This window comes from Microbacterium sp. LS_15 (genome assembly GCF_041954735.1).
Classification (GTDB): Bacteria; Actinomycetota; Actinomycetes; order Actinomycetales; family Microbacteriaceae; genus Microbacterium.
Genome location: NZ_JAVAYD010000016.1, coordinates 1 through 49,382 on the forward strand (window position 1 = coordinate 1; position 49,382 = coordinate 49,382).

Here is a 49,382-nt window from a genome sequence, read left to right on the forward strand (position 1 = left end):
TAACCGTGAGGGGTCGTCGGCAGCGGCGGATGTGTATAAGAGGCAGCACCCGCACCGTGCGCCACGATGGGTTTCGACGCGCGTGGTGGGTCTCGGCGGCTGGGGGCGCGGAGGAGGCTGCGAGCGCGGCATCGCGAGGTAGGTAAGGCTCGGCTAAGTTAGAGGTGTACCGATCCGCCGATCCGGGGTGATGCCGTGCGCTCATCAGCGCCTCTGCTCCGCGTGCGTGACCTCTCGATCACCCACGCCGATGCCGCGCACCCCTCCCCCACGGCGGTCGACTTCGACATCCACCCTGGTGAGGTCGTCCTGCTGCTCGGCCCCTCGGGCTCCGGCAAATCGACGCTCACCCTCGCCCTGAACGGGCTCATCCCGCACGCGGTCCCCGCCACGATGACGGGCACCGTGACCGCCGACGGACTCGACACCACCGACGTTCCGACCGCGACGCTCAGCACCCGGGTGGCGATGGTGTTCCAGGATCCCGATGCGCAGATCGTGACCGGCACGGTGTACGACGAAGTCGCCTTCGGACCGGAGAATCTGCTGCTGCCGCTCGACGAGGTCCGCGCGCGGACCGAGGACGCCCTGCGCCGCGTCGGCCTGTGGGAGCGCCGAGACGAGAACCCCGACCGCCTGTCGGGTGGCGGGCGCCAGCGCCTCGCGATCGGCTGCGCACTCGCGATGGGATCGCCGCTGATCGTGCTCGACGAACCCACCGCCAACCTCGATCCGCAGGGGGTCGACGACGTGTACGCGGCGCTCGCCGACGTCGTCGCCGCAGGAGACCGCGCGATCCTCCTGGTCGAGCACAACCTCGACGCCGCGATGGGCTTCGTCACGCGCACGATCGTGCTCGACCGCTCCGGGCACATCGTATTCGACGGAGAGCCCGCCGGCGTGATCCGCGCACACGTCGACGAGCTCATCGCCATGGGAGTGTGGCTGCCGGCCGCGACGATCGCTGCGCTCAGGATGCGGGATGCCGGAACCACGCTCGACCCGCTGCCGCTGACGCCGGACGAACTCGGCGCAGCGCTGGCCGCAGCGCAACCGCTGCCCGGGTCGTCGAGCGAGGAGGGCAGCGACACCGACCCCGGAACACCTCACCGCGTTTCGTCTCGCTCCGCTCGCTCAACGACCGAGGAAGAACGCTCCGCTCGCTCGACGACCGAGGAGCAGAACGCGAGTCACCAGCCGATCGTCCGCGCCCGCGGGTTGACGGTGCGACGCGGACGCACCGAGATCCTGCACGGTGTCGATCTCGACATCGCGCCCGGCTCGTTCACGGCGATCGTCGGCGCGAACGGCGCGGGCAAGACGACGCTGCTGCAGTCGCTCGCCGGTGTCGTGCCTCCCCCGAAGCACCGCGTGACGGTCTGCGGCATCGACCCCGGCGCGGCCTCACCACGCGACCTCGCGAGCCGCATCGGGTTCGTCTTCCAGAATCCCGAGCACCAGTTCATCGCGCACACGGTCTTCGACGAGCTCGCCCACGGACTCCGCCTGCGCCGGACACCGGATGCCGAGATCGCTGAGCGCGTCGAGTCGATGCTGTCCCGTTTCGGGCTCGAGTCGAAGGCGCAGGTGCATCCGTTCCTGCTGTCGGGCGGCGAGAAGCGGCGGCTGTCGGTGGGCACCGCGCTCATCACTCGGCCGCAGGTGCTCGCACTCGACGAGCCCACCTTCGGCCAGGACCGCGCCAGGGCCACCGAACTCCTCACCCTGCTGCACGACCTGCGCGACGAGGGCACGACGATCCTCGTCGTGACGCACGACCTGCAGCTCGTCGCCGAGCACACCTCGCACACGATCGTCCTGCGCGACGGGCGCGTGCACGCGGCCGGCACCACCGCCGACCTGTTCCGCAACGAGCGGACGTTCACGGACGCTGGGCTGCGGCTCCCTCCCCTGCAGCGCGTGCTCGCGGCATCCGGGTGGGCGATCGCATGAGCCTGATCGTCGACCCGTATGCAGCCCTGACGCAGACCTCACGTCGCCAGTTCCTGTACGCGCTCAATCCGCTCGCGAAGATCGCGGGCGTCGTCCCGGCGATGGTGCTGCTGATCTTCGTGCGGGATCTCGCGACTCCTGCCACGTTCCTTGTGCTGGCGATGGCGGTGATCGCGGTCGGCGCACGGCTCACGGCCCGCACGGCTGCGCTGCTCTTCGGAGCGCTGCCGCTCGGCATCCTCGCGATCGGCGTCGGCTTCTCGCTGTGGGTGGATGCCTCTCTCGTCGCCGACACCCCCGCCGTGGTGCAGATCGGGGCATGGACCCTCCACCAGGGAGCCCTCGCGATCGGCTTCGCGACCGGACTGCGACTGGGCGCGATCATCGCCCTCGCGCTGATCGGCGGGCTCACGACGACCGGCCCCGACCTCGTACGCGCGACCGTGCAGCAGCTGCGGGTCCCCTATCGCGTCGGATACACGGCGCTCGCGGCGTTCCGCTTCGTGCCCCGCTTCGGATACGAGCTGTCGGTCATCCGCGCCGCCCATCGGGTGCGCGGGCACCACGGCGGCAGCGGCCCGTTCGCCCGGATCGCCCGCGGCTGGGGATACATCGTGCCACTGCTGGCCGGCGCCATCCGCCACGCCGAACGAGTCGCCCTCGCGATGGACTCCCGCGCCTTCGGCGCCCATCCGACCCGCACCGAACGACACCTGGTGCCGTTCCGCGCACGCGACACCGTGTTCGTCGTCCTGTGCCTCGTCATCTCGGCCGCGGTGTTCGCGGCGTTCTTCCCCTGGCAGCTGCCCTGAAAGGCGTACCCATGGCATACAGCAAGCTCGTGAAGCCCGAGTCGTCCGAGCTCCTGCACCTCACGGTGCTCCGCACCGAGCGCCTCGCCCCGCACTGGATCAGGGTGACGCTCGGCGGCGGCGAGATCGCGAAGTTCCGCCCGATGGGCTTCGACCAGTGGTTCCGCCTCTTCCTCCCGATCGGAGGGGATGCCGGTCTCGACCGCGTGCCCGCCAAGGCGAACAAGATGTTCGGGTACCTGAAGTTCCTGCGCATCCCTGACGGCGAGCGACCCGTGATGCGCAACTACACCGTGCGGGCGTACCGGCCCGCGACCGCCGACTGCAGTGCCGAGATCGACGTGGACTTCGTGCTGCACGGATCGGCCGCAGACGGCACGGCCGGACCCGCATCACGATGGGCGGAGACCTGCGAGCCGGGCGAGAACGTGCTCATCATCGACGAGGGGCTCGCCTTCAATCCGCAGCGCGGCGTGGACCGGGTGGTGCTGATCGGCGACGAGACGGCGCTGCCGGCCATCTCCTCGATCTGCGCCTCGCTGCCGGATCACGCCACGGGGACGGCGCTCATCGAAGTCCCCTCCGATGACGACGCTCTGGACTTCCCGCATCCGGCGGGCATCGACGTCGTGTGGCTCACCCGCCCGCACGAGTTCCCGCCTGGGTCGCGCGCGCTCGCTCAGCTGCACGACCTGGCACTGCCCGAGTCGCCCTTCCACGCATATGCGGCCGGGGAGCAGTCGCTGGCATCCGGCGTCCGCAAGCACCTCGTCGGCGAGCGCGGCGTCGACAAGAACGCTGTGAGCTTCTGCGGTTACTGGAAGCTCGGCGCCGCGTCGCCGGCATCCAAGGCGGCTCGGGATGCCGCGGCGGAGCCGCTCGCGTGAGCGGGACGGATGCCGGCGCAGCCGACGCCGCACACAAGGCCGACACCGGCGCGACCGCGATCGGCTCCACCACCACCGACTCGACCGCGGTCGTCGGTGCCGCTCCGCGCCGACGCTTCCACTTCCCCACCGCTATCCTGCTGACCTGCGCCGCACTCGGCGTCGCCGGCGGCATCCTGCTCGCCCCCGCGAACTGGGTCTCCACACTGCTGTTCGGCGGGCTTCCGTTCGTCAGCGTCGCGATCGCCGGACTGTGGCTCCTGCCGTCGGTCATCGCCCTGCGGCTGCTGCAGCGCCCTCTCGTGGGCCTGCTCGTCGGGCTGCTCGCCGGCCTCGTGATCGTGCCGTTCTCGGGATACGGGTTCGGCAGCGTCGCCACGAACCTGTGGTGGGCGGCCTTCACCGAGCTGCCGTTCCTCTTCGTGCTGTGGCGCTACTGGGGAACCTGGCTGCACTACCTCGGGGCGATCATCGTCTCGGTCGTGTACCCGATCATGGCGTGGGCGTCGTTCGACCTCGGCAGCTTCGGGCTCGGCATCCAGATCGCGTTCTTCGCAGTGATCCTGGCGAGCTGCGTGGGCGCGACGGCCCTTGGTATCCTCATCGCCGACCGTCTGAAGAAGGCCGGAGTCGGCCGTCGCCTCCCGCGCTGAGTCGCGCCCGTCGCATCCGCCAAGGCTGTTCCGCCGCACCGGGCCGACGGGTGTGCAGCAGGTGCACGCGAAAGGCCCCGGGCGCACCCGGGGCCTTTCTGCGTGAGTCAGCGCTTGCCCGCGATCTGGCGCCCGACGATCTCGCGCATGATCTCGTTCGTGCCGCCGTAGATGCGGTGCACGCGAGCGTCGAGGAACGCGCGGGCGATGGGGTACTCGGTGATGTAGCCGTAGCCGCCGTGGAGCTGCACTCCGGCGTCGAGCACCTCCCACTCGCGCTCTGTCGCCCAGAACTTGACCTTCGCGGCCTCCTCCGCCGAGAGCTTGCCCTTCGAGTAGGCGAGGAGCGCGCGGTCGATGTACGCCCAGAGCGCGTCGACGGTCGTCGCCATGTCGGCGATCTGGAACCGGCTGTTCTGGAAGTCGATGATCCGTTCGCCGAACGCCTCGCGGTCCTTGGTGTAGGCGACGGTCCAGTCGAGGGCTGCCTGCGCGGCCGCCGCACCCGCGACGCCGATCGACAGCCGCTCGAGCGGCAGGTTCATCATCAGCTGGATGAAGCCCTTGCCCTCTTCGCCGCCGATGAGGTTCTCGTCGGGCACGAACACGTCGCTGAACGAGAGCTCCGCCGTGTCATGACCCTGGAAGCCCATCTTGTGCAGCTTCTTGCCGTGGTCGAAGCCCTCCATGCCGTTCTCGATCAGCACGAGGCTGAAGGCGTCGGGACGGTTCCCCTCGCCGGTCTTCACGAACGTCACGACGAGGTCGGCGGTCGCGCCCGAGGAGATGAACGTCTTCGCGCCGTTGACGATGTAGCCGCCGTCGGTCTTCTTCGCGGTGGTCTTGATGCCGCGCAGGTCGGAACCCGCACCCGGCTCGGTCATCGCGAGAGCGCCGATGACTTCTCCGGTGGCCATGCGCGGCAGCCACTTCTGCTTCTGGTCCTGCGTACCCATGTGCACGAGGTACGGAACGGCCAGGTCGTCCTGGATGCCGAAGGCTCCCGCGAGCGAACCGGCCCCGGCGGCGATGACCTCTTCGTTGACGATCGCGCGGAAGCGGTAGTCCTGCAGCATGCCCGCGCCGCCGAACTCCTCCGGCACGGAGAGCCCGATGATGCCGGCCTCGCCCGCGGCGAGCATGGTCGCGCGGTCGACCTCTCCGTCGGCGTCCCACTTCTCGATCGCCTCGTGCGTCACGTGGCGCTTGACGAAGTCCTTGACGAGGTCGCGGAATGCCTCGTGATCCTCTTCGTAGATGTCGCGTTCCATGCCGTCCTCCCGAACGTCTCGTGCGTCGTTGCTCCGGCGATCATATGCCGCTGCCGTGACGACAGCACAGTGCGTTGTGAGAATGCATCCCACATTCGGTGACACTGGGTACCGCGATTGTCGGATGCCGCCAGACGGCGCCCGGCGGCCGTCAGTGCGCGTAATCGGGGGCCGCGGGGAGCCCGAAGAACTGCTCGAGCGTGTGGTAACCGCCGTGATGGTACGCGGCGGCGAGCTCGGTGCCGAGGTACCGCAGATGCCACGGTTCCGGCTTGTATCCGGTGATCCCGCTGCCGACCTGCTCGTACCGCACGATGAACCCGTACTCCCAGGCGTTCTCGGCGACCCATGCCCCCTGCGGCGTCGCGCCGAAAGCGTCGATCTCCCCGCACTCGGGGCTGCATGCCACGACGTCGAGCGCGAGACCCGTCTGATGCTCGCTGTGCCCGGCGCGCGCCGACGCGGCATCCGCTCCGGCCTGGCCACTGCTGCGCACGTGAGACGCGTGCGTCGACACCTGCAGGTCGTACGAGCGGTAGCCGTTGTTCGCGCCGATCTGACCCGCGCCCTCAGCGGCGGCTGCGGCGGCGAGCTCGCCGATCGCGGCGGAAACGTCGGTGCGCGCCTGACCCGAGCGCGTGGTCATCTCGAGCGGCATGTCGGTGAGCGACCCGGGCGCGAACGTGATCGGGTTCAGCGGTCGCGCCTTGTTCACGACGACCCAGACGTGCGCGGGGTCGTCGAGAGCGATGCAGGGCGCGTTGCCGGCGACCACGGCCGCGCGGAAGCTCTCGCCACCGCCGAATCCGGCGATGATCGCCGCATCGTCGGCGACGGAGATCGCCTCCAGCACCGACGGCTCCGAGCACGGGTCGGCGGCCGTCGTCGCTCCCACCTGTACGGCGGGGACCTCGGCCACGACGACCGGCTCCGGCATCGGCGCGCTCGACGGCGCGGACGTCGCGACGGGAGCGCTCGCGATCGACAGCAGGATGCCGACGGCGGTCACCGCGAGTCCGAGGGGCAATGCGGGTCCGCTGATCGGGGAGCGCGGGGCCGCATGCCGAGGCTGCGGCGTGCTGGTCATCCGTCCATTGTCTCTTAACTCGAATCGAACACAGTTCCCCCTGTTGTTGACATCTTCCTCGTTCATATGTTCGAATGTTCCGATGAGGTGGCAGGGTCAGAAAGTCGGTGATGTCGACACCGCAGCGCTGCCCGGACTCGAGGATCGGTCGAGCATGCTGCGCTCCGTCACGACCCCCGAGTTCGCGGGGATGACATTCCATGAGGTGCTGTCGAAGTCGGCGCTCAACCACGTGCCCGGCGCTTCGCGCATGCCGTTCGCGTGGACCATCAACCCCTATCGCGGATGCAGCCATGCATGCACATACTGTTTCGCCCGTGGGACGCACGAGTATCTCGACCTCGACGGCGGATCGGATTTCGACTCGCAGATCGTCGTGAAGACCAACATCGTCGAGGTGCTGCAGCGGGAGCTGCGCAAGGGCAGCTGGCAGCACGAGACGGTCGCTCTCGGCACGAACACCGATCCGTACCAGCGCGCCGAGGGCCGGTACAAGCTCATGCCGGGCATCATCGACGCCCTCGCCGCCTCGGGCACGCCGATCTCGATCCTCACCAAGGGCACGCTGATCCGACGCGACATCCCGTTGCTGGTGAAGGCGGCGCAGCGCGTTCCGGTCGACGTGCAGATGTCGATCGCGATGTACGACGACGATCTGCAGAAGGCGATCGAGCCGGGCGCCCCCACCACTCAGGCGAGGCTCGACACGGTGAAGGCGCTCACGGATGCCGGGTTCCCCGTCACCGTCTTCCTGATGCCGATCATGCCTCACATGACCGACTCGGTCGGAGCGATCGACACCGCACTGAGACGGATCAAGGATGCGGGAGCGCGGCGCGTCATCTACGGCGCACTGCACCTGCGGCCCGGCGTGAAGCCCTGGTTCATGCAGTGGTTGGGCGAAGCGCGACCAGACCTCGTGTCGTCGTACCTCGGTCTGTATCCCGGGGCGTCCATCGAGGCGCCGAAGGGCTACCGCCAGTGGCTCGCGAAGCGCGCGCGCCCGCTGATCCGCATGCACGGCCTCGACGGGCGCGACGAGAACGACTACCCCCGCCGCGGCACCCGCCCCGGGCAGGGGCACGTCGACTCCATCTGGAGTCAGAACGAGTCGCAGGGCGGTGCCAGGGCGACGACGCCCGTCAGATTCCGCACGACAGGATCGAGCGGGGAGGCCCCTGCACAGCCGATGCTGTTCTGACGCCCACTGTCGGCGTCCGCTCGTCCGACCCGCCGCACCGCAGCCCGTAGGCTCGATGACTATGGCGATCGGCTCGACAATCCACACGTTCGACGTGCAACTGGCAGACACGGATCGCGGCGTCTACGAGGACTACTCCCTCCGCGCGGCGCGGCATCCCTCCGAGACCGACGCCTACCTGCTCACCCGGCTGCTCGCCCTCGGCCTCGAGTACGCGGAGGGCGTCGCGTTCGGCGGCAGCGTGTCGGACACCGAGGAACCCGCCGTCGTCGTGCGCGACCTCACCGGGCGCATCACCGCCTGGATCGAGGTCGGAGCCCCCGACGCCGAACGGCTGCACCACGCGACCCGCCTCGCCGACCGCGTCGTCGTCTACACGCATCGCGATCCGGTCAAGGTGATGGCCCCGTGGGCCGACAAGCGCATCCACCGCGCCGACGACGTCCGCGTGTACAGCTTCGACCCCGGGTTCATCGAGTCGGCCGCACCGCTGCTCGAACGCCGCAACGCGGTGACCATGACCGTCACCGAGCAGACCCTCTACCTGACGCTGAACGGCACGAGCCTGACGACAGCCGTGAACGAGCACTCGATCGGCTGACCTCACCCCGTTTCGTCTCGTCGCTCCGCTCCTCGCTCAACGACCTACGGGAGAGACGAAACGCGCCACGCACGCAGAGGGCCCCGCCCGCGCGAGCGCGAGACGGGGCCTTCACGGGCGAGGCGATCAGCTGGTCAGGTCGGCAGCCGACGGCATCCGTCCGGCGATCTCCTCGATCAGGTCGTCGTCGACGCGCGCGTTCTCAAACGGCGCCTCGATCTCGGCGCGGTTCAGGAGCTCGCTCATGCGGCGCTGACGTTGGCGGGTGATGAGCGTGACGACGCGGCCCGAGCGACCGGCGCGGCCGGTGCGGCCCGACCGGTGCAGATACGTCTTGTACTCGTCCGGCGCGTCGGCCTGCACGACCAGGTCGATGTCGTCCACGTGGATGCCGCGGGCGGCGACGTCCGTCGCGACGAGTACATTCACGCGACCCGAGGTGAGGCGCTCGAGATTGCGCGTGCGCTTGCCCTGGTTCAGGTCGCCGTGCAGTGAGACCGCCGGGATGCCGGCGTCGTCGAACTGCTCGGCGAGCATCTCGGCGTAGGCGCGCGTGCGGGCGAACACGAGGGTCTTGCCCTCGCGGTCCACGAGCGACGTGAGGATGTCGGCCTTGTCGCGGTGCTCGATGACGAGCACGCGGTGCTCGATCGTGCTGGACTCCTGGTCCTCGCCGGCGACCTCGTACACGGCGGGGTCGACGAGGAACTCATCGACGAGCGCGGCGACCTCGCGGTCGAGCGTCGCCGAGAACAGGAGCTTCTGGCTGCCGTCGGCCGTGTGACGCAGGATGCGCTGCACGGGCTCGACGAAGCCGAGTTCGCACATGTGGTCGGCCTCGTCGAGCACCGCGATGCGGCAGTCGGAGAGGTCGAGCTTGCCCTGGTTGATGAGGTCCTCGACGCGTCCAGGCGTGCCGATGACGATGTCGACGCCCTTCTTCAGGGCACCCACCTGGCGGCCCTGCGGCACACCGCCGTAGATCTGCGTCGTGAAGAGCCCCACGCTGCGGGCGATGGGCTGGATCGTGCGGTCGATCTGCAGGGCGAGCTCACGCGTCGGGGCGAGGATGATCGCGCGGGGCGACCGTCCGAACTCACGGCGCTTGCCGGCCTGCGACTGCAGCACCTTCTCGACGAGCGGAGCGCCGAAGGCGATGGTCTTGCCCGAGCCGGTGCGGCCGCGGGCGAGCACGTCGCGTCCTTCGAGCACGGCCGGGATGCTGGCCGCCTGGATCGGGAACGGGCTGGCCGCCCCCATCTTGGCAAGCGTCTCGACGATGTTCGATCCGAGTCCGAGATCGGCGAACGTCACATCGGTCACCTCGACCGCCTGCACGGCCTTGGCCTCGAGGCGCTCGTGCACGACATCCTCGGTCGGCTCGAAAGCGGCCTTGGGGGTGGCGTTCCAGTCGCTGCGGCTCGGACGCGCGTCGCGGCCGGTGCGGTCGTCGCGACGAGGACGCTCGGTGCGGTACGCGCCGCCGGTCGACGGACGCGAACGCTCGTCGCGGCCTCCCTCGATCGCACGCTGAGTGCGGTCGCGGTCGAAGGCGCGACGGGCACGGTCGGCGTCGTAGGACCGTGCGGGACGGTCGGATGCTGCGCGGTCGTCGCGCTGCGGACGCGCATCACGGTCGAAACGCGGGCGCTCGGCGCCGCGGTCGCTGTACCGGGGGCGGTCGCCGCCGCGGCCGGCGCGGTCGCCGAACCCGCGGTCGTCGCGCTGCGGACGCGCATCGCGGTCGAAGCGCGGCGTGCGACGATCATCGCGATCGCTGTACCGGGGGCGGTCGTCACGCTGCGGACGCGCGTCGCGGTCGTAACGCTGCCCGCCGTGGTCGTCGCGGTCGTAGCGGGGACGGTCGGAACCGCGGTCGTCCCGACGCGGACGGTCGTCGAAGCGACGCCCACCGGCGCGGTCGTCGAACCGGGGGCGCTCGTCGAAACGGCGCTCGTCGGAACGGGGGCGCTCGCGGTCGTCACGACGATGCGGCGCCTCGCGGCGTCCGGACTCGGCGCGGTTGCGGATGCTGCGGGCCTCGTCGCGGCCTGCGCGCTCCTGCGAGGACCAGCGCTGCTTGGGAGCACCGCCCTCGTCGGCCGCACGGTAACCGCGGTGGCCGGGGCTGCGGCTACCGGGACGGCGGTCGAAGCCGGCCGCCGCAGGTCGCCGCTCCCCGACATCCGCACGTCCGCCGCGGGGATCGCGGCCTCCGTCGCGGGTATCGCGGGCTCCGTCGCGGCCGCCGGCGTGACGGTCGTGGAACGAGGTCTTCTTGGCGCCGTAGCGCGGCTCGAAGTTGGCAGCGGGGCGTCCGCCGCGGGGCTTCTTGTTCTTGGGCATGGGTGTGTCCTTCTGGGTTCTCGCACGAGAACAGCGCCGCGCACACGCGCGAGCACCCGGCATCCGATCGAGTGATCGTGCTGCGGGTCCGGACTGTCAGCGGCCGGGGCCATTCATGTGATGGTTGATTTACGTCGATCGACGCTCACCATCGGCCCCTGGGCTCACACTTCTTGCACAAAAACGTCCGCGTCCATACGCGGGTGCCCGAAGCCGACCACACCAGTGTACCGGTCGCACCTGGGAGGACGCCCTCCGCCCTACGATGGCGGCATGAGCACCGCATCCCCCACCGGCACCCAGGTCCATCTCCAGCTCGGCGAGGTGTCAGCGCAGATCGCGCAGGTGGGCGCCTCGCTCCGCTCGTTGCGCATCGGCTCGGTCGATCTGATCGCGCCGTATCCCGAGGACGCTCCGACGCCGTCGTGCTCGGGCGTCGTGCTCGTGCCGTGGCCGAACCGCGTGCGCGACGGTCGGTGGGACGACGAGGGCACAGACCGGCAGCTGGCGATCACAGAGCCGAAGTTCGGCAACGCCAGCCACGGCCTGCTGAGGTTCACGGCCTACGAGGTCACGGAGGGCGCATCGTCGGCGACCCTGCGCACGGCGGTGGTGCCGCAGACCGGCTACCCGTACCTGCTCGAGACGAGCGTGACCTACACGCTGCGCGCCGACGGCATCGACGTCGAGCACGTCATCACGAACCAGTCGACGACGTCGGCGCCCGTGGCCGTCGGTTCGCACCCGTTCCTCACGATCGGCGACGTCGCCGAGGAGGACCTCGTGCTGCGCGTCTCGGCGGGCACGGCGATCGAGACCGACGAGCGGATGCTGCCCGTCGGCACGAGACCGATCGACGCGGCCGTGCGGGAGGGCGTGCGCCTCGGCGACGTCTCGCTCGACACGGGATTCATCGACCTCGAGCGGGATGCCGACGGCCTCGCGCGCCACTCGCTCACCGCACCGGACGGCCGCCGTCTGACGCTCTGGCAGGGCGAGGGTTACGAGGTCGTGCAGGTCTTCACGACCGACAAGTACCCCGGGCGCCCGCTCGCCGTCGCGATGGAGCCGATGACGGCGCCGGCCGACGCGTTCAACAGCGGAACCGGACTGCGGCGCCTCGCCCCCGGCGAGACCTGGACCCTGCGCTGGGGCATCACGCTCGACTGACCCGCAGCCCCCTGCCCTACTCGCCGCGCTCGCGCAGCTCGCGGCGCGTGAGCTGCGGGGCGTGCGGGAGCGCGGATGCGGATGCGGACGCGGATGCCGTGGCGTCCACCAACGCGGGCGAGTCACCGGCATCCTTCCCGCCTCCACCCTTGCGGGCCCGGCGCCGCTCCTTCGCCCCCTCGACGAGGTTGTACAGCGTCGGGAGCACGATCAGGGTGAGCACGGTGGAGGACAGGAGCCCGCCGATCACGACGATCGCGAGCGGCTGCGAGATGAAGCCACCGTGGCCGGTGATGCCGAGCGCCATCGGGGTGAGCGCGAGGATCGTCGCGAGAGCGGTCATGAGGATCGGCCGAAGACGCTTCTCACCACCCGCCATCACCGCCTCGGCGGTCGACAGTCCCTTCTCCCGGTACTGGTTCACGAGGTCGATGAGCACGATCGCATTCGTCACCACGATGCCGATGAGCATCAGCACTCCGATCAGCGAGGCGACGCCGAGCGGCACGCCGGTCACGATCTGCAGCAGGATCGCCCCGGTCGCCGCGAACGGCACCGAGATCAGCAGCAGCAGCGGCTGACGGAGTGACTTGAACGTCGCGACCATCACGACGTACACGATGAGGATGGCCGCGAGCATCGCGAGTCCGAGCTGCGAGAACGAGTCGGCCTGCTGCGAGGCGACGCCGCCGACCTCGGCAGAGGCACCGTCCGGCAGGTCGACCGCGGCGAGCGCCTCGGTCACCGACTGGGTCGCGGTGGCGAGGTTGTCGGAGGCCGGGGGCACGGTGATCGTGGCGGTGCGACGGCCCTGCTCGGTGGTGATCGAGGTGGGGCCGTTGCGCTCCTCGACGGCCGCGAGGTCCTGCAGCTGCACGACGCCCGTCGGGGTGGGGATCGTGAGCTCGCGCAGCGCCTGGGCGGTCGTGGGCGGGGTGGCGTTCGCGAGGTAGACGGTCAGCGAGGAGTCGTCGATCTCGACGGATCCGAGCTGCTGCGGACGCATGGTGTTCGACACGATCGCGCCGACGGCGACCTCGGAGAGCCCGCGCGCCGCGGCGGCGTCGCGATCGACGACCACCGCGAGATAGGGCAGGGCGGCGGCGAGGTTGTCGGTGACCTGGCCGATGCCGTCGCGGCCGTCGAGCTCGTCGACCACGGCAGAGGTGGCTGTGGCGAGGTCGTCGCTGCTCGAGGCGGTGACGGTGATCTCGATGTCGCTCGATCCGAGGCCGGCGGATGCCGCGACCGACACCTCTCCGACGTCGGTCAGCTTCTCGATCGCGTCCTGCACCTCGGCGCGGAGGGCCTCCTGGTCGGCGTCGCTGTCGGTGAGCACCGAGTAGGTGACTCCGGCGCCGCCCGAGAACGCGTCGCGCAGCGCGGAGCCGCTGGAGCCGATCGACGCCTGCACGTGCTCGACGCCGTCGATGTCGAGCAGGGCGTCTTCGACGGCGATCGCCGCATCGGACTTCGTCTCGAGGCTGGCGGTCGGACCGAGGTCCTGCGTGACCGTCATGGTGTTCTGGCCGGAGTCGCTGAGGAAGTTGATCTTCATGAGCGGTGCGGCGGCGATCGTCCCGCCGAGCACGATCACGGCGAGGAGCACGGTGATCCACGAGTGCTTGAGCGTCCAGCCGAGGATCGGACGGTACCCGCGCTGCAGGCGGGTCGGCGGAGCATCCGGGTGCTCGGGGTCGATCTGCGCGCCGTCCTCGTCGAGCAGCGGCTTGCCGGGGCGCAGGAACCAGTAGGCGAGAACCGGCACGATGGTCAGCGACACGAGCAGCGAGGCGACCATCGCGATCGACACGGTCATGGCGAACGGCCGGAACAGCTCGCCCACGGCGTCGCCGACGAAGACGAGCGGCAGGAACACGGCGACGGTGGTGATGGTCGACGAGGTCACCGCCATCGCGACCTCGCGCACGGCGAGCCGGATCGCGTCGCCCTTGTCGGCGTCCCCGACGTAGTGTCTCTTGATGTTCTCGATGACGACGATCGAGTCGTCGACGACGCGTCCGATCGCGATGGTGAGGGCGCCGAGGGTGAGGACGTTGAGCGAGTAGCCGAACGCCTGCAGTCCGATGAAGGTGATGAGCACGCTCGTCGGGATCGAGATCGCGGTCACGAGCGTCGAGCGGATCGACAGCAGGAACACGAGGATCACGATCACGGCGAACGCCAGACCCAGGAGTCCCTCGGTGGCGAGCGTCTCGATGGACTGCTCGATGAAGGGCGCCTGGTCGAAGATGATCGTGAACTCGGCATTCGGTAGCGCCTCGCCGATCTCGTCGAGCGCGGCGATGATGCCCTTCGACACCTCGACGGTGTTCGCGGCGGGGAGCTTGGTGATCGAGATCGACAGGGCGTCCTCGCCGTCGACGCGCGAGATCGACGAGACGGGATCGGCCTCCTGCACGACCGTCGCGACGTCGCCGATCGTGACGTCGGTGCCCACGATGGGGAGTGCGGCGATCTCCTCGACCGAGGTGATCTTCGCGCCGGTCTGCACGGTGAGCGTCTGACCGTTCTCGGTGATGTCGCCGCCCGGGAACAGGGTGCCGTTCTGCTCGAGCGCGTCGCTGATCGCCTGGGTGCTCTCGCCCTGCGCGGCGAGCGCGGCGACGTCGGGCGTGATGGTGATGCGCTGTCCCACGCCGCCGATGATCTGCGCCGCGTTGACGCCGTCGACGTCTTCGAGGTCGGGGATCGCGACGTTCTCGAGCTGGGTCTGCGCCTCCTGCGCGTTCTCGAAGCCGGTCACCGCGACCTGGATGACGGGGAAGTCGTCGACCGACACCGCGAGCACCTGCGGACTGATGCCTTCGGGCAGCTGCGCCGAGATGCGGTTGATCGCCTGCTGCATCTTCTGCTCGGCCGTCGCGAGGTCGGTGCCGTAGGCGAACGTCGCCTGCACGACCGACGCATTGGTGGTGCTCGTCGCGGTGGTGCTCTCGAGACCGGGCACGCCCTGGATCGCCGCCTCGATGGGCGTCGACACGTCGTTCTCGACGACCTCCGGCGAGGCGCCGGGGTAGGTCGCGGTGACGACGAGGTTCGGCAGCTCGAGCGACGGGATGAGCTCCTGCTTGAGGTTCGTGAGAGCGAGTCCGCCGAACACCGCGGCGACGATCGTGATGAGGGCGATCAGCGCACGGTTCTTCAGGCTCAGGACGGCGAGTTTCGACACGGGATTCTCTCTCTGTCGGTCAGGCGGATGCTGCGGCGGCGGTGGATGCGGGTGCGGACGCCGGTGCGGGACAGAGGATCCCGGCGAGGGCGTCTCGGATCAGCTCTTCGTCGAGCGGCTCGTCGTGGATCTGTGCGTGCCAGAGTACGCCGTCGATGAAGACGGCTGCCGCCCTGGCGCGGTCACGGCCGTGAACGGGCGCCATGAAGCCGACGATCTCGTCGGACCACTGGCGCGCGAACGCTCGCACGCGGGGGTCGTGCACGGCGGCGGTGACGACCGCGCGATCGGCATGAACGGCGCGAGCGTCGTCGAGGGCCTGACGCACGAGACGGGCGATGCCGGCCGGCGTCACGCCCTCCGCGACGACGGCCTGTCTGGTCTCCTCGATGCGTCCCTGGATCTCGGCGGCGAGCGCATCGACGGCTGCTTCGCGCAGATCGTCGAGGGTCGCGAAGTACTGCGTGGTGGCGCCGAGCGGCACGCCCGCCCGCGTCGCCACCTTGCGGTGGGTGAGGGCGTCGACGCCGATCTCGACGATGAGCTCCGCGGCGGCGGTCACGATCTCGCGGCGACGCGCCTCGGGGTCGCGACGGCGCCGGGTGACCTCGCTCATCGAACCTCCTGTACGGGCGTACATGTACGTTTGTACATCTTGCCCGTCGAAGCTGAGCGTTCGCCCGGCGCCCCTGCCGCGCCTCTCCGCCTCGCTAGGCGGCGGAGACCTCCACCTGACCGCGTTCGAAGTAGGCGACGAGGTCGGCATCCAGCGCGGGCACCTCGATCGCCGAGCCGTCTCCGCGCAACGACTCCGTCGCGAGGATGCCGGCCGCGACCGCCTCACGGGCGGCGACCGGCGACGTCTCGGTGAGGCCGCCGTCGCGCACGAACCGCAGGAACTCGGCGACGAGCAGGCCGTCGGCGCCGTCGTGTCCGGCATCGACGACCTCCGGCACGATGAACGTCTCGTCGGCGGCGGCGGCACCGCGATGCCTGCGGTTCCACAGCCGCACCTCGCTGCCGGCGGTGTCGCCGACGTTCTCGATGCGCCCCTCCGTGCCGATCACCGTGTAGTTGCGCCAGTAGTCGGGCGTGAAATGGCACTGCTGGTACGACGCGAGGATGCCGCCGGCGAGCCGCAGGTTCACCATCGAGATGTCCTCGACATCGACCACGGGGTTGAGTCCGGTGAGGGAGGCGGGCGGCCAGTTGTCGACGCTGAACCAGTCCGGCATCCGCTCCCCCGGCCGCTCCCGACGGTCGGTGATCGCTCCGTACACGCTGAGCTCGCCCATCGCCGCGACCTGCTCGGTGTAGGCGCCGGCGAGCCAGTGGATGATGTCGATGTCGTGCGCACCCTTCTGCAGCAGCAGCCCGGTGGTGCGGCGGCGGTCGGCGTGCCAGTCCTTGAAGTAGTAGTCGCCGCCGTGCCCGACGAAGTGCCGCACCCAGACGGCCTTGACGTCGCCGATGCGCCCGTCCTGGATCAGGCCGCGCATGAGCGTGATCACGGGCATGTGCCGCATGTTGTGGCCGATGTAGAGGCGGCTGCCGGTGCGGCGCGCGGTGCGCAGCATGGCGTCGGCGTCGGCGAGGTCGATCGCGAGGGGCTTCTCGCAGAACACCGCGACACCGGCCTCGAGGGCGCGGATGCTGAGCGCGGCGTGGGTGTCGTCCGGCGTCAGCACCATCACGGCATCCACCCCCGAGGTGAGCAGCTCGTCGAGCGAGTCGGTGACGAGGGCGTCGGGCAGCAGGCGGCGCGCGTCGTCGCGCGCCCGCTCCGAGGGGTCGCACACCGCGGTGATGCGCGACCCGCGGCCGGGGCGGTGCACCTCTTCGCGGAGAGTGGCGCGCGCGCCGAAGCCGATGATTCCGATGGTGAGATCCACGGTGGTCCTTCTGGGGTTGGAGTGCGGTGTGCGAGACGTCGACGTCAGCGCATGCGGGATGCCGGGGCGTCGAGATCCGTCGACGCCCCGGGGAAGAGCGACCAGGGGAACTCGTGCAGCCGGGCAGGAGAGTCGTCGGGGGCGAGGGCTCGGTCGACGATGATCCGCGCCTGATCCTCGAAGAAGTCGGTCGGGCCCACCGTGGTGAGGGTAGGGGCGACGCGCTGCGCGTCGGGGGTGTTGCCCACGCCGATCACCGCCACGTCGTGCGGCACCCGCAGACCGAGCATGTGCGCGGCGTTGATGGCCGCGATCGCAGCGAAGTCGGTCGTGGCGTAGATCGCCGACGGACGCCGCTCGCGCGACAGCAGCCGCACGGCGGCCTCGAACGCGCTCGACTGGGTGTCCCCGTACGTGACGGTCCAGCCGGGATCGGCGTCGATCCCCGCGGCCTCCAGGCGCTCGAGGTACGGCGTGTACCGCGTGACCTGGGTGGCGGCGAGGCGCACGGCGCCCTCGGCCGCAAGGCATCCGATCTCGGTGTGCCGTTCGAGCAGGTGGTCCATCGCGATCCCGCAGCCGGGGATCGCGTCCGACCGCACGACGTCGAACCCGGCCGGGTCGAGCGGGCTCTCGGTGAAGACGACGAGCCGCTGCCCACGCTGCACGAGGTCGCCGAGCTTGCCCGCGGCATCCGCTCCGAGTCCGATGCCGTCGAGGTAGGCGACGTCGCTCTCGACGCGGTCCAGGGCTGCGTGCCAGTCGCCGTCCGCGAGGATCAGCGTCGTCAGTCCGTGCTTGTTGGCCTCCGCGTTCACGGCGTCGGACACGGCGAGCGACCACGGGTCGCTGAGCATGTGCAGCGACAGCTGCACCATGCCGCTGCGTCCCGTGCGCACCGCCCGCGCCGCACTGTTCGGGCGGTAGTTGAGCTCGTCGGCCGCGGCCAGCACCTTGGCGGCGGTCGCCTCGGCGACACCGGCACCGGATGCGGCGCCCGCGCGTCCCGAGAACACGTACGAGACCGTCGCGGTCGAGACCCCGGCCCGCTCGGCGACCATCCGCAGCGTCGGACGCCGGGGAGGATGCTGTCTGCGCTCCGCCATCGCTCAGCCCTTCGATCCGCTGAACGCGATGCCCTGGATGAACTGCCGCTGCAGGATCATGAAGGTCACCAGCATCGGCAGGGTCGCGAGCAGCGCACCGGCCATGAGCACGGGGTAGTCGGTGCCGTGGATGCCGACGAGCTGCGACAGCCCGACCGACAGCGGCATCCTGGCAGGGTCGGTCGTCACGATCAGGGGCCAGAGCAGATCGTTCCAGGACCACAGCACGGTGAACACCACAAGTGCGATGATGCCAGGCTTCGCGAGCGGAACCATGATCCGCCAGAAGGTCTGCCACGGATTCGCGCCGTCGATGCGCGCCGCTTCCTCGAGTTCGGCGGGCATCGACAGGAAGAACTGCCGCATGAGGAACGTGCCGAAGGCGCTGAAGATGCCGGGGACGATCAGCGCCTGCAACGTGTTGAGCCAGCCGAGCGACTGGATGATCTCGTACTGCGGCAGCAGGTAGAGCTGCGAGGGCACCATGAGCACCGAGAGGAACACGACGAACAGGGCGTTGCGGCCGGGGAACGGGATACGGGCGAACGCGTATCCGGCCATGGTGCAGAGCACGACCTGCCCGACCGTGCGGCCGACCGTGAGCAGCACCGAGTTCGCGAACATCTGCGCGAAGGGCATCGAGTCGAACACCTCGGCGAAGTTCGTGAACACCCACTCGCGCGGCAGCAGGCTCGGCGGCACCTGCACCGAGTCGGACAGGGTCTTGAACGAGGTCAGCAACTGCCAGATGAACGGGAACACCATGAGCACGGCGCCCACGATCAGCACGAGGTGCACGATCCACAGTCCGCGGTTCTTCGGAGTCCCGGCCGCGCGGCGGCGACGGGATGCGTCGGCGCCCACGATCGCGCGGGTGTCGAGGGAGAGGTCACTCATAGTGCACCCACTTCTTCTGCAGACGGAACTGCACGACCGTCAGCACGAGGATGATGAGGAGCAGCAGGAACGCGACGGCTGCCGCATAGCCGCGGTCGTTGTCGAGGAAGCCCGCCTGGTAGAAGAGGTAGACGACCGTGCGGGTGTTCGGCATCGCCGGGTTGTTGCGGCCGAGCATCATGTAGACGAGGTCGAACACCTGCAGCGCGCCGATCACGCTGATCACGCTGACGAAGAAGATCGACGGCGACAGCAGTGGGATCGTGATCGAGAAGAACTTGCGCACGGGACCGGCGCCGTCGAGGTCGGCCGCCTCCATGATCGTGTCGGGGATGCCCTGGAGACCGGCGAGGAAGATCACGATGTTCGTGCCGAGTCCCGCCCAGATGCCGACGACCGCGATCGCCACGAGCGCGGTGCTCGGGTCGGTGAGCCAGCTGCGGCCGTCGACGCCGACGGCGCCGAGCGCCGCGTTGAGCACGCCGTAGTCGCCGTTGTAGATCATGCGCCAGACGAGGGCGATCGCCGCGGGCATCGTTACGACGGGGATGAAGTACAGCGTGCGGTACGCGCTGCGCCCCTTGAGGCCGGTGGTGTTCAGCAGCGCGGCGATGGCGACGGCGAGCGGGATGCCGATGAGCGCGATGACCGTGTAGATCGCGGTGTTGCGCAGCGCGCCGATCAGCTCTGGGTCCTGGAACAGACGCGCGTAGTTCTCGACGCCCACCCACTCCGACCCGCCGAACGGCCCGGATTTCGTGAACGAGATGATGAGCGTGCGCACGGTCGGCCACAGATAGAAGACGGCGATGCCGAGGGCGGTGGGACCGAGGAACACGAGCGCCCACCAGGGCGAGGCGCCCGGCGTGCGCCGGCGGCGACGGATGCCGGGGCTCTGCGCCTCCGGCATCCGCGCCGCCTGTGCGGCCTCGCGCGGGGCGACGACGGTCATGAGGTCACTCCTGCTCGGCGTCCAGCGCCGTCTGCATCTGCGCTGCGAGGTCCTTCAGGCCCGCCTCGGGCGTGACGGCACCCGACCAGACCTGCGACAGCACCTCGCTCTCGATGCTCGTCCACGCGGACGTGTTCTTCGAGACGGGGTAGGGCACGGCGGTGTCGAGCGCGTCGATGTAGACCTGCAGGTCGAACTGCGGCTGCGCGTCGACCCAGGCCTGCTGCGTGTCGTGGAACGCGGGAATCACGGTGCCGGTCTCGGCCTGGATCTTCGCGGCCTGCTCGCCGCTCGCGAATGCGGCGAACGCCTTCGCCTCGGCGAGGTGCGGGCTCTTGGCGTTCGCCACGTTGCCGACTCCGTGGATCACGCTCTGGTTACCCGTTGGTCCCTCCGGCAGCGGCGCGACGTCGACCTGGTCGGAGATGTCGGCGTTCTCGCCGTAGGCGATCGCGGCCCACGAGCCGTTCTGGAACATCGCGACCTTGCCCGAGAGGAAGAGGTCCTCGGGATTGGTGTCGGTCATCTGCTGCGCGGTCGGCGACGACCCCGCCTCGATGAGATCGGTCCACAGCTCGATGCCCTCGAGCGCCTCGGGGCTGCCGTAGCCCGACTCCGTGCCGTCGGCCGAGATGACCTCGCCGCCGGCCTGCGCGATCGAGTTGTAGTAGTTCTCCTGACCGTACTGGCTCGCCGCGACGCCGTACTGGCCGGTCGCGGGATCGGTCAGGGCTGCGGCGGCGGCGGCGAAGTCGTCCCACGTCCACCCCGCCGCGGGGTAGGCGACTCCTGCCGCGTCGAACAGCGCCTTGTTGTACCAGAGCGCGACGGTGTCGAAATCCTTCGGAGCGCCGTAGAGCGTGCCGTCGAACGTGTAGAGGTCGATGAGTCCCTCGGGGTAGTCCGCGGCATCCACCCCGGCGTCGTCGAGCGGTGCGAGCTGGCCGTTCGAGGCGTACAGCTGGAAGTTCGGACCGTTCATCCAGAACACGTCCGCCGCCGAGCCGCCGGTCGCCGCGGTCTGCAGCTTCGTGAAGTACTCCTTGTACGGCGTGACCTGGATGTCGATCGAGACGTTCGGGTTCTCCTCCTCGAAGGCTGCGGCGATCTCCTCCATCGCGGGCTTCTGGTTCTCGTCCCAGATCGCGTAGCTGAGGGTGACATCGCCTCCGGAGGACTCGCCGCCCCCGGTCGACGATGAGCAGGCGGTGAGCGAGACGACGGCCGCCGTGGCGGCGGCGAGGGCGCCCAGGGCGCGGCGGGAGGTGCGGGGCATCGGTGTCTCCTTCGACGGGTGCAGGTCTGTGTTAAACGTTTAGCAGTTAAACGATTAGCAAGAGAGTAGCCCGGCACTCGCGTGGCGCGCAAGAGGTGTCAGAGCTGTGAGCCGAGCAGCAGCCCGGCCGCTGCGGCCGCGAGGCCGAGCACCAGCATCCCGACAGCGTCGAAGAGGGATGCCGCGCGCTCGCCGTCCCGCCACAGCGCGACGGCGTCGAGCATGGCCGTGCTGAAGGTCGTGTACCCGCCGAGCAGACCGGCGCCGACGAGGAAGGCTGCGTCGGGCAGCGCGGTGGTCACGACGCCGAGGGCGAACGAACCGGTGAGGTTCACCACGAGGATGCCCCACGGGAACCGCCGACCCGCGATCGATCCCACGGCGAGGTCGAGGACGTACCGGAGCACCGCGCCCGCTCCCCCGGCGAGCGCCGCCCCCACGAACAGCAACGCGCTCACGACGCAGCCCCCGCCCCGGCTGCGGAGTCGTTCGGCCGGCCGAGGCGCAGCCCCAGCGCGGCGGCGGCGAGTCCGAGAACCAGGCTCCCGACCGCATACGCCGCGGCGAGGGCGGGCGCGGCGGCCCACAGCTCCACCGTGCCGGTCATGAAGGCGCTGTAGGTCGTGAATCCGCCCAGCACCCCGGTGCCGAGCAGCACGCGCAGGCCGGTGGTCTGCGGCATCCGGGCCGCGAGGAGCCCGATGAGGAACGCGCCGACGATGTTCACGGCGAAGGTTGCCAGGGGGATGCCGCCGGCATCCGGCACCCACAGGCCCACCGCGAGACGGGCCGCCGTGCCCGCGGTGCCCCCGAGGAAGACGAGGAGCACGCGGCGGGGAGTCACCCGGCAACTCTAGCCCCGGCCTCGGCCGCCTCAGGGTCGGACCGTCGCAGGACCACCGCGGAATGTCAACCCGCTGTGCAGCCGGACGATGCGAGGCGAACACTGGTGCCATGAAGCCGCTGTGGAAGCTCGACCGCACCCCGCCCACAGGCACCCCCTTCGACCCCGGAGCACGACACGACGTCATCGTCGTCGGCGCCGGTCTCACCGGCCTCTCGACCGCCGTGATGCTGACCAGAGCGGGACTCGACGTCGCGGTGCTGGAGTCGGGATCGGTCGGCGAGCTCGCGTCCGGCGGCAACACCGGCAAGCTGTCGTTGCTGCAGGCGCAGCGGCTCGCCGAGATCAGCCGCCACCACTCGGCGACGCTGCTGCAGGCCTACGTCGACGGCAACCGCGCGGGCATGGACTGGCTCACCGCGTTCGCCGACCACGCCGGAGTGCCGTACGAACGACGCATCGATCACACCTACGCGCAATCGGCAGACGGACTCGAATCGGTGCGCGCGCAGCATGCCGCCGCCCAGGAGGCGGGACTCCCGACACGCATGCTCACACGAGGCGAGCTGAACGTCGACTTCCCGGCGGCGGGAGCCGTCGCCCTCGACGACCAGGTCACGATCGACCCCATGCGGGTGACCGAGGCGCTGGCGTCGGAGCTCCTCTCCGCCGGCGGCACGCTGCACACCGGCGTGCGGGTGACGGCGACGCACGCGCTTCCCGACCCGCGGGTCGAGACGACCGCCGGTCCCCTGTTCGCCCCGCACATCGTCATCGCGACCGGGTATCCGATCCTCGACCGCGGTCTGTACTTCTCGAAGATGCGGGCGTTCCGGTCGTACTGCGTGTCGTTCCGGGTACCCGGCGGCATCCCCGACTCCACGTTCATCTCGACCGACCAGCCGACGCGGTCCATCCGCCCCGTGTCCGCGTCCGACGGCCCCGCCTCCGCGGCGCAGCTGGTCGTCGGCGGCAACGGGCACCCGGTCGGGCGGTCCGACGGCGAGCGCGCCGCGGTCGACGAGCTCGTCGAGTGGACGCAGAAGTACTTCCCCGGCGCGGAGGAGACGCATCGCTGGTCGGCGCAGGACTACGAGTCACACAACCAGATCCCGTTCGTCGGCGCGATGCCGCGGGGTCTCGGCCGCATCCGTTTCGCGACCGGCTACGCCAAGTGGGGACTGTCGAACGCGCCAGCCGCGGCGCTGCGACTCACCACGGAGATCCTCGGCGCGAGCTGGCACGATCGTCCGGGGTGGATGGTGAAGATCGGCACCCGTCTGACCGTGCCCGCCGACCTCGCCCGCGGCGCCGTCGAGGGCGTGAAGGTCGCGGCCGCCGCCACCAAGGGGTGGGTGGATGCCGAGAAGACCCCCGTGCCCGTGCCTCAGCCCGCCGAGGGCGAGGGCGTCGTGGCGAACCGCGGAGGGCTCCCGGTCGGCATCTCGACCGTCGACGGCGTCACCAGAGCCGTCGACGCCGTGTGCCCGCACCTCGGCGGCGTCCTCGACTGGAACGACGCGGAGTGCAGCTGGGACTGCCCGCTGCACGCCTCCCGCTTCACCGCCGACGGGACGCGCATCGAGGGACCGGCGCTCAGCGATCTGAAGAAGCTGCCCCGCACCCCGAAGGACTGAGCCCGTCAGTCGCGGGCGGCGTCGGCCGGCGGCGCATCCCACCCCTGCTGGGGCTGCTCGCAGGTCTCGCGGAACACGTACTGCGACACGAGCTTGCGCTGATGGCTCGACCAGTCGATCGCGGGACGACGCTGGTCAGGGGGCAGATACCCGAGCCGGTACACGGCCATGAGCTCGAGGTCGTCGGGTACGTGCAGGAGGTCGATGATCTCCTCCCACTTGCCCGGCACCTCCATGGGGAACGAGATGAACTGGATCCCCATGCCGAGCTCCACCGTCGTGAGCCACACGTTCTCCATCGCGGCGCCCATGCTGAAGACCGAGTAGAACGACGACAGCTGTCCGGGCCGGTACTCGCTGCGGTCGAGCATGACCCCGAGGAGCAGCGGCGACCCGGCGACGAGCTTGTGATTCTCCTCCCCGAGCGTCTTCGGCACGCCGAACGTGTTCATGAGCTTCTGCCCGCGCTTCGTGAACACCTGACTCGTGAACGGCCGCAGGGCCGCGGGCAGCTTGTCGAACAGCATCCCGCTGCGCTTCTCCTCCATCTCCGCCTGGCTGAAGCGGAAGTACGGCTTGTAGCGCTCGAAGAACGTGCCGTTCGACATCGCCTCCGTCATGCTCTCGCCCGAGATCTGCGCGATCCTGTCGATCGTCTCGCGGTTCTCGATCACCACGAACCGCCAGGGCTGGCTGTTCAGCTGCGAGGGCGCACGGCCCGCCGCCTCCAACAGGATGCGCTGATGCTCCTCCGACACGGGGTCGGGCAGGAACGGCCCGTTCGTGGTCTTGCGGCGGCGGATGACATCGAGCAGTTCCATGCGTTCACTTCCGGTCGGAGGGGATGCGCGAGCACACCAGGCCCGCGACGAGGAAGGGGGCCGCGGCGAGCGCGACCAGCGGATGCCGACGCGTGTGCGTGCCGAGATACGGGATCGCCGCGAGGGGCACGACGGCGGGGACGAGGGATGCCGCGGCCCGGCGACTCGCCATCCTCGGCCGCGCCCAGAACGCGGCGCTGACCGCGGCTCCGGTCGCGGCGAACGTGGCGATGTAGAGCGCGTGGTGGAGCCAGCGGTACCCGCTCGTGTCGATCGTCTTCGTCGCGACGGCGGTGCCCAGCGCGGCGTTCGCGGCATATGCGACGGCGGCCGCGACGAACAGCGGAGCCGCGTTCGTGCGCTTCCGACGGGGGGCCATGGCACGACACTACGCCCGGACCCCCTCTGCCGAGCCACCCCCTTGCGCGCGAAACACCCCTTTGGATAGGAGCCGCAAGGGGGTGGCTCGCACCCAAGGGGGTGTGTCGGCGGGGTCGTTAGAGGTTCGCCTCCGCATACACGCGAAGCGCGTCGCGGACGAACTCCGCCCCGTGGGTCCCGCCCGACGATGTCGCGTAGTTCGCACCGAAGCGCGGGTCGGCCACGTACATCTCGCCGAGACCGATCACGTACGCCTTGACGTCTCCGCCCGGCGCCGACGCCGGGGTGCCTGGCACACCGGTGAGCCAGTCGACGTGACGGCGGGCGAGCTGCTGCGCTTCTGCGGATGCCGGGTCGCTGCCGCTCTCGGCGGCGGCGACCCAGTCGCGCCCGAGGTCGGACACGCGCTGCTGCCAGTCGGCGCGCTCGGCCTCGGTCATCCCGCGCCACCAGCGGTCGCCGTCGGCGTAGGCCCGACTGCCCCAGCGCTTCTCGACCTCGTCCTTATACCGGGTGTGGTCGAAGCCGTCGAACATGTCCTCTGCCATGAGTTGTTCACCTCCTCTCAGTGCGGTGATGGTCTTCTCGACCGACGCGATCTGCCGCCCCAGCCTGTCCTGCTCCTCGCGCAGCACCGCGAGGTGGGTCTCCAGGGCGGAGGCCTCCGTCGTCCTGCATGAACCGGCGTCGAGCACGTCGGCGATCTGCGGCAGCCCCAGCCCCAGCTCCCGCAGCAGCAGGACCCGCTGCAGGCGCACGAGTGCTGACTCGTCGTAGTGGCGGTATCCGTTGGGCGCGATGCGGGTCGGCGCCAGCAGCCCGATGTCGTCGTAGTGACGCAGCGTCCTGCTGGTCGTACCGGCGAGGCGTGCGATCTCCTGGATGGACCACTCCCGTCCGCTCATGTCTCCTCCTCGGGTCTTTCGATGTCTCCACCGTAGAAGTTGACGTCGCGTCAAGGTCAAGGGAGCGATCAGAGGAGGACCTTGACATGATCGAGATATATCGTGTTACGCTGTCACAACACGATATATCGTGATCCGTCTCAACACAGGAGAAGCAGACATGACCGAGAAGTGGCTCATCGCCCCGGGCGAGGAACGCGTCATCGACATCGAGAACGTCAGCCGGCTGAAGGTCGGTCTGGTCGGCGGGCAGGTCGACGTGATCGCCCACGACGAACCCGGCATCCGGATCGAGGTGCACGGCGTCACCACCAAGGATCTCCGCATCGAATCCCACGACGGCGAGGTCGAGATCGACCACCCGCAGCTGGGATGGGACAACTTCCTCGAGGTGTTCCGGAACTTCGGCTCCGGCGGTCCCAAGGCCGAGGTCAGCATCGCCGTCCCCCGCGCGATCGCCCTCACCCTGGGCGTCGTGAGCGCCGGCGCCCTCGTCTCCGGCATCCGCAACGACGCCCGGCTGAACACCGTGTCAGGAGACATCATCGTCGACACGCTCATCGGCGACCTCACCGTGAACTCGGTGTCGGGCGACGTGCAGGTGCGAGGACTGACCGGCTCCATCACCGCGAACAGCGTCTCGGGCGACGTCGCCGTCACCGGCACCGTGCGCAAGGCGACCGTCGACATCGTCTCGGGATCGACCCTCGTCGATGCCGCCGGCGACGTCAACACCATCACCATCAATTCGGTCTCGGGCGGCACCACCGTGCGGCTCGACGAGTCGCTGGCCGCGAACTACGTGATCCGCTCTCTGAGCGGGCGGCTCCTCATCGACGGCGTCGAGCGCGGGTCCTCCGGCATCAACAACTACACCGGCTCCACGGGCGAGCTCGCCGGACGATTCGTCGACCTGCGCGCCAACTCCGTCTCGGGCGGCGTGACGGTGCTGCGCCGCACGCCCGCATCGATCGAGAACGACGCCGAATGGGAGGAAGAGGCATGAGTCCCGCCGTCTTCTCCCACGGGGACCTGCGCCTGTACCTGCTGTCGCTGCTCGCGGAATCCCCGCAGCACGGGTACGGCATCATCCAGGCGCTCACCGACCGCACCGGCGGCACGTACACGCCGAGCGCCGGCACCATCTACCCGCGACTCGCGAAGCTCGAGGAGGAGGGCCTCGTCTCGAAGACCGTCGACGGCCGCACAACGATCTACGCGATCACCGATGCCGGACGCGCCGAGCTGTCCTCCCGTGAGGGCGACCTCGCGGGCATCGAGGCCGGGCTCACCGATTCGGTGCGCCTGATCGCGAACGAGGTGCGCCAGAGCGTCAAGGAGGCGATGAAGAGCCTGAGGGCCGACTTCGCCACCGCCGAGAAGGACGACCGCGCAGCATCCAAGTCCCGCCCGCGCACGCCGGGTGATGACGAGCGCATCGTCAGCCGCGAGGAGCTCCACCGGGCGGATGCCGTGATCAACGCGTTCCGCGCCCGCATCCGCACCGACCTCCGCACGCACGTCGCGAGGGGCGGCATGCTCCCGGCCTCCGTCGTCTCGGACCTGGAGGACGGACTGGATGCCGCGGCCCGCGGCATCACGACGGCCCTCGCCGCGCTGTCGCGCTGATTCGCCCGACGCGTCGACCCCCACGGAATCCTCCGCGGGGGTCGACGCGCTACTCCGTCCAGATCTCGGGCTGCGAGTCGGGTACCGGCTCCTCCAGCGGCACGACGAGCACAGGCCGGTGCTGCCGGTGCGCGAGACGCGCGGCCACCGATCCGGTGAAGAACTCCCGGATCGACTCTCCGATGCCGCGCTTGCGCGTGCCCACCACGATCAGCTGGGCGTCGAGCCTGTTCGCGAGAGCTTTGATCGCGAGTGCCGGGTCGCCGACCAGCTGGCGTGCGGTCCAGGTCAGGCCCGTTCCTTCGAGGGCCTGCGCGGCCTCGGCCTGCACGGCCTCGAACTCCGCGGTGCCCGCGTCGAAGTTGATGTCGATCGGCGCCGAGTGCACGTAGCCGTCCGGATCCTCGTAGGTCACGAAGCGCGTGACGTCGACGTGCACGACGACGAGCGGCACCCGCAGGAGGCGCGCGAAACGCGATGCCTCCTGAATCACACGAGGGCTCTGCCCCGGCTGGATGCCGACGATCACCGCCTTCTGCAGCGTCGCGTTCTGAACGGCCTCGTCCGAGGGAGAAGAGGTGTTGTCGGTCATCGAGATCGCTCCCTTCGCCAGCCCTGCTATCAGGCAGTGCGGTCTACCCGCGTGCTATTCTGAATGCTACTCTTACCGGCCTCGAGCCGGTGTCGTGAATGCATCGGGCCCCAGCTAGCCCGCAGCTCAACTCGTGAGGGGGTCTCTGGCATGGGCCGTGGCCGTCAGAAGGCGAAGCACACCAAAATCGCCCGCGAACTGAAGTCATTCAGTCCGTCCGTCAACTACTCGGCGCTCGAACGAGAGCTCGGTCACCCGAGCGACTCGGAAGACGAGTACGTCGACAAGTGGGCTGACGAGTACGCCGACGAAGACGAGGACGAACTAGAGAAGGCCTGACCGCCCTCTTTTCTCGTCGTCTCCCCCGTGCACCGCACGGGGGTTTCGTCGTGTCCGGGCGCGCTGCAGTGTCCGCGCGCGGTCAGCGCGCACCTGCACGGCCGGCGATCACTCACCACCGGCCGTAGCGGCGTTCCCAGTCCTCTTCGATCGTGCGGCGCCGTCCGGCGACGAGACCGGCCGGTATCGACAGCACGAGCACGGCGATCACGACGAGGATCGGCACCGTCCAGCCGCCGGTGGTCTCATGCAGCAGGCCGATGAGCAGCGGGAACACCGCCGCGATGGCGTAGCCGATGCTCTGCACGAACCCGCTGAGTGCGACGGCGCTCTCGGGAGTGCGTGCGCGGATGCTGAGCAGCACGAGGCTGAGCGGGAACAGGATGGCCGTGAGACCGTAGATCAGCACCCAGAGCGCGGGGGCGGCGGTCGGCGCGAACAGCAGTCCGAGAAGGCCCGCGATGCCCGCCGCCACTGCGAACAGGTACAGCGGCCGCGTCGCCTGGAACCGCACGACGAGCACGGGCACGAGCAGTCCGCACGGCAGACCGGCGAGCGCGAACAGCGACAGCAGGAAGCCGCCCGATGCGGGGGTGACCCCGGCGATGTCGACGAGCAGGGTCGGCAGCCAGGCGAACGCGACGTACGCCACGGTCGACGACGTGCCGAACACGAGGGCGAGTGCCCACGCGAGGGGAAGACGCCACAGCCGCCCGAACACCCGGGGGTTCGCGGGCACCGTCGTGATCGGGCCGGTGCCGACGACGGCCGCGTCGAGGCGCTCGTCGACGGGCTCGTGGTCGGGCAGCGGAGGCGCGGGGACGGCCGGAGCGGCAGGGCGTCGTCGATCGCCGATCAGCACGGCGATCCAGGGCAGCAGTGCGAGCACCGAGAACAGGCCCCACAGACCCAGCGAGACCCGCCAGCCCAGGGAGTCCGCGAGCGGGACGGCCACGAGCGGCGGCACGAACGTCGAGATCGACAGCGTCGTCGAATAGAGGGTCATCATCACGCCGAGTCGGTCGGCGAAGTACTTCTTGACCAGCGGCGGCAGCAGCACGTTGCCCGCACCGACCCCCGCGAACACGACGACGGTGGCGGCGAGCAGGCTCGTCGAGTCCGCGGCGAAACCGCGCAGCAGCAGACCGAGCGACATGAGCGCCAGCGCAGCGACCGCGACGCGCTCGAGCCCGAACCGCCGCTCGACGAGCGGGGTCACGAGCCCGAAGACGGCGAAGCACACCGGAGGCGCGGCGCCGATGAGTCCGACCACGACGGGCGAGACAGGGAAGTCCTCAGCGATGTGATCGATGACCGGCGAGAGGGATGCCACGGCGGAGCGCAGCGAGAATGCGACCAGCACGATGCCGATCAGCGCGAGGGCCCGCCCCCGCCACAGCGGCTGACTGCTCATGAGCGGTTCCTGTGCCCGTCGACGGGCAGGGACCCCGCCGTCACGAGGTCTGCGACCCCTCCACCCACGCGAGGTACTCGTCGGAGACCGTGCCGGTCACGTAGCGGCCGTCGAAGCAGCTCATGTCGAGGTCGGTCAGCACCGATCCCTCGGTGATCGCGGCCTTGAGGTCGACGACCTCCTGGTACACGAGGTGGTCGCAGCCCAGCTCCTCCGCGATCTCGGGGATCGTGCGGCCGTGCGCGATGAGCTCGTGCCGCGAGGGCATGTTGATGCCGTACACGTGCGGGTGCCGCACGGGCGGCGCCGCGGAGGCGAACGTGACCGAGGTGGCGCCGGCATCCCGAGCCATCTGGATGATCTGCTTCGAGGTCGTGCCGCGCACGATCGAGTCGTCGATCAGCAGCACGTTCTTGCCCTGGAACTCCGTCGACATGGCGTTGAGCTTCTGCCGCACGCTCTTCTTGCGCACCGCCTGACCGGGCATGATGAACGTCCGGCCGACGTAGCGGTTCTTGTAGAACCCCTCGCGGTACTCGATCCCGAGCTTGCGGGCGACCTCCATGGCCGCAGGCCGCGCGGAGTCGGGGATCGGCATGACGACGTCGATCTTGTCCATCGGCACGTGCTTGGCGATCGTGTCAGCGAGACGGTCGCCCATGCGCAGGCGGGACTCGTACACCGAGATGCCGTTCATGACGGAGTCGGGGCGAGCGAGGTAGACGTACTCGAACGCGCACGGCGCGAGCGTCGCGTCGGTCGCGCACTGCTTGGTGTGCAGCTCGCCGTCGTTCGTGATGAACACGGCCTCGCCGGGCTCGACCTCGCGCACGATGTCGTAGTCGCCGTTCTCGAGCACGAGCGACTCGCTCGCGACGACCCACTCGTCCTTGCCCTCTGCGCCGGCGACGGTCGACGGGCGACGCCCGAGGATGAGGGGCCGGATGCCGAACGGGTCGCGGAACGCGAGCAGACCGTATCCGGCGATCACCGCGATGACCGCGTACGCGCCCTCGATGCGCTCGTGCGTGCGGGCGACGGCCTCGAACACGCGCTCCGGGTCGAGGTCGACGGTCGAGGTGGTGTTCTGCAGCTCGCCCGCCAGCACGTTGAGCAGCAGCTCGGTGTCGCTCGACGAGTTCAGGTGGCGGCGGTCGCGCTTCGCCATGTCGGCGGTGAGCTCACGCGTGTTGGTGAGGTTGCCGTTGTGGATGAGGATGATGCCGTAGGGCGCGTTCACGTAGAACGGCTGCATCTCCTCCTCGCTCGAGGCCGTGCCCTTGGTGGCGTAGCGCACGTGCCCGAGGCCGACGTTGCCGAGCAGTCCGCGCATGTCGCGGGTGCGGAACGCCTCGCGCACCATGCCCTGCGCCTTCGCGTTGTGCATGACGCCGTTCGCCTCGGCGGTGGCGATGCCCGTCGCATCCTGGCCGCGGTGCTGCAGCAGGAGGAGAGCGTCGTAGATGTCCTGATTGACCGGGGCCGTCCCGACCATTCCGACGATGCCGCACATGGGTGGTTACTTCGCTCCGTCCGCGTAGGCGCCGACCAGGCGCACCGCTCCGCCGTCGACGCCCTTGGCGCCCTGTTCGAATTCGCCGCTCGGGCGCTGCCCGAAGCCGACCGTGCCGACCTGCCACGCGGGGAGGCCCTCTGCGTCGAGCGCCGCGATCGCGGCATCCTTCTCGTCCGCCGCGACGACCGCGAGGAATCCGATCCCGAGATTCCAGGTGCCCTCCGCCGACTCCAGCGTCGATCCGGCGATGTCGCTCAGCACGCGAAAGACGGGGCTCGGCGACCACGTGCTGCGGTCGACCTCCGCCCAGCTGCCCTGCGGAAGGACACGTGCGAGGTTCGCCGCGATGCCGCCGCCGGTCACGTGGCTGAGAGCGTGCACGCCCGAGCTCGTCGAGGAACCGAGCCGGTCGATGAGACGCAGCAGCGGAGACGTGTACAGGCGGGTGGGCTCGAGCAGGGCCTCGCCCCATGTCGTGCCGAAGTCGGCGGCGTTGTCGCCGTAGCCGATGCCGGCGTTCGTGACGATGTGGCGCACCAGCGAGTAGCCGTTGGAGTGCAGACCGCTCGAGGCGATCGCGAGCACGACGTCACCGTCCTGCACGCGCTCGGCGCCGAGGATGCGGTCGGCCTCGACGACACCCGTCGCGGCCCCCGCCACGTCATAGTCGCGCGGACCGAGGAGGCCGGGATGCTCGGCGGTCTCGCCGCCGACGAGAGCGGTGCCGGTCGCGGCGCAGGCCTCGGCGATGCCGCGGACGATGTCGGCGATGCGCTCGGGAAAGACCTTGCCGCAGGCGATGTAGTCGGTCATGAAGAGCGGCTTCGCTCCCATGACGACGATGTCGTCGACGACCATGCCGACCAGGTCCTGGCCGATCGTGTCGTGCTTGTCGATCGCCTGCGCGATCGCGACCTTCGTGCCGACGCCGTCGGTGCTGGTCGCGAGCAGCGGACGACGGAAGTCGCGCAGGGCGCTCGCGTCGAACAGGCCGGCGAATCCGCCGACGCCGCCGAGCACTTCCGGCCCGTGCGTCGCACGGACCGACGACTTCATGAGTTCGACCGCGAGATCACCGGCAGCGGTGTCGACGCCGGCTTCGGAATAGGGGTTGGTGGGGGAGGCAGCCACCCGTCAAGACTACCGCCCGTCGAGGCCCTGGATCGCCGGGGCGGAAGCTCGCTCGGGCGCTGCCGGCGCGACCCACGGATCATCCATGGACAGAACCGCCGCCACGGGCGAGACTGGCATCCGATACGCCCGGAGGGAGACCAGGTGGGAGCAGCGGAGGAGCAGGTCGACGCCGTGGAGATGGATGCTGTGATGTCGCCGACGCTGAGCGACGAGCAGTGGGACCGCCTGGTGGCCGCCGGCACCCCGGAGGACGTCGCGGTCGGCGATTACGTGTTCCGCACCGGGGAGTCGGGGTACGACCTGATCGTCATCGAGTCGGGGGAGGTCGAGGTCGTCCGCGACGCGCTGCGCTGGGTCGGCGAGGTCGTCATCACGACGATGGGTCCGCGCACCTTCGCCGGGGAGCTCGGTCTGCTCAACGGTCAGGGCGCGTTCCTGTCCGCTCGGGTGACGAAGCCGGGCCGCGTCCACCGTGTGACGCGAGCGCAGCTGCGCGCCCTCATGAACGAGGACGACGAGCTGTGCGACCTGATCCTGCACGCGCTGTGGGCGAGGCGCGAGTCGCTGCGCACGGGCCCCGCGGCCATGACACTGAAGTTCGTCGGCACGGGCTCCTCGAACGACTTCCTGGCGCTGCGCCGTTTCGCCGAGCGCCTCGATCTCGTGCACAAGGCCGTGGCGCTGCCTCCCGGGGATCTCGGGACCCTCGACACCCACGAGATCACGGTCGACGATCTGCCGGTCGCGTTCATCCAGGGCGAGCCGCTGCTGCGCGCCACCCCCGGTCTCGTGGCCGAGCAGCTCGGGCTGAGCTATCAGGCGCAGGCCGACGAGATCGTCGACCTCGTCGTCGTCGGCGGAGGCCCGGCCGGTCTCGCGGCCGCCATCTACGGTGCCTCGGAGGGGCTCAGCACCGTGCTGCTCGACGCCGTCGCGCCGGGCGGTCAGGCCGCCGCGACCTCGCGGATCGAGAACTTCCTGGGCTTCCCGTTCGGCGTGAGCGGCGGCGATCTGATCGGGCAGGCGATCCTGCAGGCGCTGAAGTTCGGCGTGCGCGTGTACGCGCCGTGCGAGGCGACGGGCTTGACGCGGATCGCCCCCGACCTGCTCGACGTCGCCCTCTCGGACGGTCGCCTCATCCGCGCGCGCAGTGTGATCGTCACGTCGGGTGCCGCGTACCGCCGCCTCGACCTCGACCGCTGGCAGGACTTCGAGCGCTCCGGCGTCTATTACGCCGCGACGCCGCTCGAGCTGCGTCAGGTGCAGGGCAAGCCCGTCGTGGTCGTCGGCGGCGCGAACTCCGCCGGCCAGGCGGCGCTCTACCTGTCGGCCCACGGATCCCCCGTGCACCTCGTCGTCCGCGGGGAGCAGCTGGGCACCCGGATGTCGAGCTACCTCGCCGACCGGCTCGCCGACGAGCCGCGGGTGCGCGTGCACACCTCGTCGAACGTCGTCGGACTCGACGGCGACGACACGCTCGAATCGGTGAGGATCGACACCGTGGGCGACGTCGACGCCCGCGGCCTGTTCTGCTTCATCGGCGCGACGCCGGCCACCTCCTGGCTGCCGGCGCTCGACCGTGACCCCGAGGGCTTCATCCGCACCGGCACCGACGTCGCCGTGCAGACCCTCGCGCAGTGGCAGGGCCTGGGTCGCGAACCGCTCCCCTTCGAGACGTCGGCGCCGCGCGTGTTCGCGGCCGGCGATGTGCGCAGGGGATCGATGAAGCGCGTCGCCGCGGCGGTCGGCGAGGGATCGAGCGCGGTGGCGTCCGTCCACCGCGCGCTGGCCTACTGAGGATCGGTCTACCGAGGAGAGAGATGAGCACCGACATCGATGTGAACGTCGCACCGTCCGGCACCGGATGCGTCGAGTGCGACCGACAGGACGGCTTCTGGGTGCATCTGCGCCGCTGCGCGGCGTGCGGGCACGTGGGATGCTGCGACACCTCCCCCGGTCAGCATGCGACGGCGCACTTCCGGGAGACCGGCCACCCGCTCATCCAGAGCTTCGAGCCGGGCGAGGACTGGTACTGGGACTACACCGACGAGACGGTCCTCGACGGGCCGGAGCTCGCGGCACCGACCAGCAGGCCTCAGGACCAGCCCTCCCCCGGACCCGCCGGCCGCGTTCCCGTCAACTGGCGCGAGCTCATCCACACCTGACCGACGGATGCGGTGCCGACCCGGTGTGGGGTCGGCACCGCATCCGCGCGACCTCAGCGCTGATCAGCGACCGCGTCGCGCGCTTGCTCCGCGCCGTCCTTGACGGTGTCGGCCGCCGAGACGGCCTCGTCCTTCACGTGCGAGGCGGCATCCGTCACCTCGTCCTTGACGGCGGCAGCCGCCTCCTGAGCAGGCTCCTTGAGGTGCTCGCCGACCGTCCGGGCGGCGGACGTCGCCTCGTCGACCAGCGGCTGCGCCTTCTCCTTGACCTCCTCGGCGAGCTCCTTCTCCTTCTGCGAGGCCGGGATCAGCGCCGCCGCGACGAGGCCGGCGGCGAACGCCATCAGCCCCACGGCGAGCGGATTCCCCTGCGCCGTGCGCGCGGCGCCGTGACCCGCGCTGCCGACAGCGGCGGCCGCCGACGAGCCGGCGTGCGACACGGCGCTGCCCGCGTCGTCGGCTGCGCCCATCACCCGGTCGACGACCGACCGCACGGCGCCCTTCATCTTCTGCGTCTGCCGGTGCACGACCTTCGACGGCGTGACCTTATCGGCCAGCGCATCGACGTCGCGTCCGAACTCCTGCCTGGTGCGCTCGATGTCGGCGCGGATGGCGTCTGGTGAATCACTCATCGGTTCTCCTCGTTTCTCTTCACCGCGTCCGGGATGCGCTTGACGGTCTCGACCGTGCGCGGCGCCCCCTCGACGCTCTTCAGCCGTGTGCGTCCCATCAGGAACAGGACGAGCGCGATCAGCGCCCAGATGACGGCGACGATCACCGCCGACCAGCCGAGGCCGGTCAGATACCCGAGCGCCCACCACAGGGCGACCGAGAGGAAGAAGACGGCCATGAGCGCCGCGTACCCCGCGCCGCCCAGCATGCCTGCTCCTCGGCCGGCCCTCGTCGCCGACTGCTTGAGCTCGGCCTTCGCCAGTTCCAGCTCCTGCCGCATCAGGGTCGACAGGTCGGAGGTGACCTCTCCCAGCAGGTCGCCGAGCGATGTCGTCTCGGCATTGTGCTCGGAGGGAGTCGGGTCCGTCATGGTCGCTCCTCTCCCGGAGCTTCGTGCGCGGCACCCGCCCGGTCGTACAGCGGGGTGTCGCTGCCCTCGAGCGGCGGGGTGGCGTCGGCGTCGTGCCACGACACTCCGCCGGAGCCGGGGAGCACGGTTGCGTCGCCCACCGGCACGGGCGGCACAGGCGGGGGAACGGATGCGGCAGCAGCGGCATCCGCGGAGTCGGACCCCGCAGCTGAGCCCGCCGGCTCCGAGGACCGTGCCTGCGAGCCGCTCTCCCCCGCACTCTCGGAGAGCGCCCTCGTGAGGCGACCGACGACGAGTCCGGCGACTGCCGCGACGGCGATGAACGTGCCGGGCTTCCGGCGGGCGTAGGAGGTCACCTCCGTCAGCAGCGACCCCGGATCGCGATCGCCGATCCAGCTCGCGACTCCCTGCACCTTCGTCGACACCTGTCGGACGAGGTCGGCGCCCACCCCGCCCTCCGCGCCGTCTGCCATGGTCTGCAGCTCGCCGCCCACCGACTGCAGTCCGTCGGCGACGCGGCGCTGCTGCACGACGGCCTGGTCGCGCAGTTCCTCGCGCGTCTGCCGGTACAGGTCCCTGACCTGGTCCTTGGCTTCGTGCGCGACGGCGCCGGCCTCGGCCGTGGCCGTCTCCACGACGCCTGCCGCCTGCTCTGCCGCAGTACCGGTCAGGTCGATCGCCTCGTCCTTCGCCGTCTGCACGACGCCGGAGGATTCCGAGGAGCCGGTGCCGGAGGCCGGGGCCTCTTCGCCATAACTCTGTGACATGTTGTTCCTCTCGCTGCGGCCGGTGCTCACCGGCGTGGGAACGGGTCTACGCCCGCGTCGAAGGCGGGTCGTGAGGGTTGACGGACGCGGTCCACGGGCGTTACTGTGCCGCGCGCGCGAGAGGCTCGCACGCGTGGGCGGATCCGGCCCCGCGGATCGGCGTCGGGACTGCCGCGCGGCGGCGAGCGCCGCCTACGATGGGGCCATGGCCGACAAGCCGCAGTGGCTGATCCGCGAGGACGCGAGCGTCCCCGTGCTGGTCGCGCTCGCACTGCGTCAGGCCCTCGGCATCCGCGCCCCCGACGATCTGCCCAGCCTCCGCGATCTGCCCGTGCGGGCTCCGGACGCCACGGAGGTGACGCCGACTCTCGAGAAGCAGTGGCGCGATTACTGGGACATGACGGTCGAGCCGCGCGCGCATCCGTCCGGCGGTCCGCTGGAGCTCGTCGACGGGTTCGACACGCTGGTCGCCCTCCCCGCGTCTGGCGCGGAGGACCTGGTCGACGCGATCCGGCCGCACGCGGCATCCGCCCTGCACTTCGCCCGGGTCGCGCACGACCGCTACCTGTCGTCGATCCGCGGCTCGGTGGGCACCCGCACGGCCGGAGGCACGGCGAACGGAGAGTCGTACCGCGCCTACGCCAGCGCGATCGCGGAGTTCGAGCGCGACATTGGCCGACGCGCGCACTCGTTCGAGCTGAACGTGCAGGTGCTGCCGTTCTCGCAGCGCGGGATCTGGTGGATCGGATCCCTCACGGTCGCCGTGACCGACGGGCTGCGCCGCGACGTCGTGTCGTTCGACTCGGCGATCAGGCCGATCATCGCCGAGCTCGCCTGACAGGATCCGCGGGGACTCGGCGGGCGGTCAGTCGTCCGTGACGATGGTCTCGTGCTCGACGCGCACGACGCGGTCGTGGCGGCGTGACATCCGCTCGAGGATCAGACCGACGACACCACCGAGGGCGAGTCCGATCGGGACGGTCCACAGCAGCAGGAAGCCGAAGACCTGGCCGGGCGGGTAGACGACGTTCACGGCGTCGGACGGCTCGTAGCTGCCGATGAGCGTGAGGATGCCGGCCACGATGATGCCGACGACGACGCCGATCCCCATGAACACGCCGTAGCGCGGTACACGACGGACAGTCGCCTCGACCGTCTCGGGGGAGTGCTGGGATGCCATGCGTCCATTGTCCCACCGTCGGCTGTGCAGCGGCACCGGATGCAGAGCACCGCCCTCCCCGCGTCCGCTGCGGGGAGGGCGGTGCGGTCTGCTGGTCAGGCTCCCGTCGTGACGTCCGCGCCCTCCGCGTTCGCCCGGTTGCGTCGGGCGATGAGCACGCCGGCGCCGGCACCGAGGGCCACGATCACGAGACCGCCCACGATCCACGGCCATACCGGTGCGCCCTCCACGTCGGCGACGGCGGTGACGGATGCCGCGGCTGCGGTGCCCTGCGACTCCTCCTCCGGCTCGTCCTCCGCCGCGACGCCGCACGCGGCGGGGACCGGGATCGACGCCGTCACCGGGTCGAGCTCCTCGCCGGCGCCGTACGTGCCGAAGGCGGCGGCCCCTGCCTCGGTGAGCGTGGCGGGCAGCGCGGTGAGCGACAGCATCCCGTCGACGACAGCGGAGTCGCCGAGTGCGAACTCCGCGAAGCGGACGCCCTGCTGATCGACCCCCTGCCCGTCCTGGGTGGTGCCGAGCACGTCGAACACCAGGTAGCCGGTGTCTCCGGCGAGTTCGAGGCGCGCGTTCGACAGCGTGGTGTTCAGGGCGCCGCCGTGCCCCGTGAACGCGATGCTCCCCCCGAACCCGACGAGTCCGGTGAGCGTCTGGTCGTCGAACGAGCCGGCGCCGTTCTCCCAGACGTACTCGGGGTAGCGGTAGTCGACGTCGGTGAGGGTCCAGCCGCCGGCGGCGATGCCCTCGATGTACGTGCGGAAGGACTCCTTGAAGCCCCACTGCAGCGTCGCGCCCTCGACCGTGCACTGCCCGATCGCGGCGGTCGCACGGGTGAGCGTGAACTCGAGCCCGTGCGAGACCGAGCCCTGGAGCGTCAGCGTGTGCGCCCCGTCCTCGAGCGTCGCCGGCAGCGAGCCCGACCAGGTCGCGACGCCCGAGGAATCGGCGTCGACGGACCCCAGCAGCACGGGCGTCGAATAGACCACGACCTGGATGCCCGTCTCGTTCGGACGGAACCCGGATGCCGAGATCGTGGCCGCTCCGCCGGACTGCAGCGCCGCGAAGTTCGTCTCGTCGATCCGGATGCCGGTGGTCGCCGGAGGCGTCGCGGGGATCGCGGTCTTGGCCTTGGTGACCGCCGCCGCGACGGTGCCGGTGGTGGCCGCCGCGACCGAGCCGATCGTGAACGTCACCGGGTCGAGAGAGGTCGAGTAGCCCGAGAGCACGCGGTCACGCCCCTGGGCTGTGAGCGTCGCGGGAGCGCCGGAGTAGGTGACCGCACCGTTCGCGGTCACGACGACGGCGCGCGACAGATCGAGCGTCGCGAACGGCACCTGGGCGCCGGCGTGCGTCACCGACAGGGTCGCCGCGGTCGCCGAGGTCACGGTGATCTGCGGGTTGGACACGGTGACGTCGAGCACGCCGCTGTGACCGGTGAAGCGCACCGCGCCCTGGTAGACGACGCTGCCGAGCCCGCTGGCGGCGCTGAAGTCGCCGCCGACCGTCTGTCCGAACTGGAACATCCCGCCTGATCGGGTCGCCCCGCCGGAGACCTCGATCGCGCCCTTGGCGATCCCGCCTGTGACGTAGCTCGTGAACGACGACGAGATCGCCCACCGCAGCGACCCGCCGGGCACGGGCACACCGGGCGCCGTGGGCTGCGTCGTCGGCGGGGTCGTCGGCGGCACCTCGACGATCGGTCCGAGCAGGGCGTCCCACTGCTGCGGCGTGATGGTCACGGCGCTGCGTCCGTAGATGGTCTGCGCGGTCGGCATGGTGTGCTGCTGCCAGGCGATGACCTCGTAGGTCTTGGCGCGGTCGAGCAGCTTCGCGGCGGCCGTGAGGTCGACCGAGAACTCGCCGCCGGTGATCGGCCGCACGTATTGCATGGCCGCGAAGCCGCCGCCGGCGGTGACGTCGGCCTCGGTGCCGGTCTCGATGAGTGCGACGTAGGCGCCGGTGGCGGCGCCGAGCCGAGAGCCCGTCGCGTGGACGACGAGTCCGCCCGCGGCCGTCGCCGAGGTGACGGTCGAGGTGATCGTCGGCGCGGTGCCGTAATTCAGCGGCACGCTGCGCTCCTGCGCCGCGTTGACCACCCCGCCCGCTCCGTAGGTGTACACGCCGTACGCGCCGGGGGCGGCTGCGGCGTCCTTCAGCGTCAGAGTGGCCTGGAAGGTGCCGTCGTCGGCGATGTCGACCCACTGTCCGCGGATCGCGGCCTGGTACTGCGCGGGCACCTGGTCGAGCACCGACTCGGCGAGCGCCCAGGCCTGTGCTCCGACGGAGCGGGTGGAGCCGGCTGCGCCGGTTGACGGCTGCCACTGCGACGCGAAGTTGCCGAACACGACATAGGTGCCCTGCGGAAGCGTCGCGGGGATCGGGACACCGCGGCCGCCGACGTTCGCCGTCGGGTCGTAACCCGACCCCTTCACGACCACGGTGTCACCGGCCTTCAGCGCCGTGGTGCCCGCCGGCGTCATACCGTCGGCGAGGAACACCGCGATCGCTGGCTCCGCGGGGGCGATCGTGTTCCAGATCGCGTCGCTGATCGCGACCGGAGTGCGGGCGAGGATCGTCTGCGCGGTCGGCATGGTGTGCTGCTGCCAGACGATGACCTCGTAGGTCTTCGTGCGGTCGAGGGAGGCCGCCTTGGCCGTGAGGTCGACGGTGAACGCGCCGCCCGAGACCGAGCGGACGTACTGCATGGCCGCGAAGCCCCCGCCCGCGGTGACCTGAGCCTCGGTGCCGGTCTCGATGACCGCCGCGTACACGCCGGTGACGCTGCCGAAGCCCGAACCGGTCACGGTCGTGGTGACGCCGGGATCGCCTGTCGCGAGCGCGGCTGCGGCGGTGATCTTCGGGGCGACCGTGTAATTCAGGGCGACGCTGCGCTCCTGCGCGGCATTCGTGACGCCACCTGCGCCGTACGTGTAGATGCCGTAGGCACCGGGGGTGGCCTTGGTGTCCTGGAGCGTCAGAGTGGCCCGGAAGGTGCCGTCGGCGGCGATGTCGACCCACTGCCCGCGGATCGCAGCCTGGTACTGGGCCGGCACCTGGTCGAGCACAGACTCGGCGAGCGCCCACGCCTGCGAACCCACCGAACGGGTCGACGACGCCGCGCCCGTCGAGGGCTGCCACTGCGACGCGAAGTTGCCGAACACGACATAGGTGCCCTGCGGAAGCGTCGCGGGGATCGGAACGCCCCGGCCGCCGACGTTCGCCGTCGGGTCGTAACCCGACCCCTTCACGACCACGGTGTCACCGGCCTTCAGCGCCGTGGTGCCCGCCGGCGTCGTGCCGTCGGCGAGGAACACCGCGATCGAGGGCGCGGTCGGCTCGGGAGTCGTGCCGGGATCGGTGCCCGGGTCCGTCCCGGAATCGGTGCCCGGGTCCGTCCCGGGATCGGTGCCCGGTTCCGTCCCGGGGTCGGGCGTCGCGGGCGGGAACACGGCATCCCACTGCGAGCCCGAGATCCCGACGTCGCCGCGGGCGTAGATGGTGTCGGCGTTCGGCACGGAGTGCTGCTGCCAGACGAGCACCTCGTAGACCTGCGTGCGGTCGAGCTTGTCGGCCGGAGCGGTCAGCGTGAAGGAGCTCGCGCCGGCGTCGACCGCGGGGAACGGCGTCGCGAACGCGGCGTAGCCGCCGCCAGGGCCCGACAGTCCGCTCTCCGTGCCCTTGACGATGAGGGCGGCGTAGACGCTGGCGACGTCGGGGAGTCCGCTCGCCTCGACCTGCACGGTCAGGCCGCTCGTGCCGGCGGAGGTGACGGAGGCCGCGACCGACCCGCTCGCGGCGTGCGCCGGGGGCACGATCACCGCGCCGGCGGCTATCAGGAGGAAGGAGACGAGGGCGGCGAGAAGCACGCGGATGCGGCTGCTCCCCGGGGATGCGATGGCTGTGTCGTTCACGGTTCTCCAGGCGCCGGGCGCGCGAAGGGGGTACGCGCCAGCGGTGCCGCTGTGCAGTCGAGCGAAGGGTGATTGTTGGTTAGGCTTAGCTAAGTAAGCGCTGGTCCCGAGACTAGAGGCGGCGAGGAGATCCCGTCAAGTTTTAGGATAGCCTTGCCTAATGCGCCGCATCCCTGCCGTCCTCCTCGCTGCCGCGCTCGCCCTCGGTCTCGCCTCCTGCGCGACGCCCGGACCCGCGACGCCGCAGCACGCGGAAGAGGTCGAGGCCTGCCCCCAGGCATCCGCACCGCTCTCGTCCCTCGACCTCGTCGACGACGTGCGCTCCGCGACCGGCGTCTCGACCGCCTGCCTCTCCAGTCACGCGATCGAGCCGGTCGCCGACGACACCGCGCCCGCCCTGCCGGTCACGGTCACGGACGCCGAGGGGCGCGAGGTCGAGATCAGCGAGGTCGACCGCATCCTGCCGATCGACATCTCGGGCACGATCGCGTCGACCGTGTTCGCCCTCGGACTCGGCGACCAGGTCGTCGGACGCGACTCGTCGACGCAGTTCGCCGGCACGGAGGACCTTCCGGTCGTGACGAAGACCGGTCACACCCTCAACGCCGAGGCGATCGTCGAGCTCGCCCCCACCGTCATCCTCACCGACACCACGATCGGCCCCAAGGAGGTTCGCCAGCAGCTGCGCGACGCGGGCATCGCGGTCGTCGTCGTCTCCGGCGATCGACGCCTCGACACCACCGACGAGCTCGTCACCGAGATCGCCGCAGCCCTCGGAGTGCCGTCGCGAGGCGAGGCCCTCATCGAACGGCTGGATGCCGATCTCGAGGCGTCCCTCGCCGAGATCGCCGAGGTGGTCCCCGCATCGGTCGACGACCGCGCACGGATGCTGTTCCTCTACGTGCGCGGGAGCGCGAACGTGTACTACATCTTCGGCGAGGACTCCGGTGCCGACTCGCTCATCGACGCGGTCGGCGGAGTCGACGTGGCCGGTGAGATCGGCTGGCAGGGCATGAAGCCCATGACCGCCGAGGCGCTCGTCGCCGCCCAGCCCGATGTGCTGGTGATGATGACCGACGGGCTCGAATCCGTCGGCGGCGTCGACGGGCTCCTGGAGCGCATCCCTGCGATCGCGCAGACTCCAGCCGGCGCGAACCGTCGCGTGATCGACATGGCAGACAGCGAGATCCTCAGCTTCGGACCGCGGTCGGCCGAGGTGATCGGCGCGATCGCTCGCGCGCTCTACGCTCCCGATGCCGCCGCCGAGTTCGCGAAGTGACCGGGGAAGTCGTCACCCGCACCCCGGCCACCCATCGGGGCCTGCGTTTCACCCTCGTCGTCGTCGGACTCGTCGCAGCCCTCGTCGTCACCTGCATCGCCTCGATCACGAGCGGTCAGTACGCCCTCTCCCCCACCGACCTCCTGGGCGTACTCCTCAAGGGCGTGGGCATCGACACCGCGTGGGCGCCGACCTCGGCCGCCGACTACGGAGTCATCTACAACCTCCGACTGCCGCGGCTCGCACTCGGCATCCTCGTCGGGGCCGCCCTCGCCGTCTCCGGCGTGCTCATGCAAGCGATCTTCGGCAACCCGCTGGCGGATGCCGGAGTGGTCGGAGTCTCCTCCGGCGCGGCACTGGGAGCGGCGGCGAGCATCACCCTCGGACTCGCGTCGTTCGGCACGTGGACGACGCCCGTGTTCGCGTTCCTCGGCGGGCTCGCCGCGGTGCTCGCCGTCTACTTCATCAGCCGATCCGGGGGACGGACCGAAGTCGTCACGCTGCTGCTCACCGGCATCGCCATCAACGCGATCGCCGGAGCCGGCATGGCCTTCCTCACGTTCCTGGGCACCACGTCGACACGCGAGCAGATCGTGTTCTGGCAGCTCGGCTCGCTCAACGGCGCCCTCTGGTCGAACGCCGCGCTCGTCGCACCCCTGGTCGCGGTCGGGGTGATGGTGGCGCTGCTCGTCGCCGGGCACCTCGACCTCTTCGCCCTCGGCGAGCGCACCGCACGGCACCTCGGCGTGAACGTCGAGGCGCTGCGGATGGTGGTCATCGTGACGGTGGCGGTGCTCGTGTGCGCGGCAGTCGCCTTCGCGGGCATCATCGGGTTCGCGGGGCTCGTCGTCCCCCATCTCATGCGGATGCTGATCGGTCCGGCCCACCTGCCGCTCGTGATCTCGTCGGCGCTCGGCGGGGCGTTGCTGATCGCGCTCGCCGACCTCGTCGCCCGCACCGCGGTGCCGCTGGCCGACTTGCCGATCGGCATGATCACCTCGCTGGTCGGCGGGCCGTTCTTCCTCTGGCTGCTCGTACGAACGCGCCGTCGCTCGGGAGGCTGGGCGTGAACGCGACAGAGGGCGCCGTGCGGCTGCAGGCTCGCGGTGTGACGGTGCGCATCGGAGGAGCGCGCGCCATCCTCGACGATGCGTCGATCGACGTCAGGGCGGGCGAGATCCATGCCCTCGTCGGACCCAACGGAGCCGGCAAGTCGACGCTGTTCGGTGTGCTCGCCGGCGACCTCGTCCCGCTCGCGGGAGACGTGCTTCTCGACGGGACGCCGCTCGCCGGCATCCGCTCGCCCGACCTCGCCCGCGCCCGCGCGGTGCTGCTGCAGGAGAACGCGGTCTCGTTCCCGTTCACCGCCGAGCAGGTCGTGCGCATGGGACGGGCGCCATGGGCGCGCACCGACGCCGCAGAGGACGACGACCAGCGCGTGGCCGCCGCGATGGCGGCGACCGAGGTCACGGCGCTCGCGACGCGCCCGGTGACCTCGCTGTCGGGCGGAGAGCGCGCCCGCGTGGCGCTCGCCAGGGTGATCACTCAGAGCACCGGCATCCTGCTGCTCGACGAGCCGACCGCCGCACTCGACCTCAAGCATCACGAAGACGTCATGCGACTCGTGCGCGGACAGGCGGATGCCGGCGACGCCGTCGCCCTCGTGCTGCACGATCTCAACGCGGCGCTCGCGCACGCCGACCGGGTCACCCTGCTCGCTGACGGACGCGTCGCCGCCACGGGCACCCCGGCCGAGGTGCTGACCGCCGACCGGATCGAGGCCGTCTACGGTCAGCCGGTCGACGTCTCCCCGCATCCTGTCACGGGCGTTCCTCTCGTCGTCGCCCGACGGTGACCCTCCGGGCGGTTTCGAATCGCTTGATGTGCAACTCCGACGCCGTCACAACGGTAAATCAAGCGATCTGAAACCCCGGGGTGGGGGTCAGGGACGCAGCGGCAGCACGTCGAGCAGGTCGGCCCGCGTGCCGGAGGCGTGGATGCGGCCGGCGGTCTCGGCATCCGTCCAGTGCTCGACGCCCGTGGCGACGGCGATCCACGTCGCGGCATCCATTTCGACGACGTTCGGAGGAGTGCCGCGGGTGTGGCGCGGACCCTGGATGACCTGCACGGCCCCGAACGGCGGAACGCGCACCTCGACGCTGTTGCCCGGCGCCTTCTCGTCGAGCAGCTGCAGCAGATAGCGCACGGCGGTGGCGAGGTCGTTCCTGGCCGGCTTCTCCCCCGCCGACTCCGCAGCCCGCACGGCGTCGAGCGCGGTGCGTCCGTCGATGATGTCGATCTTGCGAGGGGGCATGGGATCCAGGGTACGCCGGGCCTCGGCATCCCGCTCCCGTCGCAGAATCGCGCCCGTGTCGCAGGAATCAGGCTTGTCCGTGCGACGCGGGCGCGTTTCTGCGACCAGGGCGCACGCCGCCCGGGCTCGCCGCGGGCATAGGCTCGAGACGATGACCGAGAACCCCGAGACCCTGCACGGCGCGCGGGCCGAACTGATCGCCGCGGCGCAGCGCGCGGACGCGTGGGCGAAGCCGTTCCCGCCGCTCGTAGGCGACGCGCATCCGGCATCCGTGCTCGTGCTGTTCGGACGCCTCGACAGCACCTCCGCGCAGACCGACGAGGCCACGGTCGCCGCCGACCTCGACGTGCTGCTGCAGAGACGCGCTGCGACGCTGTCGTCGCATCCCGGTCAGGTGTCGTTCCCCGGCGGACGCCGGGAGGAGCAGGATGCCGACGCCGTCGCCACCGCGCTGCGCGAGGCGCAGGAGGAGACCGGCCTCGACCCCGCGGGCGTCGAGGTGCTCGCCACGCTCGGCGAGCTGCCCCTCGCCGCGAGCAACCATGTCGTGACGCCCGTGCTGGGCTGGTGGCGTTCTCCGTCGCGCGTCGCGGCGGTCGACCACGCCGAGACGGTGGACGTCTTCCGGGTGCCGGTGGCGCAGCTGCTCGACCCCGCCACCCGCTTCACCTCGACGATCCGCCGGTTCGGCCGCACCTGGCGCGGCCCCGCCTTCGACGTCGACGGCACGATCGTGTGGGGCTTCACGGCCATGGTGCTCGACGCACTGTTCGACGCGGCGGGGTGGACCCGGGACTGGGACCGCTCCGTCGAGCGCCCGATCGACCTCTGAGGCGCCCCGTCGACGCGTTCCCGCCGCGTTCAGTGGGCACCTCCTGCCGCAACTCGGCGCGGATTCCGACATCGGGTGCCACCTCGAGGGCGGCGAGCGCAGCGGACCCGACCGAAACGCCGCGCACCGCGTCGGTAGGCTGGTCGGGTGAAGATCCTCGTCCTCGGTTCCGGTGCCCGTGAGCACGCGATCATCCTCGGCCTGCGGGCGGAGCAGACGGAGCACGAGATCTTCGTCGCCCCCGGCAACGCGGGCATCGCCCAGGATGCCACCCCGGTGAGCCTCGATCCGCTCGACGGCGCGGCGATCACGGAGTTCGCCAACGAGAACGCCGTCGACCTCGTGGTCGTCGGCCCGGAGGCGCCGCTCGTCGCGGGCGTCGCCGATGTGCTGCGCGAGCGCGGCATCCCGGTGTTCGGTCCCGGCAGGGCGGCCGCACAGCTCGAAGGCTCGAAGTCTTTCGCGAAGCGGATCATGGATGCCGCGGGCGTGCCCACCGGCCGCGCCGTGCGCGCGGCGACGACCGCCGAGGTCGAGGCGGCATTCGACGATCTCGGTGCCCCGCACGTGGTGAAGGCCGACGGCCTCGCGGCAGGCAAGGGCGTCATCGTGACCTCCGATCGCGCCGAGGCCCTGGCCCACGCCGAGCAGTATCTGCCGTCGGGTCCGGTGCTCGTCGAGGAGTTCCTGTCGGGGCCCGAGGTCTCGCTCTTCTTCCTCAGCGACGGCGACACGGTGCGCGCGCTCAGCCCCGCGCAGGATTTCAAGCGTGCACTCGACGGCGACGAGGGCCCCAACACGGGGGGCATGGGAGCGTACTCGCCGCTGCCTTGGCTGGCCGAGCAGTTCGGCAGCGAGCAGGCGTTCGTCGACGAGGTCACGCGCGATGTGGCGCTGCCTGTGATCCGGCAACTCGACGGAGAGGGCACCCCGTTCATCGGCCTGCTCTACGCGGGGCTCATCCTCACGCCGGCCGGCGTGCGCGTGATCGAGTTCAACGCCCGCTTCGGCGACCCCGAGACCCAGGTCGTACTGCCGCGCCTCATGACGCCGCTGTCGGAGCTGCTGCTGGCCGCGGCATCCGGCACCCTCGAGGATCAGCCCGACCCGGAATTCCGCGACGACGTCGCGATCACGGTCGTGGTGGCGAGCGAGGGCTACCCCGAGGCGCCGCAGACCGGCCGCCCGATCGAGGGTCTGGCCGAGGCGGCGTCGGTCGAGGGTGTCCGTCTCGTGCACGCGGCGACCGCGAGCCCCGACGCTCCCGGCGGATCGCTCGTCGCGACGGGCGGGCGTGTGCTGAACGTCGTGGCGACGGCATCCGACTTCCGCACCGCGCGCGACCGCGCGTACGAGGCCGTCGGACGCATCCGCCTCGAGGGCTCGCAGCACCGCACCGACATCGCCGCGCGCGTCGCGGAGTAACGCTCTCCTCTCCGCCGAACAACCCCTCTGCGTTCGAGCCACCCCTCTGCGACGCGTTCGCAGGGGGGTGGTTCGCGCAGACAGGGGTGGTTCGGCGAAGTGACGGGCGCGCGCGCTTGACAGCATCCACTTTCTTCAAGAAAGTATGAGGATGCCGCTCCGCTCCGACTGGTCGACCGCCACGTGTCCGATCGCCCGCTCCGCCGACGTGCTCGCCGACCCCTGGGTCTTGCTGATTCTGCGGGAGCTCTTCTCGGGGCGTTCGCGCTTCGACGAGCTGCGCGAGGCGACGGGCGCCGCCGACTCCGTGCTCTCCCGCCGCCTCAGTGCGATGACGGATGCGGGACTCGTCGTCCGTGACGCCGATCGCGGCTACGCCCTGACGGATTCCGGGCGCGAGACGCTTCCGATCCTCCACGCGTTCGCACGCTTCTCCCGCGTGACCGACCCCGATGGCCCCTGGGGCCTGCAGACCTCGTGCGCCCGGTGCGGCCGTGCCGCGGCATCCGTCGACTGGTGCACGCACTGCGCGGCCCCGCTCGAGGTGGACTCGACCCGGTGGGCGCGGCGCAGCATGGGCGGCGAGCCGTTCGCGCTGGTCACGGGAGCCCCCGCGTGACCGCCGAATCGGTCGAGGAGCCCACCGGCACCTCGGCATCCCGCCCGCGTCGTGTGCATCCGGCGTGGATCGTCGCGCTCGTCGCCCTCATCGCACTGATCGGCGCCGCCGGGTTCCGCGCAGCGCCGGGCGTGCTCATGCTCCCGCTGCAGGACGAGTTCGGCTGGACCACCGCCGAGCTGTCGCTCGCCGTCACCGTCAACCTGCTGCTGTTCGGGCTCACCGCTCCTTTCGCGGCAGCGCTCATGCAGCGCTTCGGCATCAGGGCCGTCACCGTGACGGCGCTGTTCGTGATCGGCGCGGGCGCGGCGCTGAGCGTGTTCGTCGCGACGCCCGCGCAGCTGATCCTCACCTGGGGGGTCCTGATCGGACTCGGCACCGGGTCGATGGCCCTCGTGTTCGCCGCGACCATCACCGACACGTGGTTCGCCAGCCGCCGTGGACTCGTGTCGGGTGTGCTCACCGCAGGGAGCGCGACCGGTCAGCTCATCTTCCTGCCCGTGATCGCGACCTCGGCCGAGCAGATCGGGTGGCGCGGTGCCTCCCTCATCATCGCCGGCGGCGCGCTCGCGGTCGTGCCGCTCGTCTGGATCTTCCTGCGCAACCGCCCGAGCGATCTCGGCGTCGGACGCTACGGCGAGGCCGCTCCGACGACTCCGGCCGCGCCGAGACCGCGCGGCAATGCCTGGGGTGCCGCCCGCCTCGCCGTGACGACACTGCGCGACGCCGCACGCACGAAGACGTTCTGGGCCCTCGCGATCGGCTTCGCGATCTGCGGCGCCTCGACCAACGGAATCATCGGCACGCACTTCATCCCCAGCGCCCACGACCACGGGATGCCGACGACCACCGCCGCCGGGCTCCTCGCCGTGGTCGGGATCTTCGACATCGTCGGAACCGTGTTCTCGGGCTGGCTCACCGACCGGGTGAACCCCCGCATCCTGCTCGCGGCGTACTACGCGCTCCGCGGCGTGAGCCTGCTGTTCCTGCCGAACCTGCTGTCGGCCGAGGTGCAGCCGAGCATCGTCGTGTTCATCGTGATCTACGGCCTCGACTGGGTGGCGACCGTGCCGCCGACGATCGCCCTGTGCCGCGAGGTGTTCGGCGACCGCGGACCGCTCGTCTTCGGATGGGTGTTCGCCGCACACCAGATCGGCGCCGGCATCGCCTCGGTGCTCGCGGGCATCATGCGCGACCAGACCGGCCAGTACACGATCGCCTGGTTCGCGGCCGCCGGGCTCTGCGCGGTCGCCGCGCTGGTCAGCGCGACGATCCGCCGGCACCTCGTCTTCACCCACCCCTCCCGCCGCTGTCCCTCACACTCCACACCGCCCTCACC

Annotated in this window: 46 protein-coding genes; 21 read left to right on the plus strand and 25 right to left on the minus strand. The window is 70.5% G+C overall.

The features are described from left to right. Positions 1 to 195: 195 nt before the first annotated feature. The 4 genes from RAC69_RS15150 to RAC69_RS15165 are packed head-to-tail and all read left to right on the plus strand — an operon-like array spanning position 196 to position 4,305. Entirely contained in the window at positions 196 to 1,953 is a 1,758-nt protein-coding gene (locus RAC69_RS15150; RefSeq protein WP_375087552.1) for an ABC transporter ATP-binding protein, read from the plus strand. Beyond that, on the plus strand, positions 1,950 to 2,765 hold the full coding sequence (locus tag RAC69_RS15155) for an energy-coupling factor transporter transmembrane component T (RefSeq protein WP_375087553.1): 816 nt from the start codon (positions 1,950 to 1,952) through the stop codon (positions 2,763 to 2,765). Before RAC69_RS15150 ends, RAC69_RS15155 begins: the two co-directional genes overlap by 4 nt. 11 nt (positions 2,766 to 2,776) lie before the next feature. Beyond that, the gene (locus RAC69_RS15160; protein ID WP_375087554.1) at positions 2,777 to 3,652 is read left to right on the plus strand and encodes a siderophore-interacting protein; all 876 of its coding nucleotides are present in this window, start codon (positions 2,777 to 2,779) and stop codon (positions 3,650 to 3,652) included. Then, positions 3,649 to 4,305: an ECF transporter S component gene (locus RAC69_RS15165; protein WP_375087555.1), complete on the plus strand. Its 657-nt coding sequence runs from the start codon at positions 3,649 to 3,651 to the stop codon at positions 4,303 to 4,305. The genes RAC69_RS15160 and RAC69_RS15165 overlap by 4 nt, the downstream gene beginning before the upstream one ends. A 107-nt stretch (positions 4,306 to 4,412) precedes the next feature. Here the strand turns inward: RAC69_RS15165 and RAC69_RS15170 are convergent, their stop codons facing one another. Both RAC69_RS15170 and RAC69_RS15175 read right to left on the minus strand, forming a co-directional pair. Next, positions 4,413 to 5,576 carry an acyl-CoA dehydrogenase family protein gene (locus RAC69_RS15170; protein ID WP_375087556.1) on the minus strand — a complete coding sequence of 388 codons (1,164 nt, stop codon included), beginning with the start codon at positions 5,574 to 5,576 and terminating at the stop codon, positions 4,413 to 4,415. 151 nt (positions 5,577 to 5,727) lie between these two features. Next, positions 5,728 to 6,663 (minus strand): M15 family metallopeptidase, encoded by a 936-nt coding sequence (locus RAC69_RS15175; RefSeq protein ID WP_375087557.1) that lies wholly within the window; start codon positions 6,661 to 6,663, stop codon positions 5,728 to 5,730. An 82-nt stretch (positions 6,664 to 6,745) separates the two neighbouring features. Between RAC69_RS15175 and RAC69_RS15180 the strand changes: the two genes are divergently transcribed. Both RAC69_RS15180 and RAC69_RS15185 read left to right on the plus strand, forming a co-directional pair. Further along, the gene (locus RAC69_RS15180; protein WP_375087558.1) at positions 6,746 to 7,864 is read left to right on the plus strand and encodes an Rv2578c family radical SAM protein; all 1,119 of its coding nucleotides are present in this window, start codon (positions 6,746 to 6,748) and stop codon (positions 7,862 to 7,864) included. Positions 7,865 to 7,925: 61 nt separating this feature from the next. Then, complete coding sequence (locus RAC69_RS15185) at positions 7,926 to 8,465, plus strand: YaeQ family protein (protein ID WP_375087591.1); 540 nt, start codon at positions 7,926 to 7,928, stop codon at positions 8,463 to 8,465. A gap of 126 nt (positions 8,466 to 8,591) precedes the next feature. On the opposite strand, the gene RAC69_RS15190 is transcribed toward RAC69_RS15185, so the two are convergent. Beyond that, positions 8,592 to 10,811, minus strand: coding sequence for a DEAD/DEAH box helicase (locus tag RAC69_RS15190; protein WP_375087559.1), 2,220 nt, complete (start codon positions 10,809 to 10,811; stop codon positions 8,592 to 8,594). Positions 10,812 to 11,084: 273 nt separating this feature from the next. Here RAC69_RS15190 and RAC69_RS15195 point away from each other — a divergent pair, with 273 nt between their 5' ends. Further along, positions 11,085 to 11,981, plus strand: a complete 897-nt coding sequence (locus RAC69_RS15195) for an aldose 1-epimerase family protein (RefSeq protein WP_375087560.1) — start codon at positions 11,085 to 11,087, stop codon at positions 11,979 to 11,981. Positions 11,982 to 11,997: 16 nt separating this feature from the next. Here the strand turns inward: RAC69_RS15195 and RAC69_RS15200 are convergent, their stop codons facing one another. From RAC69_RS15200 to RAC69_RS15240, 9 genes are all read right to left on the minus strand, one after another. After that, a complete protein-coding gene (locus tag RAC69_RS15200) occupies positions 11,998 to 15,174 on the minus strand; it encodes an efflux RND transporter permease subunit (RefSeq protein WP_375087561.1) in 3,177 nt (1,058 codons plus the stop codon). A gap of 19 nt (positions 15,175 to 15,193) precedes the next feature. Then, positions 15,194 to 15,790, minus strand: coding sequence for a TetR/AcrR family transcriptional regulator (locus RAC69_RS15205; protein ID WP_375087562.1), 597 nt, complete (start codon positions 15,788 to 15,790; stop codon positions 15,194 to 15,196). A 94-nt stretch (positions 15,791 to 15,884) separates the two neighbouring features. Then, positions 15,885 to 17,066, minus strand: coding sequence for a Gfo/Idh/MocA family protein (locus tag RAC69_RS15210; RefSeq protein WP_375087563.1), 1,182 nt, complete (start codon positions 17,064 to 17,066; stop codon positions 15,885 to 15,887). A gap of 44 nt (positions 17,067 to 17,110) precedes the next feature. Next, complete coding sequence (locus tag RAC69_RS15215) at positions 17,111 to 18,172, minus strand: LacI family DNA-binding transcriptional regulator (protein WP_375087564.1); 1,062 nt, start codon at positions 18,170 to 18,172, stop codon at positions 17,111 to 17,113. 3 nt (positions 18,173 to 18,175) lie between these two features. Beyond that, positions 18,176 to 19,069 (minus strand): carbohydrate ABC transporter permease, encoded by an 894-nt coding sequence (locus RAC69_RS15220; RefSeq protein ID WP_251584266.1) that lies wholly within the window; start codon positions 19,067 to 19,069, stop codon positions 18,176 to 18,178. Then, the gene (locus RAC69_RS15225; protein WP_375087565.1) at positions 19,062 to 20,021 is read right to left on the minus strand and encodes a carbohydrate ABC transporter permease; all 960 of its coding nucleotides are present in this window, start codon (positions 20,019 to 20,021) and stop codon (positions 19,062 to 19,064) included. The genes RAC69_RS15220 and RAC69_RS15225 overlap by 8 nt, the downstream gene beginning before the upstream one ends. Positions 20,022 to 20,025: 4 nt before the next feature. Further along, positions 20,026 to 21,297 carry an ABC transporter substrate-binding protein gene (locus tag RAC69_RS15230; RefSeq protein ID WP_375087566.1) on the minus strand — a complete coding sequence of 424 codons (1,272 nt, stop codon included), beginning with the start codon at positions 21,295 to 21,297 and terminating at the stop codon, positions 20,026 to 20,028. Positions 21,298 to 21,395: 98 nt separating this feature from the next. Then, complete coding sequence (locus RAC69_RS15235) at positions 21,396 to 21,755, minus strand: fluoride efflux transporter FluC (RefSeq protein ID WP_375087567.1); 360 nt, start codon at positions 21,753 to 21,755, stop codon at positions 21,396 to 21,398. Next, complete coding sequence (locus tag RAC69_RS15240) at positions 21,752 to 22,141, minus strand: fluoride efflux transporter FluC (RefSeq protein WP_375087568.1); 390 nt, start codon at positions 22,139 to 22,141, stop codon at positions 21,752 to 21,754. Before RAC69_RS15240 ends, RAC69_RS15235 begins: the two co-directional genes overlap by 4 nt. Before the next feature lie 110 nt (positions 22,142 to 22,251). Here RAC69_RS15240 and RAC69_RS15245 point away from each other — a divergent pair, with 110 nt between their 5' ends. Further along, positions 22,252 to 23,778, plus strand: coding sequence for an FAD-dependent oxidoreductase (locus RAC69_RS15245; RefSeq protein ID WP_375087569.1), 1,527 nt, complete (start codon positions 22,252 to 22,254; stop codon positions 23,776 to 23,778). A 5-nt stretch (positions 23,779 to 23,783) separates the two neighbouring features. Here the strand turns inward: RAC69_RS15245 and RAC69_RS15250 are convergent, their stop codons facing one another. From RAC69_RS15250 to RAC69_RS15260, 3 genes are all read right to left on the minus strand, one after another. Next, positions 23,784 to 24,599: a nitroreductase family protein gene (locus tag RAC69_RS15250; protein ID WP_341935712.1), complete on the minus strand. Its 816-nt coding sequence runs from the start codon at positions 24,597 to 24,599 to the stop codon at positions 23,784 to 23,786. A 4-nt stretch (positions 24,600 to 24,603) separates the two neighbouring features. Then, a complete protein-coding gene (locus tag RAC69_RS15255; RefSeq protein WP_375087570.1) occupies positions 24,604 to 24,978 on the minus strand; it encodes a hypothetical protein in 375 nt (124 codons plus the stop codon). A gap of 118 nt (positions 24,979 to 25,096) precedes the next feature. Further along, positions 25,097 to 25,885 carry a MerR family transcriptional regulator gene (locus RAC69_RS15260; protein ID WP_375087571.1) on the minus strand — a complete coding sequence of 263 codons (789 nt, stop codon included), beginning with the start codon at positions 25,883 to 25,885 and terminating at the stop codon, positions 25,097 to 25,099. A gap of 160 nt (positions 25,886 to 26,045) precedes the next feature. On the opposite strand from RAC69_RS15260, the gene RAC69_RS15265 reads away from it, so the two are divergent. After that, positions 26,046 to 26,891: a DUF4097 family beta strand repeat-containing protein gene (locus RAC69_RS15265; RefSeq protein WP_375087572.1), complete on the plus strand. Its 846-nt coding sequence runs from the start codon at positions 26,046 to 26,048 to the stop codon at positions 26,889 to 26,891. Then, complete coding sequence (locus RAC69_RS15270) at positions 26,888 to 27,514, plus strand: PadR family transcriptional regulator (RefSeq protein ID WP_375087573.1); 627 nt, start codon at positions 26,888 to 26,890, stop codon at positions 27,512 to 27,514. The genes RAC69_RS15265 and RAC69_RS15270 overlap by 4 nt, the downstream gene beginning before the upstream one ends. A gap of 49 nt (positions 27,515 to 27,563) precedes the next feature. On the opposite strand, the gene RAC69_RS15275 is transcribed toward RAC69_RS15270, so the two are convergent. Beyond that, positions 27,564 to 28,106 (minus strand): universal stress protein, encoded by a 543-nt coding sequence (locus tag RAC69_RS15275; RefSeq protein ID WP_375087574.1) that lies wholly within the window; start codon positions 28,104 to 28,106, stop codon positions 27,564 to 27,566. 150 nt (positions 28,107 to 28,256) lie between these two features. Here RAC69_RS15275 and RAC69_RS15280 point away from each other — a divergent pair, with 150 nt between their 5' ends. Then, the gene (locus tag RAC69_RS15280; RefSeq protein WP_096716204.1) at positions 28,257 to 28,445 is read left to right on the plus strand and encodes a DUF3073 domain-containing protein; all 189 of its coding nucleotides are present in this window, start codon (positions 28,257 to 28,259) and stop codon (positions 28,443 to 28,445) included. Positions 28,446 to 28,557: 112 nt separating this feature from the next. On the opposite strand, the gene RAC69_RS15285 is transcribed toward RAC69_RS15280, so the two are convergent. Genes RAC69_RS15285 through purM form a run of 3 tightly spaced genes read right to left on the minus strand, consistent with a single transcriptional unit; the run spans position 28,558 to position 32,506 of the window. After that, positions 28,558 to 29,859: an MFS transporter gene (locus tag RAC69_RS15285; RefSeq protein WP_375087575.1), complete on the minus strand. Its 1,302-nt coding sequence runs from the start codon at positions 29,857 to 29,859 to the stop codon at positions 28,558 to 28,560. Between the two features lie 40 nt (positions 29,860 to 29,899). Continuing rightward, entirely contained in the window at positions 29,900 to 31,372 is a 1,473-nt protein-coding gene (gene purF / locus RAC69_RS15290) for an amidophosphoribosyltransferase (protein WP_375087576.1), read from the minus strand. A gap of 6 nt (positions 31,373 to 31,378) precedes the next feature. Next, positions 31,379 to 32,506, minus strand: a complete 1,128-nt coding sequence (purM, locus tag RAC69_RS15295; RefSeq protein ID WP_341935725.1) for a phosphoribosylformylglycinamidine cyclo-ligase — start codon at positions 32,504 to 32,506, stop codon at positions 31,379 to 31,381. 144 nt (positions 32,507 to 32,650) lie between these two features. Between purM and RAC69_RS15300 the strand changes: the two genes are divergently transcribed. After that, positions 32,651 to 34,306, plus strand: a complete 1,656-nt coding sequence (locus RAC69_RS15300; protein WP_375087577.1) for an FAD-dependent oxidoreductase — start codon at positions 32,651 to 32,653, stop codon at positions 34,304 to 34,306. A 23-nt stretch (positions 34,307 to 34,329) separates the two neighbouring features. Then, positions 34,330 to 34,674, plus strand: a complete 345-nt coding sequence (locus RAC69_RS15305; protein ID WP_375087578.1) for a UBP-type zinc finger domain-containing protein — start codon at positions 34,330 to 34,332, stop codon at positions 34,672 to 34,674. Between the two features lie 53 nt (positions 34,675 to 34,727). Here RAC69_RS15305 and RAC69_RS15310 read toward each other — a convergent pair whose 3' ends face one another. The 3 genes from RAC69_RS15310 to RAC69_RS15320 are packed head-to-tail and all read right to left on the minus strand — an operon-like array spanning position 34,728 to position 36,483. Then, positions 34,728 to 35,306, minus strand: coding sequence for a DUF3618 domain-containing protein (locus tag RAC69_RS15310; protein ID WP_375087579.1), 579 nt, complete (start codon positions 35,304 to 35,306; stop codon positions 34,728 to 34,730). Then, positions 35,303 to 35,716: a phage holin family protein gene (locus tag RAC69_RS15315; protein ID WP_375087580.1), complete on the minus strand. Its 414-nt coding sequence runs from the start codon at positions 35,714 to 35,716 to the stop codon at positions 35,303 to 35,305. Before RAC69_RS15315 ends, RAC69_RS15310 begins: the two co-directional genes overlap by 4 nt. Continuing rightward, a complete protein-coding gene (locus tag RAC69_RS15320) occupies positions 35,713 to 36,483 on the minus strand; it encodes a hypothetical protein (RefSeq protein WP_375087581.1) in 771 nt (256 codons plus the stop codon). Before RAC69_RS15320 ends, RAC69_RS15315 begins: the two co-directional genes overlap by 4 nt. Before the next feature lie 205 nt (positions 36,484 to 36,688). Here RAC69_RS15320 and RAC69_RS15325 point away from each other — a divergent pair, with 205 nt between their 5' ends. Next, positions 36,689 to 37,321, plus strand: a complete 633-nt coding sequence (locus tag RAC69_RS15325) for a zinc-binding alcohol dehydrogenase (protein WP_375087582.1) — start codon at positions 36,689 to 36,691, stop codon at positions 37,319 to 37,321. 27 nt (positions 37,322 to 37,348) lie between these two features. Here RAC69_RS15325 and RAC69_RS15330 read toward each other — a convergent pair whose 3' ends face one another. Both RAC69_RS15330 and RAC69_RS15335 read right to left on the minus strand, forming a co-directional pair. After that, positions 37,349 to 37,663, minus strand: a complete 315-nt coding sequence (locus RAC69_RS15330) for a potassium transporter Trk (RefSeq protein WP_375087583.1) — start codon at positions 37,661 to 37,663, stop codon at positions 37,349 to 37,351. 95 nt (positions 37,664 to 37,758) lie between these two features. Next, positions 37,759 to 41,574 (minus strand): HtaA domain-containing protein, encoded by a 3,816-nt coding sequence (locus RAC69_RS15335; protein ID WP_375087584.1) that lies wholly within the window; start codon positions 41,572 to 41,574, stop codon positions 37,759 to 37,761. A 160-nt stretch (positions 41,575 to 41,734) separates the two neighbouring features. On the opposite strand from RAC69_RS15335, the gene RAC69_RS15340 reads away from it, so the two are divergent. From RAC69_RS15340 to RAC69_RS15350, 3 genes are read left to right on the plus strand one after another with little or no spacing between them, the layout of a single operon-like run. Further along, a complete protein-coding gene (locus tag RAC69_RS15340) occupies positions 41,735 to 42,853 on the plus strand; it encodes a hemin ABC transporter substrate-binding protein (protein WP_375087585.1) in 1,119 nt (372 codons plus the stop codon). Further along, complete coding sequence (locus RAC69_RS15345) at positions 42,850 to 43,923, plus strand: FecCD family ABC transporter permease (RefSeq protein WP_375087586.1); 1,074 nt, start codon at positions 42,850 to 42,852, stop codon at positions 43,921 to 43,923. The genes RAC69_RS15340 and RAC69_RS15345 overlap by 4 nt, the downstream gene beginning before the upstream one ends. A 17-nt stretch (positions 43,924 to 43,940) precedes the next feature. Further along, entirely contained in the window at positions 43,941 to 44,708 is a 768-nt protein-coding gene (locus RAC69_RS15350; RefSeq protein ID WP_375087592.1) for a heme ABC transporter ATP-binding protein, read from the plus strand. Between the two features lie 87 nt (positions 44,709 to 44,795). On the opposite strand, the gene RAC69_RS15355 is transcribed toward RAC69_RS15350, so the two are convergent. Next, on the minus strand, positions 44,796 to 45,167 hold the full coding sequence (locus tag RAC69_RS15355) for a sterol carrier family protein (RefSeq protein ID WP_341935734.1): 372 nt from the start codon (positions 45,165 to 45,167) through the stop codon (positions 44,796 to 44,798). Between the two features lie 151 nt (positions 45,168 to 45,318). On the opposite strand from RAC69_RS15355, the gene RAC69_RS15360 reads away from it, so the two are divergent. The 4 genes from RAC69_RS15360 to RAC69_RS15375 all read left to right on the plus strand — a co-directional run. Next, complete coding sequence (locus RAC69_RS15360; RefSeq protein WP_375087587.1) at positions 45,319 to 45,999, plus strand: NUDIX hydrolase; 681 nt, start codon at positions 45,319 to 45,321, stop codon at positions 45,997 to 45,999. Between the two features lie 147 nt (positions 46,000 to 46,146). Beyond that, the gene (gene purD, locus RAC69_RS15365; RefSeq protein ID WP_375087588.1) at positions 46,147 to 47,424 is read left to right on the plus strand and encodes a phosphoribosylamine--glycine ligase; all 1,278 of its coding nucleotides are present in this window, start codon (positions 46,147 to 46,149) and stop codon (positions 47,422 to 47,424) included. Between the two features lie 151 nt (positions 47,425 to 47,575). After that, complete coding sequence (locus RAC69_RS15370) at positions 47,576 to 48,043, plus strand: winged helix-turn-helix transcriptional regulator (RefSeq protein ID WP_375087589.1); 468 nt, start codon at positions 47,576 to 47,578, stop codon at positions 48,041 to 48,043. Beyond that, on the plus strand, positions 48,040 to 49,382 hold a 1,343-nt coding region (locus RAC69_RS15375), incomplete at its 3' end, for an MFS transporter (protein ID WP_375087590.1). The genes RAC69_RS15370 and RAC69_RS15375, both read left to right, overlap by 4 nt.

Excerpts from the sequence above, each read along its gene's own strand:
- RAC69_RS15155 (WP_375087553.1), top strand. The coding sequence starts at position 1,950 with ATGAGCCTGATCGTCGACCCGTATGCAGCCCTGACGCAGACCTCACGT.
- RAC69_RS15160 (WP_375087554.1), top strand. The coding sequence starts at position 2,777 with ATGGCATACAGCAAGCTCGTGAAGCCCGAGTCGTCCGAGCTCCTGCAC.
- RAC69_RS15170 (WP_375087556.1), bottom strand. The coding sequence starts at position 5,576 with ATGGAACGCGACATCTACGAAGAGGATCACGAGGCATTCCGCGACCTC.
- RAC69_RS15175 (WP_375087557.1), bottom strand. The coding sequence starts at position 6,663 with ATGACCAGCACGCCGCAGCCTCGGCATGCGGCCCCGCGCTCCCCGATC.
- RAC69_RS15180 (WP_375087558.1), top strand. The coding sequence starts at position 6,746 with ATGAGGTGGCAGGGTCAGAAAGTCGGTGATGTCGACACCGCAGCGCTG.
- RAC69_RS15185 (WP_375087591.1), top strand. The coding sequence starts at position 7,926 with ATGGCGATCGGCTCGACAATCCACACGTTCGACGTGCAACTGGCAGAC.
- RAC69_RS15190 (WP_375087559.1), bottom strand. The coding sequence starts at position 10,811 with ATGCCCAAGAACAAGAAGCCCCGCGGCGGACGCCCCGCTGCCAACTTC.
- RAC69_RS15195 (WP_375087560.1), top strand. The coding sequence starts at position 11,085 with ATGAGCACCGCATCCCCCACCGGCACCCAGGTCCATCTCCAGCTCGGC.
- RAC69_RS15205 (WP_375087562.1), bottom strand. The coding sequence starts at position 15,790 with ATGAGCGAGGTCACCCGGCGCCGTCGCGACCCCGAGGCGCGTCGCCGC.
- RAC69_RS15215 (WP_375087564.1), bottom strand. The coding sequence starts at position 18,172 with ATGGCGGAGCGCAGACAGCATCCTCCCCGGCGTCCGACGCTGCGGATG.
- RAC69_RS15220 (WP_251584266.1), bottom strand. The coding sequence starts at position 19,069 with ATGAGTGACCTCTCCCTCGACACCCGCGCGATCGTGGGCGCCGACGCA.
- RAC69_RS15225 (WP_375087565.1), bottom strand. The coding sequence starts at position 20,021 with ATGACCGTCGTCGCCCCGCGCGAGGCCGCACAGGCGGCGCGGATGCCG.
- RAC69_RS15230 (WP_375087566.1), bottom strand. The coding sequence starts at position 21,297 with ATGCCCCGCACCTCCCGCCGCGCCCTGGGCGCCCTCGCCGCCGCCACG.
- RAC69_RS15245 (WP_375087569.1), top strand. The coding sequence starts at position 22,252 with ATGAAGCCGCTGTGGAAGCTCGACCGCACCCCGCCCACAGGCACCCCC.
- RAC69_RS15250 (WP_341935712.1), bottom strand. The coding sequence starts at position 24,599 with ATGGAACTGCTCGATGTCATCCGCCGCCGCAAGACCACGAACGGGCCG.
- RAC69_RS15255 (WP_375087570.1), bottom strand. The coding sequence starts at position 24,978 with ATGGCCCCCCGTCGGAAGCGCACGAACGCGGCTCCGCTGTTCGTCGCG.
- RAC69_RS15260 (WP_375087571.1), bottom strand. The coding sequence starts at position 25,885 with ATGAGCGGACGGGAGTGGTCCATCCAGGAGATCGCACGCCTCGCCGGT.
- RAC69_RS15265 (WP_375087572.1), top strand. The coding sequence starts at position 26,046 with ATGACCGAGAAGTGGCTCATCGCCCCGGGCGAGGAACGCGTCATCGAC.
- RAC69_RS15270 (WP_375087573.1), top strand. The coding sequence starts at position 26,888 with ATGAGTCCCGCCGTCTTCTCCCACGGGGACCTGCGCCTGTACCTGCTG.
- RAC69_RS15275 (WP_375087574.1), bottom strand. The coding sequence starts at position 28,106 with ATGACCGACAACACCTCTTCTCCCTCGGACGAGGCCGTTCAGAACGCG.
- RAC69_RS15280 (WP_096716204.1), top strand. The coding sequence starts at position 28,257 with ATGGGCCGTGGCCGTCAGAAGGCGAAGCACACCAAAATCGCCCGCGAA.
- RAC69_RS15285 (WP_375087575.1), bottom strand. The coding sequence starts at position 29,859 with ATGAGCAGTCAGCCGCTGTGGCGGGGGCGGGCCCTCGCGCTGATCGGC.
- purF (WP_375087576.1), bottom strand. The coding sequence starts at position 31,372 with ATGTGCGGCATCGTCGGAATGGTCGGGACGGCCCCGGTCAATCAGGAC.
- RAC69_RS15305 (WP_375087578.1), top strand. The coding sequence starts at position 34,330 with ATGAGCACCGACATCGATGTGAACGTCGCACCGTCCGGCACCGGATGC.
- RAC69_RS15310 (WP_375087579.1), bottom strand. The coding sequence starts at position 35,306 with ATGAGTGATTCACCAGACGCCATCCGCGCCGACATCGAGCGCACCAGG.
- RAC69_RS15315 (WP_375087580.1), bottom strand. The coding sequence starts at position 35,716 with ATGACGGACCCGACTCCCTCCGAGCACAATGCCGAGACGACATCGCTC.
- RAC69_RS15320 (WP_375087581.1), bottom strand. The coding sequence starts at position 36,483 with ATGTCACAGAGTTATGGCGAAGAGGCCCCGGCCTCCGGCACCGGCTCC.
- RAC69_RS15325 (WP_375087582.1), top strand. The coding sequence starts at position 36,689 with ATGGCCGACAAGCCGCAGTGGCTGATCCGCGAGGACGCGAGCGTCCCC.
- RAC69_RS15330 (WP_375087583.1), bottom strand. The coding sequence starts at position 37,663 with ATGGCATCCCAGCACTCCCCCGAGACGGTCGAGGCGACTGTCCGTCGT.
- RAC69_RS15340 (WP_375087585.1), top strand. The coding sequence starts at position 41,735 with ATGCGCCGCATCCCTGCCGTCCTCCTCGCTGCCGCGCTCGCCCTCGGT.
- RAC69_RS15355 (WP_341935734.1), bottom strand. The coding sequence starts at position 45,167 with ATGCCCCCTCGCAAGATCGACATCATCGACGGACGCACCGCGCTCGAC.
- RAC69_RS15360 (WP_375087587.1), top strand. The coding sequence starts at position 45,319 with ATGACCGAGAACCCCGAGACCCTGCACGGCGCGCGGGCCGAACTGATC.
- RAC69_RS15370 (WP_375087589.1), top strand. The coding sequence starts at position 47,576 with ATGCCGCTCCGCTCCGACTGGTCGACCGCCACGTGTCCGATCGCCCGC.